Genomic DNA, 56,664 nt, shown 5'->3' with positions numbered 1-56,664 from the left:
CAACCCAGAGATCGACCGCGGGCACCTACGCGACCTTCTGCTCGGCCCCCTCGACATCCAGTGGGGGCGGGGAGTGACACGCGTGGTGCCGGGAGGTCGAAGCGGTGCCACAGTGCATTTCGAGGACGGACGACAGGAGGCGTTCGACCTTGTCATCGGCGCGGACGGCGCCTGGTCCCGGACCCGTTCGGCGGTGTCGCCGGTGACCCCGCACTACACCGGCGTCACCGCGATGGAGACCTCCCTCCACGACATCGACAACCGCCACCCCGATCTCGCCTGCTTCGTCGGGGACGGCTCGGTGGCCCTGTACGGCGCGCACCGCTCCCTCGTCGCCCAGCGCAACAGCGGGGGGCACATCAAGGTGTATGCCCGGTTCCGCGCACCGCTCGACTGGCACACGCACTTGGACCCGGCCGACGTCGAGGCCGTGCGGGCGGATCTGCTGGCTCGCTTCGATGGCTGGGCCGCGCCCGCACTCGACCTGCTGCGCCACGGTACGGCCTTCGCCCACCGCCCCGTCCACGTCCTGCCGGTCTGCCACACCTGGACGCACGTCCCCGGGGTGACGCTCCTGGGTGACGCCGCCCATCTCATGCCCCCGCTCGGCGCGGGCGCCAATCTCGCGATGCTGGAAGGCGCCGAACTCGCCGAGGCCATCGCCCTGGGTCCTGACGGTCTCGACGATGCGGTCCGCGCCTTCGAGGAACGGATGTGGGTACGGGCCGGCAAGTGGGCGCGCATCACGACGGCGGGTCTGGAACGACTGGTGAGCGCGGACCCCGCGGAAGCCCTTGCCCTCTTCGACCAGGTCCAGCCCTCCTGACGCGTCGGCGTGCGTCTTGGTGACGCGGGACCAATTCCGCTCCGCGGACCTCACCCGGGTCCGCCATGCCATCGCTGGGAGGCGACCCGGATGGCGCTGTCAGCCGGGCGTGACAGCTCCGCATGGTGCGCGACCCGCCGAGCTGGCCCGCGTGCGGGGGCTGGTCATTCCGCCGGCCTGGTCTGACGTGTGGATCTGCGCCCGGCCCACCGGACACCTCCAGGCTGTGGGCACGGACGCCGCCGGATGCCGCCAGTACCTATATCACCCGCAGTTCCGTGCACAGCAGGAGCAGGCCAAGCGCAGCCATGTGCTCGACGTCGCCGAGGCCCTGCCCAGGGTGCGGGAGACCGCCGAGAGGCATCTGGATGAGCGGGGGCTGACCCGTCCGCGTGTGCTGGCTGCCGCGGTACGGCTGTTGGACCTGGGCTTCTTCCGCATCGGCAGTGACCGCTACGCCGAACTGAACGACAGTTTCGGTCTCACCACGCTGCGGCGCGACCACTCCCGCTGCCGGGCAGGCGCCGTGCTGTTCGCCTATACGGGCAAGCACGGCAGGGAAATCGCGCAGACAGTCGCGGACCCCGGGGTCTGCCGTGACTGCGCAGAGGTACAACGTGTCTTCGCTGGTGGCGTATTGGGTGAGATCGGTGAGCCGCAGCCGGTTCGGGCCGGTGGCGATGAAGTCACGGCGGAGGAGGTCGTCGTGCACCGGCGGGGCGGCCTTCTTGATCCTGTCGCGGTTCTTGCCGAAGGCGCTCCACCAGTTATTGCCCCAGCAGATCCGCCACGCGGTCCGGTCCGCCATGCCGGATCGGCTGGCGGGCAAGCTTCAGGATCCTGCACGAGAGCGTGACGGGGATTCCGTCCGTGGCCAGCTCTTTCACGAGCGGGTAGATCCTTTTACCGGCAGATGCGCCTGCGACAGGTAGGCCGCTGTCCGACGCAGGGGCCAGGGCGGTGATCCGCTCCGTTGTTGTGCGCAGCGCTTCGCCGCGGTAGGGGAGCGCTGCTGTCGAAAGTTGGGGCAGTACGGACATTGCGAAGGAGTTACGCTGCAGCGTCCGATTGAGGCGTCCGGGGGTCCGTATCGCACTCCGTCACGGGCCGGGCAGCGGGCGGGCCGAATTGCTGTCCGGATCCGGCAATGACAGGGCGGGCGGGGAACGCGGATGATCGTCACGTCGCAGCATGAACCTGCACGTTCACATCCCACACTCCTGAAGGAGCACCCCATGCGTTCCACCCGTGCCGTCCTGCTCGTCGCCGCCGCCACCCTGGCACCGGCGCTCGCCATGGCCACTCCGGCATCCGCCGCCAGCTCGGCGGCCGACACGCGTGCGGCCGCGTCGGCGGTGCCCGCAACGCGGACGGGCAGCGCCTCGCAGGACGACGACCGTGTCGCCGTGTTCCGCATCCTCTACCAGGCCCAGCAGCATGGAGACAGAGCCGTCATCCGGGAGGCCGGCAAAGCCCTGGACGCCGACACCCCGGCAGCCCTCCGCGCCTTCATCACCACCGGCTACCGTCTCGCCCAAGCCGAAGACGACCGCGTCGCCATCTCCCGCATCCTGGCCACACCGGGGATCAGTGCCGCCCTCCGCGCCGCATGCAACAAGGCCCTCGACGGTACCCCTGAGGACATGCGGCACTTCCTGGAATCCCGGCAGTTCGCTCTGGCCGGCTGACGGGCCGCCGGCCTCTGGGTCACCGAACATCGTGGGTGAGCGGGGTGCTCACGCACAGGGGCGCGCAGGATAGGTCAAGCGTCGGGCGTACGGGCTGCATTGGCTGATGCTGTGTCAGTATCTGCGTTTGGTTACCCGCTGAATGTCTGCATATCTGCGCGTGGGCGCGGCTGGCGAAGGCCGACACCGAGGGCACCCCGCCCCCGGGTGACAACTACGGCCGCATCGCCGTTCTCCGCTCGTGGGTCGCCACTGCTCGACGCGACGGTCGCTGTTGTGCCGACCCGATGAGGTGCGTGAGGCCGGCATCCGAAGGGTGCTGGCCTCCGCCAGTGCCGGTGAATACTCGGTGGTTGGGGGGTGGGCGAATGTTGGCCGGGTGTCCGCGCCGCTGCTGACGGCTCGTTCGGCCGGGTGGGCCGTGGCGCGGTTTCCTGGAGGCGCGGTTCCCGTGCGCGGATTCCGCGCCACGGCCACGTGAAGCCCGTACCCGTGATCAAGGGTGTGATGAGCCGATCTCCCAACGTGGCTGGACATGCCAACAGGTGGGTGCCCCGCGCTACTTGCGCGGGGCACCCACCTGGTTGGTGATACTGCGGCTGTGCCGGCCTACCAGCGGTACCAGCGGCCGCTTCCTCCCTTGGGACGGGCGACGAACCCGATCAGCCAGACGACGAGCACGATGACGGCGATCCACCACAGGGCCTTCAGCGCGAAGCCCGCGCCGAAGAGGATCAGTGCCAGGAGAAGAACGAGAAGCAGGGGAACCATAGTTATCAACCTCCGAGCCATCGAATGCCCCCATCGATCCGACCGACACTGCCTCGAGGCCTGTGTTTATAAGCTTCTTGTCCGGGAAATCGCTTCGCTCCCCTATGTGAGTGTGGCGGTCCCGAACCGGTCATCTCGCGGTTCGGGCCGCCACACGCAGGGTTCGGTGCCGACGTATGTCTGCGCCGCCAGGCGGCGGTGGGCGGTCGTGCGGGGGCGGGGTGGTGCCGCTCCGGACCGGGTCGGCCTCGGGCAGACCGTGGCCGGTGCGGTCGGCCGGCCGCCGGTAGAGCGGGTGGAGTGCGTCGTCGTCAATTGATGGCAACCCTGGGCCAGATCGCGGGGGAGCGGTCAGACAGTGGGGGCAGCGGGTCGATGCAGATGTGGTGGGCGGCGGGTTCAGGAGCTGGACGGCCCATGAGGATATCGGAGGGGCACGTGCAGGCGCCGCCTTCGGTCTCCCAGCTGGTCTCGGGTTGCCGGCTGTTGAGGATCTCGTGTTCGGCGGCGACCTCGTTGGCCATCAGCACGCCTGCGGTCAGGACGCTGCCGGGGATGGCGGCGGTGTTAGTCAGGCGTGCGGCGGCGGGTCGGTTTCGGGCGGGATCACGAGCAGGTCCCAGCGGCCCCGGGTTACGGGCAGCTGAGCAGTGATTCATGGGGTCTGATCTGGTCTTTTGTGTGGTGGACATGTCCGTGACGGATTCCGCCCCCACGGAATCCGGGTCTGATGTTGCCGCCGCGCAGCCGGGCCCCAGCCGAAGGTGCCGCCTCGGGGGACGACGCTCCGCCCGACTCGCCAGGTCTTGCCGGCCTGCTCCCGGACCGTGGGGTTGATCCGGTTGAAGAAGTTGGTCATCGCGATCTCCAGGGTGATCGAGTCCATCTGCTCCTCGCTGAAGTGGTCGGCGGCGTCCCGGATCTCTTCGGTGACGCCCGGTTCGCCGTCCTGGAGCCGGGTGGCGGCCTCGGTCAGGGCGGGGGCCGCCCGCTCATCCGGGTCGCGTTCGGCGACGTGCCAGGCGACCGAGTCGACGCCGGGGCGGGCATAGCGCTCGAGGGACTCGCCGAGGGGAGGGCGACGGCGCCGACCGGCTGCTGGGCCTGGCGCTGACCCGGATCCGGCGGGCCGGCCTGCCCACGGGGCGCCCCGTCCGCGCCCAGTTGAACACTTACATAAACCATGAATATAAAAATGTTATGCTTCGGGCATGGGTCATCAAGACACCGCTCCAGATGCGTTCGCCGCCATCGGGGCAGCCCTCTACGGCCTGGCGACCAGGGCCGCGAGACGCCTGCCCCGGGATATGAGCCTGACGTCCGCCGCCACTCTGGCCACCCTGGACCGGAGCGGCCCGCGGCGCATCACCGATCTGGCCGCGGTCCAGGGCGTCACCCAGCCCGCGATGACCGCCCTGGTCCGGGTGATGGAGGAGTCCGGCCTGGTCGAGCGGCGGGGCGATGCGTCCGACAAGCGGGTCACGCTGGTGTGCCTGACCGAGGCCGGCGCCTCCTATGTCCGGACGCGGCGCCAGGCGGGCGTCCACGCGTTCGAGCGGTTGATCGGCGAGCTCACCGGCGACGAGGTCGAGGCGCTGGTGGCGGCCCTTCCGGCGCTGAAGCATCTGGCGGAGCTCGAAAGCCAGGAACGCGAAGGGCCGAGGCGGTGACCGAGCAGCCGGTCGGCGGGGTCGAGGTGAAGGCGTTACCGGTGGCGCGTTCGGAGGCGCGGCTGCTGGTCCCTGCCCTGATGTTCATCGCTCTGGTCGTGGCGGCGGTCGCCAGCGTGGGGGCACCGCTCATCACCAGCGTGGCGACCTCGTTCCACGTCTCGCTCGACAGCGCGCAGTGGACGCTGACTGTCGCGCTGCTCAGCGGCGCCGTCGCCACGCCGGTCCTGGGCCGGCTCGGAGCCGGTCCACACCGACGAGCCACGATCCTCGCCACGCTGGCGGTCGTCGTCGCCGGCAGCGCGCTCACCGTGCTACCGCTGCCGTTCGGATGGCTGCTGGCCGGCAGGGCGGCCCAGGGCGTCGGGCTCGGCCTGACACCGCTGATGATGGGCGTGGCCCGTGATCACCTCCCCGAGGAGCGCAGCGCGGCCGCGATCGCCCTGATCTCGGTGGTCTCCATCATCGGGGCCGGCGTCGGCTACCCGCTGGCCGCATTGGTCGCCGACCTCGGCGGGGTACGGGCCGCCTATGGCCTCGGCCTGGTCGTCACCGCCGCCGCCCTCCTGACCGCGTGGCGCTCCATGCCCGAAGCTCCCGAAGGCCGCTCCGCCCACGTGGACGTGGCAGGCGCACTCGTCCTGGCCGCCGCGCTGCTCCTGGTGCTGTTCCTCGTCGGCGAACGGACTCTCTGGAGTCAACACCTCGCCGTGGCAGTGGGCCTCGCCGTCGTCGCGGTGGTGCTGCTCTGCGTATGGGCCGTCATCGAAATGCGCAGCACGACGCCCCTGGTCGATGTGCGGGCGGTGCGGCACCCGGCGGTCGCCGGAGCGAACCTCGCCATGTTCGTCGGCGGAGTCGGCATGTATCTCCTGCTCACGCTCATCACCCGGTACGCGCAGACGCCGCACAGTGCCGGCTACGGCTTCGGGTTGACCACCTTCGTCGCCGGGCTGGTCCTCATCCCGTTCTCCGCGCTGGGGTACGTCGCGGGCAAGCTCACGCCGCGGGCCCGGACGCGGATCGCCGATCCCCTGCTCCTGGCCGGCAGCGCCGTCGTGGTCGGCTGCGGGTTCGCCCTGTTCGCGGCGGCCCGGTCGGACCTGGCCGAACTGTTCGTGGCGATGGGCGTGCTCGGCTTCGGCGTCGGCAGCTTCACGGCCGCCATGCCCGGCGTCATCCTGGCCGTCACGCCCAGGAGCGAGACGTCGAGCGCCATGAGCTTCAACTACGTCGTCCGCAGCGTCGGATACTCCCTGGGCAGCGCCATCGGCGGCCTGATCCTCGCCACGGACACCGGTCCCGGCCACCTCTTCCCCGACGACAATGCCTACACCACGGCGGCGCTGGTCGGCATCGCCGCGATGGCGATCACGGCCCTGACCAGCCTCGCCCTCGCCCGCCGCACACCCGCGACCAACCCGATCGAGGAACCGGCAGGAGGTACGAGTCATACCACTGCGCCGTGATCGGCCCTCAACGCCGAGCCTTTGCCAACGCCTCCGCCGGAAGCCGCGCTGTCGGTGCCGGTGTCCGTTGGCAGGCACGTGAGCGCTGCCCGTCCCGAGGGGCTGGACGCAACCGTGTTGGCCGACGGGCACTTCGGCACCGGGCAGTTCGGCACCGGGCAGTTCGGCACTGGGCAGATGGCATGCCGACCACCGGATGCACTCGGGGAAAACGTGATTACCCGCTGCTCACAGTTCCAGTCCCACACCGCGAGGAACCCCGAGGGCGAGTAGAGCCGGTCGCTCGGCGAGAAGGCGCCGCCACCGCGTGCCGGTCTCCTTCTGCCCGGCTGCGAGTTGTTCTGTCAAGCACCGCTGTGTGCGGGTCGACCGATCGCCACGACAGCCCTGGTGTGGCGCCGCGAGGAAACGGCAACGTCGAGGGTCGCGGGCCACGTCACGTCGAAGGATGGGCTGTTCGGGCCGTGCGCATTGTTGACGGTGATGCCGGGGCCGTCGGCGTCTCGTCCTCGAAGGCGGTCCTACCCTTGCCGCGGGCGGCGTATCTCCCATCGATCACCAACGGTGACGATCTCTGAGCCGATCGCGGAGCGCGATCGATCCAGGTCACCGGGACCCGCGTTGGCCCAGCATCAGGTGGTGGGGTTTGCCTCGGACACGGGACCGGTCCGCTTCATTCGGTGAATCGCCGGTGCGCGGTCGGCCCGTACGGGCCGAAGTCCGGCGGTGGTTGGCGCCAGGTGCAACCCATCGTGGCCACGAAGACGATGGCCGCCGACACCTGTCGATCCCCGTGTCGGTGCCTACCACCGCGTTGGGGCAGCGTACTGGAGCAGCCGGGACCGCCGTCAGGGCAACTCCCACGGCCCGTCCGGTTCGAGACGCTCCGCCATCGCCATCGCAGCCACCCGCTGAGTGACCGAGACAATTGCGGCGAACTCTAAGTCGCGATGGCGAAGGGCCCGTTGTTCCCGAAGACGCGCATGGCGAAGTTCTCGCCGATGCGGCGGTGTCCTTCGGGGCTGGGGTGGACCGCGTCCGGTAGGGGGAACTCGTCGTAGTCGCTTTCGCCGTACAGGTCGAGTCCGTCGAGGTAGTGGAGGTTTGGGTCTTCGAGGGACCGCTGCTTGACGGTCTCGGCGAGAGCGTCGCGGACGATCGTGAGTGTCAGCCGTCCGGCGGCAGTTTCGGCCGGATCGCCGGTGGCCCTGAACTTCAGGTTTCCACCGGAGAGGTCCGGCATGAGGGGGCCGGGGGTGTTCTCGTGGGTTGGACACAAGATGGGGGAGACAAGAAGCAAGGGGGTTGTGGGATGGCCCTCGCGAATGGTGTCGAGGAAGCCGTGGATGGCGGGGACGAAGGCGCGCAGGCGCATGGCGTCGCCGTTGACGACGTTGAGGCCGAGCTTGAGGCTGATCAGGTCTGCGGGGGTGTCACGCATCGCGCGGGCGGTGAACGGGTCGACCAGTGCGCTGCCGCCGAACCCGAGGTTGATCAGCTCCACATCGCCTGCGGAAGCGGCCAGGGCGGGCCAAACGGTGCTGGGGGAGGCGGCGTTGGATCCGTGACTGATGGAACTGCCCTCTGCGTCGGATAGCCCCGTCGTTGTTGTAGGCAGGGGCATCGGGAGGTCCTACGGGCTGGCCGTGTCTGTCTGTGACCCGGGTCGGGGTAGAGGCCAATGCGGAAAGGGGGCTTGGACCATGATCGTGGTCCAAGCCCCCTTTCCTGTCGGAGCGGGCCCGCTGGCCCACGGGTCGGCCGGCCAGCGGTGGACGCTGGCCCGGATTAAGACGCTGATCGGCCGTATTCCACGTCTCGTACACCGTGGAGGGCACGTGGCAGCTGCTGCGGGGGCACGGCTGGTCCTGGTAGCAGCCCGCCCGCCGCGCGCCCGAGCGCAGTGACGACGCGGTGGAGACGTCGGCCGGGGCCCAGCGCCTCGCTCACCAACGACGGTGGCGCCAGCCCTCAATGGGCATGGCGGCGCAGGAGACGCCGTCAGCCGGCCGTACCCGCTCGGCGGCCGCGCACTCGTTCCCGGTAACTCCGCGGCCTGGACGCTGCCGTCCAACTGGTGAAGAGGCAGTATTTCGGGCGTGCGCCGCGTTCGAGCAGATTCCGTAAAGGCCGACTTGATCACGGGCAAGCAAGGCCTACGAGTACGCGTTCCAGATCACCGACGCCACGAGCCGTCCGGCTCACCGAGCGTTGCGCTGATTCGTTGGGCGCTTTCTCTCAATATGGCCGCATCATGGTGGTGAGGAGTGATCCACGATGGCAGATCTGAACGAACCGGAGCGGCCCCCGGACCAAGACAAGGGAGCGCCGCCTCCGCCTCCGCCCCCGGGTGCTTCCGGTGGGAGCGCCCCGAATCCGTCAGGCCCGTGGAGGCCGGTTTCGACGGCGCCGCGAAACGGCCTGGGAATCGCGGCCCTGATCCTGGGCATCATCGGTCTCATCTCCGGGATCACCCCCATTCTGTTCTGGATGGCGGGCATCTTGGGCATCGTGGCCCTGGTCCTCGGGATCATCGGCGCGCGCCGCGCGAAACAGGGCTACGCCACCAACCGACGGATGTCGATCGCCGGCGCCACCCTCGGGGGCCTCGCCATCGTGATGTCGATCATCGGGATCGTGATCGTCGCCGACGTCTTCAACGACGTCTCCAAGGAGATCGGCCCGACCAAGACAGCTGCTCCCGCTACCCCAGCCCCGAGCACAACCACCTCGCCGGGGACTACGACACCCAGCAGCGGGACACTTCCGTTCAGTGCTACGCAGCGCTACAAAGACGGCCTCCAGGTGCAAGTATCCCCACCCCGTCCGTTCACCCCCTCCGATAGCGCTGCCGGCTACACACCTGGCGACAAAGCCGTTGCCGTCGATGTCACCGTGACCAACGGATCCGACAACAGGGCCAGTCTCGACCTCGTCTCGGTTCAAGCCAAGGACGCCGACGGACGCTCCGCTGAGACGATCTTCGACAGCGCCCAAGGCATCAACGGGCTGACCGGCACCGTGCTGCCCGGCAAGAAGTCGGTCGCTACGTTCGTATTCGACCTGCCCAAGAGCGCCTCCAGCAGCCTCGACGTGGAAGTGCGCCCCGGCTTCGACTATGAGTCAGCTGTATGGAGCGGGTCCAGTTCCTGATACCGGGACGCAGATCGCCCAACTGCCGAAGCCTCGAACGGGCCTTTTTTGCCCGGCGCACGCAGGTTTGGTTCAAGGTCTCCACTGGGTCCGTGAGTTCGCCGCCGGCCACAGCCAGCCGCAACGTCGTGATCTGGCACTTTCACCTCAGACGACGGCAATTCGCCATTCGGCGTCACTGTTGAGGTGGGCATCCGCTCGCAGCCGGTCCGGGGACGCCCTCGCCCGCGCGGCGCCCGGCTTTCGGGACCAGGCCGACAAACACGCAGGCCGACGAACACGCCGGCCGGCTCGCCTTCGATGGCAACGAGTTGTGGACCAGCTTCGGCCCGACCACCTGCAGGCTTACCGGGTCGCCGCCCACGTCCAGCTCAGCGAAGGCGCGGACGCCGTGGCCGTCGCAGCGGACATCACCGGCGCCGCTTTCGCTGACCTTCCGCGCGAGCGCCGCGCCCACCTGCTCGCCGACGGCGCCATCGGTGAGAAGCAGGCCGGCCTGCGTACCGAAGCGGTCACCACGCTCCTCAAAGCGGCGGCACAGGCCCCCGAGGAGCTCCTGTGCCGCCCCAAGACCGAGCAACTCGTCGAGGATCTGCGCCTGTTGGGTGCCGAGCTTGCCGAGGGGCGCTCGCGCGCACTTACTGATCGTTGTGGACTGCCCCCGTGACCACACGCACCCTGTACTTCATCGCCTGCGCTGCCCGGCTCGCCCGACGCCTCCACGTACCCGTCCGCGCCGCCCAGGCGGCGGGCTGGGACGCATGCGAGTGGGTCGACTGGTACTGCCACCGCCGACTCCACGGTGAAATAGGGCACGTCTTACTCGCCGAATACGAGACCACGTACTACCGCAGAACCACGAAACCCCAGATCACAGTCACGCCCTAGAGTCTCGATCAAACCCGGAACGGTTCAAGCGAAGGGGCCCCGATTGGGTTCCACAAGGGGATGCGATGTCTGCGCCTGTGTTGAGCGGGGGCGTTCGCTGGGCGAGGTGTCAGTCCGTCTCGCTGACGCCGTGCTTTGCCCACGCGAGGTTGTCCGCGGCCAGCGATGGCCCCCCGGTTGCGGTCGCCGGCGTCATTCCGGTGAACGCCACAACGTCCCGGTGCAGGTGGGACTGGTCGACATAGCCTCCCTCCGCCGCGACCCGGGCCCTCGCCCGCGGCCAGGCGATGGATGGCATGGTCGAAGCGGACCAGCCTCGCGGCGCGCTTGGGGGGAGGGCCGATCTGCGACCCGAACCGGGACCACAGGCGGCTCCACCCGACCTCGGCCGCCAACTCCTCGACCCGGCCCCGGCCGTGGCTGACGGTAATCCGGTCCCAGGCCCAGGCCACCTTCGGGTCCACGGACGGTCCCGTCTCCGCCCGGCTGGCGAGCGACGCCTCCACCAGGACGAAACGCTCCTGCCACGAGGTGGCATCACCGAGTTGCTCCCGGATCCGTGCCGCGTCCCGGCCCCACACGTCATCGAGGGCGACCACGACACCGACCAGCTGCGATGGGCCGGTGCCCAGCACGGTGCGTGTGACCACCGGGGACAGGCGCACCTCCAGGCACATGACCTTCTCGCCCCGCATACGCGCTGCGCCGGTCACCAGCCCGGTAACGAAACTTCCCCGCGGGTGCCGGCCACCGGCGTCGGCCACGACGAGCGAGCCCTTGCCGAACGCGACCACCAGCGTGATGGCGGGGTACGGGAACAACCGCCCCTCGCCCGCCCGCGCTTCGATTGCAGAACCCGGCGATGCGGACGTCGGGTGTCCGGCCGGGACTCGGCGGCCTCGCGACGTCCTACCCGGCTGCGGCCGCATGCTGGTGTGCGGTGGAACGCATGGCTGCATGCTAGGGGTGGCCGATCGGAGCATTTGTCCAAGACTCCGGTAGGCGGTAGCGGCGACCGTGGGTTCATGAACTTCAGCATCATCGAAGTCGCCTTCCAGGCGCTCGCCAGCAACGACCCCGACCGGATCTCCGCGGTCTTCACCGAGGACGCCGAGTGGCTGTCGCCTCCGGCGAACGCCACTGTCGTCGCGCTCAAGTTGATCGACCACACCCTCACAGTGACCAACCACATGGTGGGCAGGAAGGCGATCGTGCGCTTCTGGGCCGAGGACTTCCCCCGCCTGTTCGTCGGTGACCTCGACGTCACGTTCCACACGTCCCATGCCGACGGCGTGCAAGGGATCGTGGAGGCGACCGTGACGGCGACGCTCGCCAACGGCAACCACTACATCAACGACTACTGTTTCGTCTTCGAGTTCCGGGACGGGCTGATCCACCGGGTTCGCGAATACACGGACACAGCGCGCGGGCACCGCATGACCTTCGGCAGCGTTCCACAGTAGCGATTCCCGCCCTGGCCGCGGCCTGCTCGGCCTTCGACGAACAGGACGGCTGAGGCGGCGAACTAACCCCGACGGACCTGGCGCCCGACCAGCGGACCGCGCACCGCCGGCACCCACCACGCTGAGTGACCAGTAACGGCCAGATATTCCCCACCAACTGGCCACTGACAGCTCGGCTGAAGTGCCTGTAGGGCCGGGAAGTTGGGAGAAGCATCGGCGGTGCCGATCCACGCTCCTGCTGGAGGGGCCCGCCGGTGCTTCCCGATGCGACGCTACCCGCCTCACTCACAAGCCTGATGGAGAACCTGAAGGGTGGCTTCACCACTCCCTCGTTCCGCACGTTCCGCGCACTGGTGGCGGGGCGCTCGCGCAGCCGTGCGGGCGGCCCGCGGCTTCGCCGCGTCGAAGCCGCACGGAGTCTCACTCACCGCGTCTCCTACTCGCGGCGCCGCAGTACGGGGAGGTCCATTCCCCTGAACAAACAGCACGGGGCGTGCCGGGGGCGAGGTTTGTTCAGGGTGAACGAATGCCCCCTACGGCGGCCGGCTTGGGCAAGCCCCCCAGGAGGGGGGCTTGCCCAAGCCGGGTAGCCGGGCCCGGATCGCCCGGGCCTCGCGGGTGTGTGGGCTTCATCAGCCACTGTGGATGCCGACACGTCGGCCACCAGATGGTCCCGGGTCAGCACACGCGTTCGGGTCGCAGGGCTTCCTCCATTGTGACGTCAGAGGAGGATAGACCTATTGGGCAGTGGCGATCAGGGTGTCTGCCCTGTGGGCACTGCCTTGCCCATATAGACCCACAGCCCGAGGTTGCGCCATACCTTAGTCCTTGGGTCGAATATGCGGTTGTCGAGTTTCCTTTCGATCACAAGGCCGCCTGGGCGTCCGTCCGGGTACATGCCGACCGCAAAAAGTTCAATCTTTGCGGGTACGGTACGGCGTCCTGAGTAGACGGGTGTCACCGTGTATCGCACGACCTGACCGTCTTTCACGGCTGCTTTCGCTTTCGATTCGAGTTTCTCCATGTCGTTGGCGAATCCCTCCTCGCCCTTGACCTGATAGTTGGCGGCCCGGCTGCACGTCACCAGATTGTCCAAGTCTGTTCCGGAGCCGGAGAGCTGTCTGCCGAGCAGGTGACAGTTGTTGATCCTCATGGATGGGTTGAGGCCCAGGTAGCGGGCGGTAAGCCCTGCCCAGTTGTAGCCTGGCGGCCTGATCGCAGGCGTGGTGTCGGTGCCCTTGTGGTTGTCGAGATAGGTCTTGTCGAGGCAGGCGTTCATAGCAGTGGCTCGATTGCCGTTCGCTGCGTCGCGCTTACCCAGATCGACCCAGCCCTGACCGTCACGCCGGCAGTCGGCCCGTTCGGGCTTGTGCCCCGTGAAATCGTCGGCCAAGTCCTTGGTGTTCTTGTCCAGCAGCGCCCTTGCCTGGATCACGACGTTGCGGGCCGTGACGACCTCACTGCGGAATTTGGGCAGACCGACCGCGACCGTCTTGACGGCCTTCTCCAGCTTGTCCGCCTTGCGGAAGACCGTGATGACAGTGCTGAAGTTGGCCACGGTCAGTAGGCACGGCGCTATCTTGTCCTTTCCGGACGCGGTGAGGCACTTTTCGATGTCTTTCACGCCGATGAGGTCAAGCAAGATGCCCGCGCTGTTGTGCTCGAGCCAGTCGGTGAGGTCCGCGTCGGCCAGGAGGCTGGCCTGGCGGTATTCCTGAACGTACGCTTCGCCCCGCAACTCGCGCAGGATGTCTTCGTCTCGCAGGTCTTGGAGGGCCTGGGACGGACCGCCCTGGTACCGCCACGTAGCTCCGCTGCCCCGCTCGAAGACGGCTGTGCGGTCGGGGGAGAGCCCGTACACGTGCTTGTCGCTGACTGCGAAGGTCGCTCCGGGGCTGCCGATGTCGCTCCATTGGCCGGGGCTGTCGTTGTACTTGTAGATCTTGTGGGTGTCGGGGTTCGTGGCGAAGAGTCCCGCGCCGCCGGCATAGAGCTGGTCGGCAGGGCCGCCGATCTCGGTCCACGTGGTGCCCTGCCCGCTCCACTCGAAGACGGCGGTGTGGTCGGAGGAGAGGCGGTAGACGTGATCGCCGGTCACTTCCAGGTCTGAGGACGACTCACCAATCCGGGTCCAGCGATCGGGTTCGCCGTCATAGCGGTAGACCATGCCGGTGTCGGGGTTGAGAGCGAAGACCCCAGCCCGGCCGGCATGCACGGTCTCGGCCGGTCCACCGATCCTCGTCCAGCGAGTCTTGTCCTCGTGCTTCCACACGCTGCTGTGATCAGGCGCGAGGGCGTACAGGTCGCCCTTGGCTGTGACCGACAGCTCGGGACCAACTGTCTCCGGCACGCCGTGCAGTTCGTCGTCGGGAGTCGCTGCATCAGGCAGGGGCGCTTGCTCAGCTGGCTCGTCTGGTGCCTGCCGGGGTGTGGCGGGAGGCGGGACGGGTACCTCAGTCGCAGGCAGAGCCGGGGTCTCCGGCGCGCCGAGTGCGGTCCAGTCGGTGCCGTGGCCGGTCCACTGGTGGACAGCGCTCTGTTCGGGGCTGAGGCCGTAGAGGTGGACGCTGCCGACGGCAAAGGACCTGCCCGCTTCGCCGACTTGGGCCCAACCATCGGGCTGCCCGTTGTACTTGTAGATGTTGTGGGTGTCGGGGTTGGTGGCGAAGAGGCCTGCGCCGCCGGCGTAGAGGTCCTGGGCGGGTCCGCCGACCTTGACCCAGTCGGTGCCCTGCCCGCTCCATTCGTAGACGGCGTCACGTTCGGGGTTGAGGCCGTAGAGGTGGTCGCCGGTGACGGCGAACTCCGCGCCAGGATTGCCGGTCTCGCGGTTGGTGGCGAAGAGGCCCGCGCCGCCGGCGTAGAGGTCTTGGGCGGGTCCGCCGATGCGGGTCCAGTCGGTGCCGGTGCCGTTCCATTCGTAGACGGCGTCACGTTCGGGGTTCAGGCCGTAGATGTGGTCGCCGGTGACGGCGAACTCCGCGCCAGGATTGCCGATCTCGGCCCACTGGTCGGGTGCGCCGTTGTACTTGTAGATCTTGTGGGTGTCGCGGTTGGTGGCGAAGAGGCCTGCGCCGCCGGCGTACAGGTCCTCGGCAGGTCCGCCGACCTTGACCCAGTCGGTGCCGTGCCCGCTCCACTGGTAGACGGCGCTGTGGTCGGCGGCGAGCGCGAACACCTGGTCGTCGCCGGTGGCGGCCACGGACGCCAGAGGTATCGGTGCGGTGGGGGTGTCCGTGGCCGCCGCGGGCACGGTGGACATCAGGCCCGCCGTCACGGCGCCGGCGACCATGAGGCTGATGCGCTTGACGAACGCGGGCTGCTTGCCTCTACGGGGCCGGGATGGGGGGCGGCTGCGGGACAGGAGACGGATCACGGGATGCTCCAGGGTTTGTCTGGGAAGTGCTGGAGTCCCACGATGTGACCTGGTCTGATTGTCCATCAACAACGCTCTGGCGTGTCCGCAGGTCGAGGGGTGCGGACGGCGGACAACGCGGACAACCACGGGGGGATTTCGGGGTGGTGAAGGCAGGCCGTCCGCAAGGCGGACCCAAGGGGCAGAGCGAGCAGGCCAACGCGTTGGCGCTGTTCGTGCGGACGCTGACGAAGGACTTCACGGTCCGGGAGCTGGCCGAGCGATACAAGATCAGCAAGACGAGCTGGGGTGAATACCGTTCCGGCACCAAGCTGATCCATCTGCACTTACTCAAGCGCCTGGTCCAGGACTTGGTACGCGATGAACGCACCCGCATCCAGCGCTGGGAAGACGCTCAACGCCTCCATGCCGCGGCAGTTGCCGCGCAACAGCCCGTGCCCCCGGTGGACGATGCGGCATCCGGCCTGGGCGTGCCGCCTGGGGAAGCGGTGGAGCAGGCGACGGCGACCTTGCGGGACACCGAGCGACTCGTCCACCTACTCCTCGGCATCATCGCCGGTCTTCAGAGGCAACTCGCCCCCACCGAGGGCTCATCGTTCGCCAGCGCCGGTGTGCCGTCAGGCCGGGCGGGTCAGACGCCGGCGGCGGCACGGGACCTGGAGGAAGCCGAAAACCGGCTGCTACAGGTCCGTCTCGTACAGAGCGCGGTGACCCGCGTACGCGACGAAGCAGCTTCCTACGACACCGGATCCGCGGCTACGTCACCGACTCCCGCGGATCCGGCCGGGGCGGAAGAAGAGGCCGCGGCGCTGCCGGCCCGCTACACGGCTACTTCCCGTGAGGCAGCCGCGATCCTTCTCGTTTCCCGCGCCGCACTGGTGGAGCAGCACAACGCCGTCCGGCAGCTCAGCGCCAGGTCGGTACAACAGGGCACGGCGCTCTACTTTCAGTCCGCGTCCCCGAACACCCCGGCTCTCCCCGCCCCACCCCGCACCGGTTCTCTCCGCGCAGGCGGTCCACGCCGTTCCTGGCAACGCATGCTGGTCATAGTGACCGCGCTGGCGCTCACCGCGGTCGTCTCCGGGGCCACGGTCTTCACCGTGCTCGCCCTGCGCCACGAGCAGCCCCCGGCAAGCGGCCCGGTGAACAGCCCCGCACCTGTGGCCACCACTCCTTCCACGGCACCGGCCCGCACCCCAAGCCTGAGCCCGTCGCTCTCACCTTCGCCGTCGGCAGACCCGTCGGACTCCATACCCAGCGCGTCTCCCGCCGGCACCCCTGCCTCCGCGGCGGTGCCGAAGGACTACATCGGGGCCTGGGAAGGCGAGTTCACCGAGCCCGGCGAACGGTCCCCCTCCCTGCGCCGCATCGTCCTGCGCGCAGGCACCGTGGGAACCGCGGCGGCCAACGTACTGACGCTGTCCCGGAATTCTCTGTGCCAGAGCCAGGGAACAGTCAGTTCCGCAGGCGCACTGCTCGTCATCACACCGGGAACGGCCACCGCCCCCTCCACGGGCCCCTGCGCCCCGACCGGTGACATCGTCCTGCGGGGCAGGGACGCCGACACCATCACCTGGAAGTCGCAAGGCATCACCACCACCTTGCGCCGCGCCACCTCCAGCGACCGTGCCGTGCCCGCGCAATTCCTTGGCACCTGGCGGGCACAGGACGGCAACGACCCGACCTCTTCCGTTCGCATGACCATTGTGCAGGGGCCCCTCGGCCAGGCCAGAGCGGAATTCTCTTGGGACGGAGATGCCCACCATTGCAAGGGCGTCTCCATCCTCGCCTTCACCGGTAATGGGCTGAAGTTCGGCCCCGAAGCGGTCACCGCATCCGAGCCCGCCGGGTTCTGCACCCAGACACCGAGCCGCATCATGTCCGAGCCGCGCAACAACACAATGCACGTCGAATGGTTCACTCCCCCCGACGGCGCCCAACCCCGGGCCTTCACGTTCCGCCCGACAGGCTGACCAGTCTTGTGCGTGCGCCACGGAAACGCACGACAAGCAGCCCCCTCGGTCCGTTGTCCGCGTTGTCCACCGCTCCACACCATTTGAACTCAAGGAGATCCGAGCTACGGCCGAAGCCTTCCTCCGCGCGGTGCTCGCGGACCTGTGCGGGCTCGATCCGGAGCCCGGGGAGATCCCGGGAGATGGCGAACCTCAAGCAGCGGCTGAAGATCGCGTCCCCGCTACGACGACCCCGTGTACGACAACTGCGCCCTGATGAGCAGGGCCCACGCCGGCCTTTGCGGGAGGAAGGCGGGAAGGATGGCGCTGGGAGTCAGTTGTCCTTGACGGTGCCCTGCTCGGTCTCGCTGCTGCACTTGTCGTAGGAGCTTGGGAATCCGTGTTGGATGACCAAACGGTAGGAGGTGGGAAAGAAGGTGCAGCCTTGGCTGTTCCATTGGATCGCGCCAAGGGTCCAAAGGATCATCGCGATGAGTGCGATCCAGCCGCCGACGCTTTGCGGCGTCCGCGACCTGCCAGGACCATCGCCGCTCTCAGGGTGGAGGGGCCGCCCCTCCTTGGGAGGTCGCCAAGGGTGCTTGCTGTCCCGCGGGCGCCAGCCGCCCTCGCCGTTGTTCGCCATCTACCGATTGTTGATGGCCAGAAGCCCGTACGCCATAGGCAGGAGCCCACCAGTCCCAGCCACGTTGAGTGGGCGGCCGAGCTCTGCACACGGACACGTGCCCGTTTCCTGTGTGACAGCGTGTGCGGGCGGGTAGCGTCTGTGTCAGATGTCGTGGTTCGGATTTCCCCTTTGCCCACGCCTAGGTGTGGGCATTTTGCTGTGCTGTGCCGCAGGAACCAGGGCGACCACCTCCGTCTTTCACGCGGTGTGGGAGGCGTACTCGACTGGAAGGCATCAGATATGGCTACGGGAACTGTGAAGTGGTTCAACGCGGAGAAGGGCTTCGGCTTCATCGCCCAGGACGGGGGTGGCCCGGACGTCTTCGCCCACTACTCCGCGATCAACTCCTCGGGCTTCCGTGAGCTCCAGGAGGGCCAGATGGTGACGTTCGACGTCACGCAGGGACAGAAGGGCCCGCAGGCCGAGAACATCAGCGTGGCCTGACCTCCCTCACCGCGTCCGGTCCACGCCGTCGTGATCTCGTGACGTCAGCGGGGCGGGGCTGTCCAGCTGTGACTGCACAGCCCCGCCCCGCTCACATGGCGCACCGTGCGCTGCTCGTGAGGGAAGGGCCCTGGTGAGCTGGGGTGCGGTTCAGGCGGTTCGGTGCCGCCCTGTGACGCTCGAACTCTTCACGATGAGGCGTATGAAGAAGAACTGTCCGGGATGCCAGGTGCTGCGGGAGAGGGCTGCGAGGCCGCGTGCTGATCTGGGTGAGCTGCTGGTGCAGACCGCCTTGCATGAGAGGTCCCCGCAGTGCAGGGACATCAAGCCGGCCGCGAAGAGCGCGGACCGCACGTAGCATGCCCGGGCCCGGGACAGGATCCGGCTCTGACGTACAGCCCAGACACCGGCACGGCCGCCAAGCCGGGACGGCGGGGTCGCTGCCAACGACCCGGCGCGGTGCCCACAGCGTCACGGCACGGAGACCGAGGGAACACTCTCTGACATCTCCGGGAGATCTGAAACATGAGCCTCGGTGACCTCCGCCGCTGATGGTGAGCTGGAGCTCCCAGCTACCCGTAACCAGCGCTTCAGGGGCGCGGGCATCCCTGAAGGCTGCGCGGTCAGCGTCGGCCGCCGCCGATGCGGCGGTCGTCGGCCAGTGCGGTCAGCGGGCCGAACTCGCGGGCAAGCTGGGCCCACGTCAGCACCTCGCCACAGCGGTCCGGGAACTCCTTCGGGTTGAACTCGGGCATGGTCCAGGTGCCAGTGCCCCGGTCCCGCAGCCACAGGTCCCCGTCACCGTCGACCACAGTCGGCGGGACCGGTACGGGCTCGGCCTGATCGGTGGGATCCCAGGTGAGTCGGCCCGGGTGGGAAACGCGGCGCAGCTCGGTGGTGGCCAGCCGCGCAACCAAGTCACGGGCGGACTCTTCGGCGCCCTTGACCGACTCGAGCCGGAATGCGTCGTCAAGTACGGGCAGGGCTGGATTCTTGCTGCGCTTTGAACTCATACGCTGACTACCTCCGGTGGGGGGCGTCACATCCGTTATGGCACCCCGTAGAGGAACACGGTATCCGAGGCGGGAGCCGGGCCGGCTACGACCACTGTCCAGGTGGAGGCGCTGGCACACCGGGCGGCGGGGCTGGGTGGTGAGCTGGTCCTGGACGTGGCGCAACCCGTGGTGGCAGCGTTCAGGTATGGCGGTCCGGGGCTGAGAAGGGGGCGGCAGCCGTTGGCGAGCGGACGTCGGGCGGCGGCTCCTCCATTGAGGTCTCGTGACCGTCGGGCAACACTCAGACCTGCCCCCATCGGCCGTACTTGCCCGCGCAGACCCTGGTGAGACGGTCTGCGCCACCATCCACTGGACTGTGCTGCATGTCGAGGCAGCGGGTGCGGGTCTGCCAAACGTTCGGTGCAACCCGCCAGTAACCCCAACTGCCGGGTTGCACCGAACGTTTGGCAGACCCGCAGGATGCACGGCACTGGGCGTGGAGACGTCGAACTCAGCAGGGCCGCGAGCGTCACGCGGGCCGCTTGCACGGTCCTCAGCCGTGCCGGCGAGGGTTGTCTTGCCGATCTCCTGCACGCTCATGCTGTGCGGCGCCGGACGTCAGGGCGCCTGGGGCTACCTCGATCCCGAGACCGGAGCGACGTACGACAACGAGCCCGACCCCGCCTTTCGCGCCTGGCTGGACGCTGAAGACGACGATCTGCCGGTCGGGATACACGGCGACGATCCGGCCGCCTGCCAGCGTCACGGACGCGGAGGAGGCAGCGAGCGTCAAGCCCTACGGCTACGCAGGCTCCCTGCACGATGCCGAATACGACCACCTGATCAGCCTGGAACTGGGCGGGGACCCCGACGCCCTCCGCAACCTCTGGCTGGAGCCGCCCTCTCCCGGCCATAAAGCCGGCGCAGGCCCCAACAACCCCAAAGACAGCGTCGAATCCAAACTCCACATAGCCATCTGTTCCGGCAAGGCGCAGCTCGCCGCGGCACAGAACGTGAGCGTGAGGGACTGGACAACCGCACTGGCAACCCTCGGTCTCACCTAGAGCGCCGCACGTGACAATCCCTGGGCGCGGGTTCAGTGGCCGAACAGCGGGACCTGGGTGAGGCAGACTGTCGTCGACCTGGCGATGGCACGCTCGAAGTCGCTCACGAGACGGCGACTTCGTAGCAGGTGGGCGAAGAACCGTTCTACGATCCACGGCTTGGCCCGCATTACGAAGCCTCGCCTGTCGTCGCAGGGAACACCGACTACTCGATCGCCGGCTCCTACCAGTACCGGGGCTGGAATTACGTTTATGGCTTGCCCGGCGGACCGGGCGTACAGGGGTGTAGAACAGATTGTGTGATCAGGCGTTTCGGCCGACTACGGGGCGTGTCGGTTCGGTCGCTGCTCCCCAAGCGCCCCAGAAGTGTCGCCGGGCAGGTCTTCATCCTCCAGGTGGCAGTCGTCGTCCTGCTCGTCATCGGCGCGATTCTGGCGCTCGCGCTGCAGACCAGGCGCGATCTCGACAACGAGGCCAAGAACCGCTCGGTCGCCGTCGCGGAGACGTTCGCCCACTCGCCGGGGCTCATCGCGGCCATGAATTCACCCGATCCCTCCAAGGTGCTCCAGCCGATCACTGAGGAGACCCGCAGGGCGGCGCACGTGGACTTCATCGTGGTGATGGACACCGAGGGCATCCGCTACACGCATCCGCTGCCGGATCGGATCGGGAAGCGTTTCGTGGGCACCATCGGACCGTCCCTGGCGGGCGAGGTCCTCGTCGAGACCGTGCGGGGACCCCTGGGCCGCGAGGTGCAGGCGGTGGTGCCGGTGACCGCACCGGGCGGCAGGGTGGTGGGCCTGGTCTCGGCCGGTCTCAAGGTCCGCAATGTGAGCAGCGAGACCGACCACCAGCTGATCGTCGTTCTGGGCACAGGCGCGGTGGGCCTCGCGTTGGCCACTGGCGGCACCGCGCTGGCCACCAGACGCCTCAGGCGCCAGACTCACGGGCTCGACCCGGCGGAGATGACCCGCATGTACGAGCACCACGACGCGGTCCTGCATGCCGTGCGGGAAGGCGTCGTCATCGTCGCGGGCGACGGGACGGTGCTGCTCGCCAACGACGAGGCCCGGCGGCTGCTGGGACTGGCCCCCGACTCCGAGGGACGCCCGGTCGCGGAGCTGGAAGGACTTGATCCCGCCACAGCCGAGCTGCTGGCGTCCGGCCGGGAGGCCACCGACGAGGTCCATGCGGCCGGGGACCGGCTGCTGGTGGTGAACCAGCGGCCCACCGACGGCCCCGGGGGCCCGATGGGGACTGTCGCTACCATCCGCGACTCCACGGAGCTGCGGGCGCTCACGAGCCGGGCAGAGGTGGCGCGCGAGCGGCTGCGGCTGCTGTACGACGCGGGGGTCGGCATCGGTACCACGCTGGACGTCAGACGCACGGCCGAGGAACTGGCCGAGGTCGCGGTGCCCGCCTTCGCCGACTTCGTGACCGTCGACCTGCCCGACCCGGTGCTGGGCGGGGAGGAGCCCAACCCCACGAGCTCGGAGATGCGCCGGACCGCCGTCAGCGGTATCCGCGACGACCACCCGCTGTACGAGTGCGGCCAGCTGATCGAGTTCCTTCCGTCGACCCCGCAGGCCCGCGGGTTCGGCAGCGGGCACGCCGAGCTGGTGCCGGACCTGGCGCGGGCGCCGGGCTGGCAGGCGCAGGACCCGGAGCGTACGGAAGACATCATCGGCTACGGCATCCACTCGCTCATCACCGTCCCCCTCCAGGCCCGCGGGGCCGTGCTGGGGGTGGCCAACTTCTGGCGCTCGGAGAAGCCCGAGCCGTTCGACGAGGACGACCTCTCCCTGGCCGAGGAACTGGTCGCCCGCGCCGCGGTGTCCGTGGACAACGCCCGCCGCTACACCCGCGAGCATGCCCTGGCCGTGACGCTCCAGCGCAGCCTGCTGCCGCGGGCACTGCCCCGGCACAGCGCCGTCGAGGTGGCACACCGCTACCTGCCCGCGCAGTCCGGGGTAGGCGGCGACTGGTTCGACGTGATCCCGCTGCCGGGCAGCCGCGTGGCCCTGGTCGTCGGCGACGTCGTCGGCCACGGCCTGCACGCGGCGGCGACGATGGGGCGCCTGCGCACCGCGGTGCACAACTTCTCCACGCTGGACCAGCCGCCCGACGAACTCCTCAGCCACCTCGACGAGCTGGTGAGTCGTATCGACCAGGACGAGGCGGGTGCCGCAGGCGGGCTGGAGGGCTCAGCGATAACCGGGGCCACCTGCTTGTACGCGGTCTACAACCCGGTCACCCGCCGCTGCTGCTTCGCCCGCGCTGGGCATCCGCTGCCCGCCGTGGTCCGCCCCGACGGAAGCGTCGAGTTCCCCGACATCCCGGCCGGACCGCCGCTCGGGCTCGGCACCATGCCGTTCGAGACCATGGAAATGGACATCGAGGAGGGCAGCCGGCTCGTCTTCTACACCGACGGGCTGATCGAGGACCGCACCCGGGACATCGACGCCGGCATGGAACTGCTGCGCCAGGCGCTCTCCCGTACCGACCGCACACCGGAGCAGACCTGCCAGGACGTGCTCGGCGCGCTGCTGCCCGGCCGCGCGAAGGACGACGTGGCGCTGCTGGTCGCCCGTACCCGGGCCCTGGGACCCGACCGGGTCGCGGAATGGGACGTGCCGCCCGTCCCCAGCGCCGTCGCCGGGATGCGGGCCGCGGCTGCCGCGAAGGTCAGGGAATGGGGACTTGCGGACCTGGAGTTCGGTACGGAACTGATCCTGAGCGAGCTGCTCACCAACGCGATCCGCTACGGCTCCCCGCCCATCAGGGTACGGCTGCTGCACGACCAGGTCCTGACCTGCGAAGTGACCGACGGCAGCAGCACATCGCCCCATCTGCGGTACGCGGCCACGACGGACGAGGGAGGCCGCGGGCTGTTCCTGGTCGCCCGGATGTCCGAGCGCTGGGGCACCCGCTACACCGCCGAAGGAAAGATCATCTGGGCGGAGCAGCTCCTGTCCGACGAAAGGGCCGTGCCACCGGATCTGGACGGCAAAGCGCTGCTCGACCTCTTCCCGGACGACGAACTCCTCTGACGTCCCCGCCTGACGCCGCCGCCGGGACCCCGGTGACGCTGCCGAACTCGTGCGCGACGCTATGGCTGCCTTCGGGTGGCGCCCCGGTGGTAGTCGCTGGCGAAGAGCAGCTCGCCGGTTCCTCATCAGCTTCACCGACATCACGATCGACAAATAACACCGCGCCAGAAGCCGCGGTGGGCAGCGCCCGCCACCGTGGCCCGACTCCCGCTCCTGCTGCCGTTGCTCGTCGGCCCTGGTCCCTCGTGGCCTGCAGGTACCTCTCCGGGAGGGGGGGGCGGGGGCCCGGCAGGTGGCCGGCTCACGCCGCCCCGCCGCCCCGTCGTTCCGCCACGCGGACGAGGCGCCCCGCCGCGCGCCTGCGCGGCGGATTCACTTGTCGACCGTGACACCCAGCTGGTCCGCCACGGCGGTGAGGGCCGCGCCCAGGGGGAGGGCGACGCGCGTGACGGCGTACTGGTCGCCCCGGGTCGGATCCCGGTTGACGATCAGCACTGGCCGGTCGGCCTGGGCTGCCTGGCGGACGAATCGGAGACCGGACATCACCGTCAGAGAGGAGCCGAGGACCAGCAGCGCGGACGCCTCGCGGACCATCGCGCGGCAGCGTTCGACCCGCTGCGGCGGCACGCTTTCGCCGAAGAACACCACGTCCGGTTTGAGGATGCCGTCGCACACCGTGCAGGACAGCACCCGGAAGTCCCGGGCCTGCTCGTCGGTGAGATCGGCGTCACCGTCCGGGTTGATGGTGGCTGCCTTCGGCTCGAAGCCCGCGTTGGCCTCCTCCAGCCTTCTCGCCAACGTGCGGCGCGGGCTGATCGCGCCGCAGGACAAACAGACGACCCGTTCGAGGCTGCCATGGAGCTCCACGACATTCTCGCTGCCAGCGGCCTGGTGCAGGCCGTCGACGTTCTGGGTGATCACTCCCGCGAGCAGGCCGTGCCGTTCGAAGGCGGCCACGGCCCGGTGCCCACTGTTGGGGCGGGCCCGGCCGAAGGTGCGCCAGCCGAGGTGGCCGCGGGCCCAGTACCGGCGCCGGGCCTGAGTGCTCGCGGTGAAGTCCTGGTACGTCATCGGGGTGTGCCGGCTCAGGCTTCCGCCCTCGCCCCGGTAGTCCGGGATGCCCGACTCCGTCGAGATCCCCGCCCCGCTGAGCACGAGTACGCCCCCGCTGCTCAGCGCCTCGGTGACCGGCCCCACATCCGTGGTGCCGGGCGGGGCCTCCCCGGTGGGGGTCCAGCTGAGAGTGGGACGCATGCGCATGCCTCCCAGGGTACGGAACGGGCTGGCGGGAACCGAGGCACCTGTGGCTCCACCGGCGTCGCCTGTTCCTCGGCCGCCCTCGTGAGCGGCCCGGCGCGGGACTGGCGTCGTCCGTCCGTCGTCCGCCCCGCGTGAGCGGCGCGGCGACCGGGTGCGCCTCTCCGCCTCGCGAGCGCTCGGCGCGGACAGCCGGGGGGAGCCTGTTCCTCTGGAGCTGCGCCCTCATGTCAGGGTCGCTGGGCCCGCCTGTCGAGGCGGGCCTGTACGGCATTGCGGACCAGGGCCAGAACCGTGTCCTCCGCCGCGGGCGGGATGCACAGCGCCCGGTTGTAGTGCAGGTGCAGGATCGACGGCAGGGGAGTGGTTCGCCCCTCCTCGGCGTTGAGGCCCTGGCCGAGACCCCGCAGTACGCGCCCGTACTCGGCGAGGGCTTCGGCGCGGACCCTCGAGGCCGCGGCCAGCCGGCCGGGACCGACGAGACGCGCCAGCGTCGGGGCAGGGGCAGGGGCAGGGTCAAGGGCACCGGGGGCGAGCAAGTCGGTTGCGTCGTCCAGGAGTTGGTCCAGGAGCCGCTGCCGCTTGCGGGAGGACGCGGTGTGCGGAACGCGCGGATACCGCGCCAGGAGCCAGGGGGCCCAGGGCTCGGGGCCGGCCATCGCGCGCAGGGCGTCCAGCTGGTTGACCGCGCACAGGACGACCGGATCGCCGTGGAGTGAGCCGGCGCGCAGCGCCGCGAGCTGGGCCGACACCAGCTCGCTGTCGGCCTGGAACACCCGCTCGGCGAGTTCGAGTGCCTGCGGGCCGCCGTAGCGGGCCGTCTCCGGCCGGTACTCGTCCACAACCATGCGCCGCAGGAGCCCGGCCGCACGCAGCCGGCCGGCCCAGGCGTGCAGACGCGGCAGCGCCTCGCGTGCCAGCAGCTCGGCACGGCCGTGGAACCGTAGTCGCAGATGAGGGTCCGGGTCGCCGTACCGAAGGAAGAACCAGCGGTCGACGTGGCCGACCAGGTGCGCGAGCAGATCGGGCAGGTGGGCCGCGATCACCTCGTCGTGCCGTTCGTATGTGGCGTACAGCTTGGCGTAGAGCCAGGGGCCACCCACGGGGTGCGGCGGTTCGACGGGCTGTGGCCGTCCCGGGCGGGAGGTGGCGAGCGGTAGCCGGGTGAGCAGAGGGAAGATCACCTCGCTGGTGTGTGCGCCGGCCGGGCCGGTCAGCCAGCCGTCCCCCGGCTCGGGGCCCTGCGGGCCGGGCAGAAAGGGTGCTTCCTCCAGTGTGAGCGGCAGCCCCCGGGCCGCCTCCCGACGGACCAGCTCCACGTGGGCCGGTCGGCTCGCATCGATCTCCACCCGCTGGTCGCCGGTACCGAGGAGCACGCGGCGCGGCAAGCCGGACCGCTCGGCCCAGGACGCGAACTCCGTTGCCCAGGAACGTGGTTCGGGCATGGTGGGTGGGCACAGGCGGTCATCGAGGCGCCAGCGGGCGGCGGTCAGGACGGTTCGGCCGCACCGGACACGTGGCAGAAAGGGAGCCGCCGACAGCGCGCCCCAGTCCCAGCTCCGCCAGGGCCGTACCCCGGTCAGCGGCAGCTCGGTGAGGAACCGGGCGAGGTTGGGGGCGTGCCGTTCGAACTCCAGCATGTGGAAGGAGAGCGGCACGATCTCGCTGGCGCGGCTGAGCGAGACCAGTCGCAGGCGATGGTCGTCGGCCACCACCGCCAGATCGGACAGGGTGATGGTGTGCGGATCGGCGGGGTCGGCGTACAGGCCGACGGGCAGCCGGTGGTCCGTCCATTGCGGCAGCCGCGTGATGTTCTCGCTGCGGAACGGGGAGGGGCGGCACTCCAGTTGTGCGGTCAGCGCAGGCGAGTACCGTCGGGCGGAGCGCCGTGCCACGTCGCCGAGCCGCTCGGTCCCGGTCGGTCCCAGGGCGTGGGCGAAGCGGGACGACGCGGCGCCCGCCAGGTCCGAGCCCGGCCCCGTGGTGAGCCACAGCCGGAAGTTTCCCGCGTCCAGTTCGCCGGCGCTTCGGGCCAGCAGGCGGGCGGGGAAGTCCGTGGAGGGCGGCGGTTCCGCGGCTTCGCTGTCCTTGGCGGTGCGGTCGAGCCGGTCGAAGGACTCCGCGTCGAGCGTCACCTCCTGGATGCCTGTACGGACCGCCTCGAAGACCAGGTCGGCGAGGAGCCGCGCGCGCTGTGGTGCCTCCGGGTGGGGAGGCGTCGCCTTGCGCTGTCGCAGGACCGGTGGGTGCCGGTAGTCCTGTGGGGGGCCGAGGCCCGTGTCCGGATCGAGGAGTTCGCGGAGCGGAACCGCGACCTCGGTTCCGTAGACCTCGGTGAACTCCTCGTAGTAGGCCCGTAGGTGGTTAGGCGGCCCGGGGGGCGAGAGCCGCCACAGGGCTTCCGCGGCATGTTCCGCTTCGCGTGCCACCTCGGCGGGCAGCACGATGTCCGCGTCGGCCGCCAGGTCCACCTGGATCGGCGTGGTTTCGCCGGGCAGCAGCTCGCCCATGGCTTCGCGGGCCCGCTCCAGGGCGCGGAGCGCGCCGTCCGCCGGGGCGCTGGAGTACCGGGCGAGCGAGACGCGTACTTCTCGCAGGGCCGGCAGTTCGGGCACGCCGGGAAGGCCGTCGAGCCGGTCGAGGACCGCGCCGATCGGGTCCTGCTCGTGTGCGGCGGGGCGTGCTTCGGTCAGCAGGAATTCCCGCCGTACGAGCGTGGCCAGGGTGGCGTCGACCGCGTCCGGAGCGAAGCGCGCACTCAGCGCCTCCCGCAACGCGCGCAAAGGGAGCGGGCGTTGGGCCAGCTCAAGGGCTGAGGAGGTCAACTCGGTTCGCGGCAGGGCTATTTCGAAGAACGTGTCCTGTGCGGTGCCCCGGACCAGGCGTTCGGTCTTGAGGGACGCCACATGGCTCAGTACGATCCGCTCGCCGCGCACCGTGGCGAGCGAGTTGGCCACCACCCGCAGCCGGTCGGCGACGTCGGGGCGTTGCTCCCACTGGGAGACCAGGGTGAGCAGCCACTGCGCGTCCGGGCGTGCCGCTCGTCGGTGGGCCCCGCCGAGCGTGACCCGCGTGTTCTCCCCCGGCGCGCCGATGCGGGCCAGTGCCACGGCCGCGAAGGTGCCGAACGGGGTGGGGCGCGAAGCCATCCGCAGCTGGTATCCGGCGACGGCGCGCGCGGCTTTGCGGAGGGCCGCCGGGCCGGGGCGCGGGCCGGTACGCAGCTGGTCGAGGCGCTGCCTCAGCGAGGGGCTGGACAGGGTGATGGCCTCCACGAGGAGTTCGTCCCGGGCCGCCGTGGCCAGGTAGGCGACCAACTGGGCAGCTTCGTCAGGCCAGTTGGGCGCCAGGGGCCTTTCGCTCTCGGCCGGGGAGCCGGGTGCCACGGGCATCTCGTCCTGGTCGGGGGAGCCGGGCGGCAAGGACCTTTCGCCCTGGTCCGGGGAGCTGGCTGCCACGGGCACCCCGTACTGCCCGACCCGTACGCGTGGGCGTACGGGCAGCCGGACCGTCACCGTCTGCGCGCAGGAGAACATCGGCGGTTCGGCGGCTGGCATGGCATCTCCTTCGGCAAGCGGATGCGGGGGAGAGGGCGCGTGCCCCGGCGGGGCGCGAGGGGCAGGCGCGCATCGAGGGACGGCGACGCGTGACGGAAGGAAGGCGCTCCAGGGCGCGGGGGTCACACGGTCCGCAGCGCACCCCGCGCGCGGGGCCACAGCAGCGGCCCCACCGCGACGCAGCAGCCCGCCACCCCCACGGCCAGCAGGGTGCGGTCGAGGCCGAGGGCGGCCGTCGCCGGTCCGGTGAGAGCCATGCCCAGCGGCAGCGAGGCGAAGGACCCCAGGAAGTCCCAGGCGCTCACCCGGCCCAGGACCCGGGGCGGCACATCGCGCTGCAATGCCGTGGACCACAGGACGGCGAAGACGGCCTCCGCCACGCCGAGCAATCCATAGGCCGCCATCACCAGCCACGACGGGCCGTGGGCCGCGAGGCCGAGGAGGGGCAGACAGAAGACCGCGGTCACGGCCGAGCACAGCAGGACCGGGTGCTTCGGCGCCCAGCGCAGCATGAGCATGCCGCCCAGCACCGCGCCGATGCCCGCGCTGGTGAGGAACGCGGCGTACCCTCGCGCCCCCGCGTAGTCCTGCTCGGCCGCGAGGGGGGCCAGTACCTGGAGGGGCCCGAGGGCCACCAGATTCAGTACGGCGGCCTGGCCGATGACCAGAAGGAGCCAGCGCCGGCCCACGACTTCGCCGAGGCCCTCGCGCAGCTCGCGCCAGAACCCCCGGACTGGGGTGCCCGACGGCGCCACGACGGGTGCCGGGAGGCGGTAGAGCAGAGCCGCCGCCACGAGGCAGGACACGGCGTCGGCGGCGATCGCCTGTGCGGTGCCGAAGGCGGCGGCGCACCAGCCCGCCAGCGCCGGGCCGATGATCAGGCTCAGCGACATTCCGGTGCGCAGCACGGCGTTGGCGCGGCGCAGGGCGGGCGCGGGCACCACGCGCGGCAGCGCCGCACGGGCGGCGGGTCCCAGGACACCGCTGGCCAGACCCCGGGCGAACGACAGCGCGCCGAGCGCCCACAGCATGTTTCTGCCGGGCCCCGACACCAGGAGCAGGAAGGTGGCCATCTGCATCGCACAGCACGTCAGTTCCGCGCCCGCCATCAACGACCTGGGGCTCCAGCGGTCGCAGAGCCCGCCACCAACCAGCACACTCATGAGCGTGCCGACCACGACGGGCGCCGTGACGGCGGCGACCGCGCCGGCCCCGGAGCCGGGCAGCCCGGCCACCGCCAGAGCGAGTGCCACCGTCGTGAAACTGTCGCCCACCGCCGAGATCCAGGTCGCCAGCGCGAGACGCGCCAGCGGCCCGCGTGCCGCGACGGGGATGTCGGCGCGGTCCGCGGCCCGCGCCGGTGAGGCGAGTGGCACCTCGCTCACTTGGAGCTCAGCTTGCCGCTGAGATACATGAGGTCCAGGAGGGCCGCGTCCACCTCGTCGCCGATCCGTTCCTCGGCGTCTGCCGCCTCGGGTGTGAGCCGTACGTCGTAGTCGCAGGCGACCCAGCGGGGTTCGATGACCTCGTCCGGCAGATAACCGGACCGGGCGTCGCCGACCTCCCAGCCCTCCTTGCCCGCCGACTCCCAGCAGCTGTACAGAGTGCCGTCGGCGTTGACGACCGCGCCGGTCGCACCACCGCGCAGCGCACAGTAGGGGCAGCGGCTGATGGACTGGGGCAGCGGGACCGAGAAACCGTGCGCCAGCGCCCGCGCGTTCCACCCCTTGCGCCGCTGCGCGAGCGCGGCGGTGGCGGCCGGGGCGTACGCGTAGCCGACACCCACGTCGTCGACGGTGGCGAAGCTGATCGCGCACCGCTCGGTGGGCGTGTGGGCCGCCAGGTCGTCGATGAGCGCGTCGATGCCGTCGATCGACGGGGTGGCGACGTTGATGCGGAAGTGCCACGCGATGCCGGTCGCCTCGGCGCTGCGCGAGACGTTCCGCACGATCTTGTCGTACGTGCCGCGGCCCATCCGGTTCACCCGGCTCAGGTCGTGGTGCTCGCGGGCGCCGTCGAAGGTGATCTGTACCCGCCCGAGCCCCAGCCCTTCGAGGGTGCGCGCGGTGTCGGCGGTCAGCAGGGTGCCATTGGTGATCATCTCGGCCGAGGCGAGGCCGCGATGGGCGGCCCGTTCCAGGAGGGTGTAGCAGCCCTGACGGTTGAGCAGCGGTTCACCGCCGAAGAGCAGCAGATGCAGCTTGTCGAGGACGGCCGCCGCCATGCGGTCCCGGACGAATTCCAGTATCTCGTCGATGACCGGGGCGCCGATGTTGATCTGCGGGATGCGCGGCGGACGGTACGTACCCTCCGGGGCGGCCCCGGTGTTCTGGAAGCAGTAGGCGCAGCCCAGGTTGCAGGCGCTGCTGGTGAGCACGGTGAGATGGAAGCGGTCCACCGGCGGTGCGGCGAAGAAGCCCGTGCCGTCGAGTTCGGCCCGTGCTTTGGGGGTGAGTGCGCCGTCCTCGGTCACGGCCGACGATGGCAGCTTGGCCACCTTCCGCCCGGACAGGCACCACCAGTTCGCCTCTCCTCTGATCAGTCGCATGGATCCTCGTCTCGGCACGACAGGGTGTGGGAAGCCCGGGATGCGGCTGAGCCCGGGCAGGGCCCGCCGAAGCGGCGGGCCCTGCCCGGGCCGGGATCAGCGCGCCTTGGTGCCGGTCCGGACGCCACAGGTGTCAGCGGCTTCCTCGGTGTCGAAAACGACGATGGTCTCCTCGGTGTGCTCCATGATCAGTACTTCCTTTCCATGAAGGGACATGGTGATTGGTGCACCGGCCACCCGAAGGCGACCGGAACTCAGGGGTCAGCCGGTGAGGGGCCGACGGGCGATGACGATCGCCTTGTGATGCCGCTCCTCGTCGAGCGTGTCGTCCACGGCAGCCGTCCCGGGACGCATGCCGAGGACGCCGAGGACGTCGAGCCCGGCCGAGCGCAGCGCCGCGCGCAGGAGGGGCTCGGGATGGTGGCGCTGCACGTGCGGAGCGTCCGAACGCCGCCACAACGGGCCGGCGCCGTCCCGGGCGAAGACCGTGAGATCGGCTCGGGCGAGGCCGCCCGCCGGATGATCGGGCGAGCAATGGCCCTGCCAGACGAAGACGGTGTCCGGTTCGTGTGTCACCTCGTCGGACGCGTACCAACTCCGGTACGTGCGAGTGGTGTTCACATCGAACAGCAGCAGCCCGCCAGGGTGCAGGGCGCGCGCCGTGCCGGCCAGCGCGGAGCCGAGTTCCGCCGCACTGAGGAGGTTGTTCACGGCGTCGTCCATGCACAGCACGACGTCGTGGTCCGAGCCCGGACCCGGCAGGCTGCGCATGTCACCCTGCTGGAAGGAGATGCCGCGGTTCGCTTCCTTGGCGCGTGCCTCGGCGATCATCGCCGCGCTCAGGTCGATGCCGGACACCTGGTAGCCCAGGTCGCGGAAGGCTGTCGTGCTCTTGCCGGTGCCGCAGGCCACGTCCAGGAGGCGTCGGCCCGTCACGCCGTGGCGGCGCAGCAGGCCGTCGAGGAGCGCGCACCACCGCGGGTAGTCGTCGTGCCGGGTGAACAAGTCGTAGAAGCGGGCGAGTGGTTCATAGGTCGCCAGGGCGTGCGCGGCGCCTTCCGTCTCCGCAACCGTCATACCCACTCCCTCGGTCGGTTTCACTGAGCGGACGCTCCCGCTGCCCCGGATCGGTTTCCCGGGGCCGGCGTGCTGCCCGTGGTCATCACTCTGCTGGGCGGCGCCCGGCCCTCGGTATCTGTCACTCGACTGGTCCCGGAGCGACCGGGCGACGGTCAAGAAATCGTCAAGTCGGCCTGCCGGGGCCACTGTTGGGCGCGTACACCCATCCCTTCAGAGGGGTGAGCCACGCGTGAGGGCGCCGGTTCTGTCCCCAGGAGGGGGCGCGGTGGAGCACTGAGGAATGACGGATGGGTGTCCCGGAGGGCGATGGCGTCGGCGCGGAGGCCGCCCCACCGAACTCGGCAGGAGTACAGGGGCGGCACGGCCCCGCACACCGGCCCTAACAGCGGGTCTTCGCCGGCCGCTAGGGCTTCGTTAGCGAACGCTGAAAGCCTTTTCCGTGCAGGAGTCCTTATCGCGTCCGTCCCACGGCTTCTCGGAGCGCGCTCAGGGCCGGACTCGTCAACTCCGCACGAACCGCACGACGGTGTGTCGGGGGCGCGCCGATGTCCAGCACGAAGCGACCCGTAGAAGGTGAGCATCGCCATGTTGGCAGGGCGAGACCGAGAGATACGAGAACTTCTGCGCCTCATCGACGCCGGCCCCGGACGGAGTCCTCGCAGCCGCACCGTACTCCTGCGCGGCGGGGCCGGCATCGGCAAGACCGCGCTCCTGGCCAGTCTGGCGCGTCTGGTGCGACCCCCCGTCCGGGTCCTGTGGGCGGACGGAACGAAGAGCGAGGCCGAGCTGCCGTTCGCGGGACTGCACCAGTTGCTGCACCCCCTGCTCCCGGTGCCGGGTGCGGTCCCCACCCGCCAGGCCGACGCGCTGCTCGGCGCCTTCGGCGTGAACGCCTCACCCGCCGAGCCGCTGCTGGTCGGCCTCGCCGTCCTCGCCCTGCTCACCGAAGCCGCCCGCCACGCGCCCCTGCTGCTGCTCGTGGACGACGGGCAGTGGCTGGACACGGCATCGGCAGCCGCACTGGCCTTCGCCGCCCGCCGCCTCGAATCGGTGCGGGTGTCCATGGTGCTCACCGTCCCCGACGGCGAGGACGTGCCCGCCTGCGTTGCGGGCGCCCGGGAGCTGCGGCTGGGGCCGTTGCCCACGGCGACCGCGAGGTGCCTCCTCGACGAGTACGCACCCAGGGCAACCCCTTCGGTGCGCAAGCGCCTGCTGGCCGAGGCCCAGGGCAACCCGCTGGCGCTGGCCGAACTCCCGTCCGCGCTCAGCGACGATCAACTGACCGGGATCCAGGCACTGCCCGACCAACTGCCGCTCAGCGAAGGCGTACGGCAGATCTTCTATGGCCGGGTCGCCGCATACGGTTTCCCCCTGCTTCTCGCGGCGGCGGAACGCGACGGAGACCTCCCCACCCTCCTCAGCGCCGCCGGCGACGAGGACGCGGCCATGGACCAACTGACCGGCGCCGCCCGGGCAGGACTCATCACCCTGCACGGCCAACAGGTGCGTTTTCGCCACCCGTTGACGCGCTCCGCCACCTATCAGGGCGCCGCGCCGAGCCGTCGCCGCGCCGCGCATCGGGCCCTCGCCGACGCCCTCGACCCGGGCGACGACCGCCGCGTCTGGCACCTGGCCGCCTACGCCACCCGTCCCGACGACTCCCTGGCCCGCCTCCTGGCGAACCTCGCCGACCGGACCCGGCACACCGGTAGCGTGACGACCGCGGTCCGCGCGCTGCGCCGGGCCGCGACGCTCTCCTCCACTCCGGCGGGCACGGCCAGGTGGCTGGTGGAGGCCGCGGAATGCGCGTGGGCCGCGGCCGAACCGACCCAGGCCCGGGCGCTGCTCAAGGATGCCGAATCCCTGGTCCACGCACCGGAGTTACGGGCCCGGGTGGCCCGTGTGCGCGGAGCCATGCTGCACGCGGGCAGCGCGCTCACCCCCGCCTGCGACACCCTCATGGACAGCGCCCGGCTCGCGCGGTCCAAGGCGCCCCAACTGGCCGCGGAATCACTGCTGTTGGCGGCGCGGGCCGCCTGGGGCGCCAATGAACCGGCGAAGCTCACGGAGATAGCCGACCTGCTGGCCGGCCTCGCATTGGAGGAAACCCGCGAAAGGTCCCAACTCCTCCACCAGTTACGCCGGATGGCAGGTGTTCCCGCGCCCACGGATGGGCCCGAGCAGCCGGGAGCGAGGAGTTGCCCTCCCGGCGACGAATGGCCCACGAGCTCCTGCCTCGGACCACTCGTGTGGCCTCCCTTGTTCGTGCCGTACCTCTTGGGAGACGGCGAGGCCGGCCTTGAAGGGCAGCGGCGTACCTTCGAGTCCTTGCGCGCGGCGGGCGCCGTGGGAGCCATGCCAGTGGCGCTGACCTCGCTGGTGGCCGCGCAGTTGGTCACCGGCCAGTGGGCCGACGCGGTGGCCCTCGGTCAGCAAGGACTCACCCTGGCCACCGATACCGGCCAGATCACCGCCCGGTGCCACCTTCAGGCGCTGCTGGCGTACGTGGCTGCGGCCCAGGGTGACTCCGACCGCTGTCGGGAGCTGGCTGAAGCGGCCCTGGCGGAGTCGGTCCCGCGCCGGGCCGCCTCCGCGGCGGCCCTGGCACGCTGGGCCCAGGGTGTGAACGCCCTCGGTAGCCGCCGGCCGCGGCAGGCCATCGGTCCGCTCAGTGAGGTCACCACCCGGGGCGGCACCGCCGAACACTTCATGCTGAGCGGACTCGTGCTGCCCGACCTGGTCGAAGCGCTGGTCCGCGTGGGACAGACCGAACGGGCGGCGGCGGCACTCGGGCAGTTCGAGGAACGGTCCGACCCGCTCAACGCCCCCTCGCTGCGCGCCGCATGGCACCGATGTCGGGCTCTGCTCGCCACGGCGCACGACGCCGACCGCCACTTCTCCGACGCACTGGCCGCCCCCTGCACCTCCGGCTTCGAAACCGGCCGCACGCACCTGCTGTACGGACAGTGGCTGCGCCGCCACCGCCACATCACCGCCGCCCGCCGCCACCTCCACCAAGCCGTGGAGCACTTCCTGACGGTGGGGGCGGTGCCGTGGACGGAACAGGCGAACATGGAATTGCGCGCGGCCGGCGTACCCGACGCCGAGCCGTCCGCGAACGGCCGAGGACTGACGCCGCGAGAACTCCAGATCGCCCGTTATGCGGCACAGGGCCTGACCAACAAGGACATCGGCTCGCGCCTGTTCCTCAGTCCCCGCACGGTGGGCTATCACCTGTACAAGATCTACCCGAAGCTCAACATCACCTCGCGGCGCCAGCTTTCGCATCTCGCACTGGATTGAAGGGGTCGCCGGCACTCATATCGCGCAAGCACGAAGGCACCCAGTCCGTCCTGCGGGGCGAGGAAGTCCGCGAGCGGTTCAACGCCCCCGAACTCAACCTCGCCCGCTACATCAAGGACGGCACCGTCACCGACACCGACAACGGCGAATAGGGGAGCAGGCAGCCGATGAGCATGTTCGGGGACGGCCTGGACGCCGCCGTGCAGAAGACCTTCACCCGCCCGGCGCCCAAAACCGCAGGCTCTCAAATGCGGTACTTGGTCCAGCAGTTGGGCAGCACAAGAGCGGTCGCCCAGATGCCACGGATCTCCCAGCGCACCGTCGAGCGGTACCTGAAGAACCAGATCGAAGAGCCTCGCCCGGACCTCGCCGGACGCCTCGAGCGCGAGGTGAAGAAACGCCGGCAGCCCCAGATCCGGGCCAAGGCCAGGGCGAACGTGGCCTGCACCGGCGGCATCGTCATCGACGCCCGCGCCCGCATGGGCTACACCGCGCTGATCGGCTCGACGGACCAGGACCGCATCCGGCACCTGACCGTCGCCCTGCCCCCGGTCTACGCCGCCCGCCTCTTCGACGCCCAGGAGCAGGGCGCCGGCGACACCCGTCTCCAGGAGATCGTCGCGGAGGCGCTCAAGGAGGTCTACTTCCAGGACGGCGGCCGCCGCGCCGGCAGCCTGGAGGAGATCCGGTTCACCGACATCGAGCACCTCGAGTTCGAGCTGTAGCGGCCGACACCCCGCTATCCCGCGGAGCCCTTCCTGCGGACCACCCCGGGTCTTCGGTGGGACACGGACGACCCCGAGGGCGAGGACCTCTGCCACGCCACCGTCGGCCGGCTCTCCCTCACCTACTGGGTGAACCTGCCCCTGCGCCGCCTGTCCGTCCTCACCGTCACCTGGCTCGGATAGCCTCCGCTGGCAACGCCCTGTCCCCGCGCAATTACTGCTTCGCCGCCTCAGCTATCCGACCCGAACCATTGCGTCCTGGGGCCCCACCCATCAGTCGCCATGAAACGTCGCTAAATGCGATAGAAGTAGGCTAAAAGCCCTCTAGGTGGGTGTTTTTGAAGGCCCGGGGCACTGCTGGCTGGTGACGGACTCCGCCCGTGTTCTCCGCCCTGCTTGACTGCGACAGTGATCGAACTAACGATTGGTGTGGTCGCTGCAGCCCTCGTCGGATGGCTGATGCGCCGGAAGCAGCAGCAGAGGTCGACCGCGATAGCCGCCGGGGACCCGGCCGGGGTGCCTTGCATGCTCAGGTGGTCTGCTCAGGGCTCTCGCTGGAAGGCGGGACGCCTGCTGATCGGCGCTGGTGCCCTCGCCTGGAAGCCTTCCCTTGGTAAGCAGGAGACCGTTCTGCCGGCCGATCTGTGTCAGGCCGGGGTGCGCTCGCCCTCACTGCGTGAGGCGGTGGCGGTCAACCCGGGATCCCGGATCGTGGAATGCGATTCGTCCGACGGGGAGGTCCTGATTGCGGTCATGCCGCCGGAACTGGACCACGTGATCAAGGCTCTGGAGAGCGCGTAGCCCCGGCGTGGCTGCGGCTCGGGGACCCGGCTTCCCTCGGCCGACGGCAGTCAGCTTTGCAGCGGGACGGGCCGGGTCGCGCCCAGTGGCTGCCAGGAATCCTCTGCCGAGGCGGAGCTGCACGAACTCAGTCGAGCCAGACCAGCATGGCCTCGCCTGCTTGTGAAGCGGCGCCGAAGAACGGAGCCAGCGGGTCGAACCACCCGCGCACCCATTCCAGGGGCGTCGGCCCGGTCGTGTCCAGCCTGGCCAAGCACGCGAAGAGCTGAGGCAAGCCGGTGCTTCTCCTGGTCGGCGATTCGCACGTCTACCGCTCGGACAACCCGCTCATCCAGGGCGCGCCCTGCACGGGCGACGAGGACGTTTGTGCGCATGACGCCTGGAACAGTCACCCGTCGTACGACGTCCCCAGCTTCCACCGCATCGTCGTACACGGCAGCACCACCCCGCTGGAATGGCTGAAGCTGACCGTCACCCCGGGCGCCCACAACCCGACGACTGCCACCTCCTTCGGCCCGTTCACCTGGACCCGCATCACCGGGAGCTGACGCCAACCGGCGCCGAAGCGCACGGCGGCCCGACGCCGCAGATGCCGCGTCGGGCCGCCGTGCTGCTCACCGAGACTGCCTCCTGATAGCCGTCCCAGCCGACAAACGGCGGTGATCTGCTGCACGGCCCAGTCCCTACGCCACGGCGAGAGCCGGACGATGCCGCCCATGGCGCGAAGACTTCGGGTGCGACGGGAAGCCCCGACCGTCCTACCCCTGCGCGTCGGCCAGCCTTCGCAGCTGCTGGTCGTAGCCGGCAAGCAGCTGACGGAGCTGATCCAGGGACTCCTGGGGGACGTCCCCAGGCGCGGTCTCGACCAGGTAGCGCGCCGCGGCGACGAACGCTGACAGCTCGTACGCGTGGAACGTGCCGCGCAGCAGCGTCGGGCTCAGGCGCTCCAGCTCCACCGGTTCAGCCCTTGGACTTGACGTAGTCGACGACCTCATGCAGCTCGGCGGCGAACTGGTCGTAGTCCTCCTGCATGCCGTTGATGTAGGCGCTCCAGCCCAGGCTGGCCTTCGCGTAGTGGACGGCCTCCTGGATCTCCTCGTCGGTCGCGCCGAACAGTTTCGCGGCCTCGGTGTGGAACAGGGTGCAGTAGTGGCACTTGGTCTCGGAGTGCAGCCCGACACCGATCAGTTCCTTGTACTTGTTCGGGATCAGTGTCTGGCCAAGCTCGATCCGCTTGAAGATCTCCCACTCCGGGCCCAAGAGCTCTGTCGGGATGCTCTGGAAAAAGTGCGGAACCAGGCCCAAAGTCTCCTTGATGTCCGCTTCCACCTGGGCGCGACTCACTTCGGTGGTCATGACGGCCTCCTTGGAGGCTGCGGGCGCCATAGCGGGGGCCGCCTGCACTTGCCGTGGGCTGAGGAACTCCTGCTCATGCCAGGCCGACGCATCACCTTCCGGGTGGATGCGAGCGGTGCGGCGCTCCAGCCTCATTTCTCAGCCTAGCCACTCCCCGAGCCCCCGGCGGCTTTTTCCGAGGCACTTCCGCGTGCCGCTGGGGGCGGCGGCCGAAACCGGCGCGGACCGGCAGGTTAGGGAAGAGCCGGCCGCGGCGGGCGGGCGCGATTCTCGGACTCGGCCGACAGGCGGGCGGAACCCGTGTGTCGAAGAAGCCGCCGGCGCCGGAGCGTCAGTCTGCTCGGCGAGGCGCGGGGGCTCGACGAAGGGCTGACGGAGCCGCTGACCTCGAAGAACCGTGTGGTTCTCTCCCGCATCCCCGCGTGCCTGGCCGCCCGGCAGGGGCCTCCCGATCCAGTGACGAGGAAGGGATTCTCCCGGCGGGTGACAGGGTGACTCCGTCTCGCCGGATCCCGGCGAAACGGTCGAAACAGGGACGCGGCCCCTCACCAACATGGGCCTCCACACCTACCGTCGCCTGACTCGGGGCAGGTGCCTCCGCGGCCGTTGGACGCGTTTCCGTGGTCGTGCACCACCGCCAGGTCGCACGGGGCTTCAACAAGCCCCGTCTTGCGTGGGACAGCGCCACCGACCCGGTCAAGAGCTGGAACCGGGTCGTGAGCGAGCGGTCAGAGTGCTGGGGTCGTCCGTGATGGCCGCCGCGGGCGGGGCGGTGCCTACCGGGTCGCCGCGCTCGCTGGGACCGCTTCCACCTCGCGCGTGGCGGCCGGGTCGGACGGCTCGGTGACGCCGGGCAGGAAGGCCGGTTCTGGTCCACCTTCCGCGGTGTGTCCACTCCCTGGGGGGCGGTCGGTTTTGTCAGCGATCCGGTGGGGTGAGGGTGGTGCGGTCGAACGGGCCGCCATGTGAGGCGGCGTACGTGACGGCGTCGTTGACGGCGTCGAGCCCGAACGACCGGACCCGTTCGGTGGCGAGGTCCAGGGTGCCCGAGGCGAGGAGCCTGATGATGCCGACGTTCGCGGTACGCGGGTACATCCACTGGCCGCGCACGGTGATCGAGTTGCGCATGATCCATGGGTAGGGGAGGGCGAGGTCGTCGCCGCCGAGCATGCCGACGCCGCCCATGAGAACGACGCGGCCGTATTCGCGCACGGTCATGGCTGCCGTGCGCGCTGCCGAGCTGGGCGCGCTCGGCGGTAGCAGGTCGATCACCATGTCGATCGGGCCGTCGGCAGCTGCGGACATCGCCGCGCGGTCGTCGGCCTCGTCCCCGGTGAGCGGGACCGGCCGCACGAGCAGACCGAACCGGTCGGTGAGGAGGTCGAGCGCGGCCTGGTTGCGGCCTGCGGCGACCACGCGGCCCGCCCCCATGGCGAGTGCGACCGCGACCGCGCTGCTGCCGAGGTTGCCCGTGGCTCCGTTGACGAGCAGCGTCTCACCGGCTGCGAGCCCGCCGGCCAGCAGGCCGCCGTACGGGATGACGTGCACGCCGAGCGCGGCCCAGCGGGCCGGGTCGTCCCCCGCCGCCGCGGGGAGCGGGTAGACGTTCTCCGTCGGGACCCGCATGAGCTCAGCGAACGATCCGTCGTGCAGGTGCCGGGCGAGGCGTGCGCCGCCCTCACCGCGCGAACTCCAGCCCTGGAGCGTGATGTCGGGCGTCAGGGCGTCATCGCGCGAGCGCACCGTCGAGTCGCACCACACCAGGTCTCCGGAGCGCAGCCGGGTGGCGTCCGGGCCCACGTGGACGACCCGGCCCACGCCGCCGATCCCGGGCACGACGGGCGGGACCAGAGGGTAGTTCCGCTTGCCGCTGAAGACCTCGGCAGCGTACGGCGCCACGGCGGCGGCGAGGACCTCGACCACCACCTCACCGCCGCCGGCCTCGGGATCGGGAACCTCCCGCACCGTGAGCGGGGCACCGAACTGCGTCAGAACTGCTGCTCGCATGTGATGTCCTCCGTGTTCGTCCGTGTTCGTCGCGATCGACACTAGGAGCGCATCGAACATGCGGGAAGCGACGATCGAGCATCCGTGGTATGCGTATGCCGCATGGACATCTCCAGCACAGGCCTGCGGGTTTTGCGGCAGATCGCCGAGTCCGGCAGCTTCACCGCAGCGGCCACCCGGCTCGGCTACACCCAGTCGGCGGTCTCCCGCCAGGCGGCCTCCCTCGAACGAAGCGCGGGCACCGCCCTCTTCGAACGGCGCCCCGACGGAGTGCGGCTCACCCCCGCGGGACTGACCCTGTTGCGCCACGCTCGCACGATCCTGGACTGTCTGACGGCCGCCGAGCGCGACCTCACCGGCACCGTCCCGCGGACCGAACTGGTGCGGCTCGGACTGTTCCTGAGCGCGGGCGCGGCCATCCTGCCTCCCTCACTCACCCGCCTCGCGGCGACCGACCCGCAGATCACGGTCACGACCACCGAGGGCACCACGCCCTCCCTGGTCCGGGCCCTGCGCGCGGGCTCGATCGACCTCGCCGTACTGACATCCCGCCCACCGCACCGCCCCCTCGACGGCGAGTCACCGCGCCTGCATATCGAAACGGTCGCGGACACCGAACTGGTCGTGGCGGTGTCCTCGACCGGAGAGTTCGCCGGCCGCACCGCGGTGCACGTCGACGAACTGGTCGACGTCCCCTGGATCGCCACCCCGGCGCGGAACACCGAGCCCATGCTCGGCGTCTGGCCCGGTCTGCCCGGACGGCCGGACATCGTCCACTGCGCGCGCGACTGGCTGACGAAGCTTCAGCTGGTCGCCGGTGACTTCGGGGTGACAACGGTGCCCTCGCGGCTCTCGCCGGTACTGCCGCCCGGGGTGAGCCTGCTGCACGTCGAAGGCGCACCACCCGAGATCCGCCGGGTTCTCGTGGCCCGCCTCCCCGGCCGCCCCACCCCGGCGATCACGGCCGTCACCCGAGCAATTGCCTCGACCTCCTGAGACACGCCGCCGAGACCACCGGACTGGGTGCCGCAGCGCCGAGGGCGCACACCATCACATGTACCTCGGCACCGGCCAGGGCCGCTTCAGTATGAGCACCCCGCTGCCCTCACCCACGCACTCACTGCCCCGCCGATGACCCGACCGCCCGCCCAGGCCCACCGGCGCGGGCAGGCAGTGCTGTACACCGGCCTCCACGATGCGGCGATGGACAGCAAAGAACGCCCTGGCACCGCCGGCAGCAGGAGACCCGTGACGATGACCGCCCGCGATACGCAGGCCGTGCAGCGACTGCCGGGCTGGACCCGCACCGGCCGCAACGGGCCCGTCCAGGTCGACGGCGAGGACGTCGACCCCGTGCACTACCTGCCCACCCATCGGCAGGAACTCGTCCTCAAGCCCCCACTCGCACACCGCGGGCGCGACGTGTACTGCGGATGGTCCATGACCGAGCACGCCTGGATCGACGCCATCGCCGCGGCGCTGCACCAGGGAACACCGCTGCCCGCTGCCCTGGCCGCCAGCAAGGCCCGGCAAGCTGCTGGATCCGCGGATCCACCAGCACCGCGGCGGCCGCGGCGACATCAGCGAAAAGCCCCGCGTCGCGCACCAGCAGCCGCCACTGCCGCTCACCCCAGCCCACCGGAGCCAGCTCTCGCCGGCGTGTCCGGTCCACTGCTTCATCCAGCCGTAGCCGCCACAGCGCGTCCCGCTCCCGGAAGCCCTCCCGTTCCCACCACTCGCATGCCACCGCGCGCGCCAGCGCGAAAGCCTCTCCAGGCACTGCGCCAGCTGCTACCGCCCTCCGCGCAGCCCGCTTCCAGCGCTCCTGGGTCCGCCTCAACTCGCGTGTCAGGAAGCCGGCATCGACGAACTCAAGCGGATGTCCCTCATCCACATCCAGCAGCCACCGGCCATGGCGTGCGCACAACCGCCGCCACCGCGCCCGGTACACCCACACCCGACCGCCGCCACTGCCGCGGCGGGCTGCGCACAGCCGGCACCCGACCGCCACCAATCCCCATGTACCGGATTTCGCCTGCCACGTCGGCTGCCCCCGTCCCTGCCCGCCGTCGCTCCGAGTCGGCACGGGCGGCCGGGACGTTAAGGACGGCAACGCCCGTGCCAGATGCTCCACCGGCACACGGCACCAGCCGGCCAGCTGCGCCCTGGCCGCGTCGTCGAGGAGCACCTCGCCGTCGGTACGCGCAGCGCTGTGCGCCTGCACGGGGTTGTTCCACTGCCACGCTGTCAGCAGATCAGCCGCTCGCAGCCGGTAGGCGCCTGCGATGCGGTGCAGAAAGGATCAGGTCGTCATCCCGCGAGGGGAGTCACCCGCAGGACCGCATCCACAACCACAACCACACCCTCGCGCCTTGGGCTCGTGCGGCCGCCAGCACGCCGCGGGCGAGAGCTGTGCCTCCGGGCGCCGCGAACACTGCCAAGGCGGGGCAGGTCTGTCCCTGCATCCCGCCAATCTGGCGGCATATAAGCCCTTTTCGCCCTCAAGAGGGATCCAGGGCCCCGCACTATGCCCGTGCCGCCGGTGGCGAGGGCAGAACCAAACAGGAGCTGAACCTGCCTTCGACGGGGTCGTCGCTCCCCGCACCGTGACCGCCGACGTGCAGTCCGGGATCCAGACCCACGCGCGCCGACCAACAGCTAGTCCGCCACCAGGGCAGCGATCAGCATGACCGAACTTGCTCTACTGGGCGAGGAATCTGGTGACCTGCCGCGCCACGCTCTCCGGATCGGCGGTCGGCGGTAGCGGGAGGGTGTTACTGAGCTGCAGTGCCGTGAACCCGTGAACCAGTGACCAGGCCGCCATCATGGCGATCTGGTGGTCCCCGTCTTCGGTTCGGGCGGCCAGGAGGGCTGCGCCGTCGCGCAGTGACTTGGCCGCGCGGGCCCGGGCGGCGGTCAGGTCGGCGGAGTCCGTGCGGCACAGGGCGGGTTGGAACATCACCTCGAAGTGCCCGCGATGGGTCAGCCCGAACCGTACGTAGGCGACGCCGACCTCGGCGAAGTCGCCGGTCCGTTCCCAGGCGGCGTTGAGCGCGTCGGCGAACAGGTCGAACCCTTCGACGGCCACTGCGGTGAGCAGGCCGGCCTTGTCGCCGAAGTGGTGGGCGGGTGCGGCATGGGAGACGCCGGCTCGTCGGGCGAGGTCGCGCAGGCTCACCGCGGTGGCACCGGATTCCTCGATGGCCTCGACGGCTGCGGTCAGGAGCGCGCGGCGAAGGCCGCCGTGATGGTAGCTCTGGCGGTCCGCTGCGGGGCGGGACGCGGAGGCAGGGGTTGTCATGGGATCGAGCCTAACCCAGATCTAGGCATTGACAAGATGGGTGCGGCCGGTGAATCTTTCCACTGTCAAGATTTTGTAATCGGAAGGATGAACCCGTAATGGCTCCCTTGATCGTGCTCGTCGTCGGTTGGATCCTGGCCCGCCTTGCCGGACTGCTGGGCCTCTCCGTCCTGGATGGCTGGCAGCCCGCGTTGTGCGTCGCGTTGGCGTTGATGTTCACGCTCACCGGCGTCGCCCATTTCACGGGTCGCCGAGCCGGGATGATCGCCATGGTCCCGCCTGCACTGCCACGGGCAGACCTGCTGGTGACGGCCACCGGCCTACTCGAACTGGCCGGAGCGGGCGGCCTGCTGCTTCCTGTGACCCGCCCCCTGGCCGCGATAGCGCTCACGGTCATGCTGCTGGCGATGTTCCCCGCCAATGTCCATGCCGCCCGGTCCGGGCTCATGCTCAACGGCAAGCCGGTCATGCCACTGGTCCCGCGCACGTTCCTCCAGGTGGCGTTCGTGGCAGCGTGCGTCCTTGCCGCGCTCTGACCCGGCCTCGGTTGTACCGAAGAGGCCGACGCCAAGACCCTGGCACCGGCGGGTGAGTCGGTGTGGGGTGTCGTTTCGTGGGGTTGTGGTTGAGGTACGGGTGCCGTGTTGTGCTGGGGGTATCCCGGTTTTGTTGGGAGTTTTTCCGTGTCCCCCGGGTGGTCATGCCCTGTAAAGGGCTGGTGGGTGTTTTCGCTGGCGCAGCGTTGTGTCCTGATGGGGTTTGTGGTGAGCGGGCGGGGTGTGGTTCGGGCGTGGGTGGGGCGGTTGTTGTGTTGTTCGGCTTGGTGATCGAGGCGGATCGCGTCGAGACTGGTCCATCCGGGCAGCCGCCGGGCATGCCGGACGCGGATGCCTGGACCACAGGACGCGTTCATTAAGCGGCACGCCCAGTGCCTGCACGTGCCTTGTCCCCCCGCCGGGAGCCCGCCCGGGGACAGGGCGTTCACGAACGCCACAACCGCGGCCTGGGGCAAGGCCCGGGGGCCCCTATGTCTTTGGTCAAGGCATTGAGGCGTCCGCAAAGGCTTTCCGGGCGTCAGCGGTCCGCGGCAGGTGCGATAGTTGGCGCCGCGCCAGGTGAAAGGGCTTGCTAACTATGGGGGAACGGTGGAGCGGATCACTGAGGACCAGATCAATCGGCTGGTCCGTTTCGTGCGGGACCGCATCCCTGACCCGGCTTCGCTTCAAGGTGAAGCCCGCCTCACGGCGACAGCCCTTCGTGTGGCCGCGGACAGGCAGATCTTTGCAGTGCGCTTTCACCGGACCGCTCCGCCCGCGAACGGGGCAACGACCGATGTGGCAGCCGCCGCATGGAATCTTTTGGTCGCCCTCGCTGGAATCTGGCACGACCACCCTGAGTTCCCCGCTGATGCCGCCAAGGCGACGTTCGAGTTTGACTGCGATGCGCCTCTCTAGCGGTTCTCACATCGTTGTAGCGGGCTGCGGTTCGTAGAACGTGCCGTCGCGGGGCATGGCGAAGAGGACATCGGCCCGGCGTCGGGCGAGGCAGAGCAGGGCCTGGGTGTTTGTGTCCTGAACGCGAAAGGGATCTGTTTGTAGGGCAGCTCCCAGAAGCGATGCTGTGCGAGAGATGAAGGTATGGCCCTTCGAAGTCGCCCTGCGGGGGGAGGCTTCAAACCGCCTCATGCTGCGTTGGCTGAAGACCGTCGTGGTGAGCGATGAGGAAAAGGCATCCAAGAGGTGTCAGGTGGGGACTGGGAAGACGAGTGCAAACGAATCACCGCTGACGTGTCGTAAGACCTTCAGATGACATCAAAACCGGGGTGTATACCCAGCTCCGGGATAAGCCTGGCGGGTGCCCGTCTATTGGCCAGGTGGTGTCCGGCATGCAGGTGACGTGAGCCCAGTCTGCTGCTTTCGCACGGAACAGGAGAAGGCATGTCCCGACACTGTTCGCCTTTCTGGGCGGGCGACAGGGAGAGCTCCAAGCGGCCGAAACCGTGAGGGGTTGAGTACCGAGGCGGGACACGCTGGCGGACCGGTCCGTAGTAGTGGTGAAGCCCCTGTAACGGGGGTGGAGCGAAGGGGCCGGGTCGTTCGTGACTGAGTGTGTCGTATCAACCGGAGCTATCCGGGAGGAGTCCGATGGGCCAGTTGAAGTCATCAGCCAAACCGTTCGATATCTCGAAGTGGGAAGTCAAGGAGGCGTGGGTCGAAGTCAGAGCGAACAAGGGCGCATACGGAGTGGATGGGCAGAATATCGACGACTTCGAGAAGGACCTGAAGAACAATCTGTATAAGGTCTGGAACCGGATGTCATCGGGCTCATACTTCCCTCCTCCCGTGCGTGCGGTGGAGATTCCAAAGCCTCATGGCGGCGGCATGAGAATGCTCGGCATTCCCGCAGTTGCCGACCGTGTGGCTCAGACCGTGGTGGCCAGGCATCTGATGCGAAGGGTGGAGCCTGTTTTCCACCAAGATTCCTTCGGATACCGGCCCGGGCGGTCTGCGCTGAACGCGGTGGAGCGTTGCAGAGAACGCTGTCGGAAACGCGACTGGGTGGTGGAGTTTGACATCGCCAAGTTCTTCGACAGCGTGCCCTGGGACCTCCTCGTCAAGGCGGTGGAAGCTCACACCGATGCCGTTTGGGTGAAGTTGTATGTGGAGCGGTGGCTTGCTGCCCCGCTCAAGATGCCCGACGGTTCCCTGATGGACCGCGAGTGCGGGACTCCGCAAGGGGCTCCTGTCTCGCCTGTCCTGGCGAACATCCTTGGCCTGCAAGCCCGCTGGATCCCCTTCCTCGGAACCATCGGAACCCTGTACATCGCCACCGCCATGGTCTTCTCCGCACTGTCGGAGTTCATCCGCTTCGCCCGCACTCTCGCACCACTCACCGTGCTCACCGGAAACAGCAACATCTTCCGCACCACAGCACTGTGGTCACTCAGCCTGCCAATCGCCATCGCCATCGCCATCGCCATCGCCATCGCCGGAGCCGGAGGCGTAGCGGCCTACGTCGTATTGGCCCAGCCCATCAGCGGCGGCAGCCAAGGAGCCCACCTGTCCCTGAGCCTGTGCCTCGAACTACTCGTCCTGACCCTGCTACTCGCCGGCTCCGCAGCAGGAGCAGCCAGCCTGGCCTCCAGGAGAGAAACCCGGCAATGGCGGCCGCAGGCAGACTGATTCCACTGCTGACACCGCTCATCGGGCAGCGTCCCGCCGACACCTGACCTCACCAAGACGGCCCAGCCCCTCTCTCTGTACACGGGAGGCCCCCGACGAGATGCCCCTGGCGGGGGCCGCATTTGCCTGCGCGACAGCCCGCCCGCACATCGTGGCCGCGAAGTCATGGGGCCGCCGCTGCCCCGAGCGACATGTGAAGGCTGTGAGATCGACGACGAAGTAGCGTCCGACCAGCAGCACCACCTGCTCGCGGGTCAGCAGCGTGAGCACCCCGCGAACTGACGCACCCTCACGCCAGGATGAGTCGAGCAGTTCGGGCGCTGAACTCCTCTTCCAGGTTCTGACGGAGCGTGAGGAAAGGAAGACGTTCACCGATCCCAGGCTCTGCGCGGCCATCGTCGACCGCATCACCTTCGGCGGCAACATCATCGAGACCAGCACCGACTCCTACCGCCTCGCCCAGGCCAAAGCCCAGGCCGGACGATCCATCGGGTGACCACGTCCAGTCGAACTACCGGAGTGGACCGCGCTCATCGATGAACACGGTGGGTGCGGACAAGAACACATCGGCATTCACCGGGCCGTATGCGATGTTGAACGTGTCCAGCCAGTACGTCCAGCCCCGAATCCCCAGTGCACTGCTGAATCGGTAGTTGAGTTGCCAGCGGACCCATTGGCCAGGGACGAGCCGGACACCCGGTGGCCGTCGCTTCCGAGGCGGCAGGGCAAACAGCGGCTGCACTCGGGGAAATACCCGCAACCGATCATCTGCTTCACGGAGCTGGACATCGACCTTGCTCAGGGCTTCCCGGCTGTCATACGGCTCGAAGCCGTCGCGCTCATGCATCCGGATCACATGCGCGAGAGGAGCCGGCTCATGCGGGAGTGCGAAGCCGACCGGGGCCGCGTTCCTTCGAGCAGCAGCGTCCCCGCCCCGTGATTCCTTTGTCCAGGTCGTCCTGATCCACTGGACGGTGATCTCCACAGCCGTTGCCCCTACCGCCTTGTCGAGGAGTCCACTCTACGGCCCTGCCTCCTCCATGTGGGCACGAGCACTCGCACGCGTGAGCGACTTCAGTTCTCGCCGATATGGATCTTCTCCAACAGCGATGTGTGACTCCCGAAGACGGCGATAAACGCCTCCCGGAGAAGGTGACACGGCCGCTGAACCTGAAGGTCACCACCGCGAGGCTGCGGACGACGATCTGCTGGTCGGGATACACGGCGACGATCCGGCCGCCTGCCAGCGTTGCGGACGCGGAGAAGGCAGCGAGCGTCAAGTCCTACGGCTACGCAGGCTCCCTGCTCGATGCCGAATACGACCACCTGGTCAGCCTGGAACTGGGCGGGGACCCCAATGATCGGCGCAATCTCTGGGTGGAGCCGCCCTCTCCGGGCCACAAAGCCGGCGCGGGCCCCAACAACCCCAGGCACAGCGTCGAGTCCAAACTCCACACGGCCATCTCCGGCAAGGTCCAGCTGGCTGCGGCGCAGAACGCGATCGCGACGGAGTGGACGACCGCACTGGCTGGCCTCGGCCTCACCTAGCGCGCGCGTTCCCAGGCCTTCCCTATGCGCGGGGTCAGTGGCCGAACAGCGGGACCTGATGTACCTCGAGGTCGGTGCGGATGCGATGCGGCCTCACGGGTGCCGCCACCGGCCTGCGGCGTCACGGGCCACGTCGATGGCGATCTCCATCACGACGTCGGGCTGTATGAGGTGGGCTTCGGGGGAGCGCTGGGTTCCTCAGCCTGCACTTTCTCTGTCAAGTTCAGCATGTTGACGTGCAACGGCCCACCCATCAGCTCAACCGGTGGCCGGGCTGCAGCGTTCGACGGAACGCGGTTCCCTCGCCGAACGAGTCGGCCCGAGGTTGCGTCCACCGGAGACGTTGCCGTTCCACTACTCGGTGATACCGTATAGCCGTACTCGGTACCACGTAGTACCGGCAGGGCTGAGGAGTACCCGCGATGGACGACCTGACGGAGATGTTGAAGGGCACGCTCGAAGGGTGCGTGCTCGAAATCATCGGCAGCGAGGAAACCTACGGGTACGCCATCACTCGCCAGCTGAATGAGCTCGGCTTCGCCGACGTCATCGAGGGGACGGTGTACACGATCTTGCTGCGGCTGGAGAGGAACGGGCTCGTCCAAGTGACGAAACGACCATCCGGGGTCGGTCCGCCGCGCAAGTTCTACGCGCTCAACGACGCCGGGCGCGAGGAACTCGCAAAGTTCTGGGCGAAATGGCAGTACCTCTCATCGCGCATCAACAGGCTCAAGGAGGGCGGGAGATGAACTTCTGGGAGAAGGTCACAGGCAGCGATCTCACCAGGGATTGGAAGGCGTTCGGAGCCCGGGTCGAGGCCCTGCCGGACGACTACCGGGAGGCGTGGGACCAGATCGTCGCCCACCTCTTCCCCTACGGGGACTTCACCGGCCGCAACCTGACACCGATCCTCGACTCCGCCCTGGGGCTGCTCGAAGTGTCGGCAGCGGACGGGCAGAGCGTCCACGAGGTGCTCGGCGACGACATCCAGGGCTTCTGCACGGCGCTGGCCGGCGGAGCAGGGGCCCGTACTTATCGCGACCGGTGGCGCGAGCAGTTGAACAGGAACGTCGCACGGAAACTGAGCCGGCTGGGAGGCTGACGTGAGCATCCAAGACATCATCGAAGGCAAGAAACAGTGGCGGGCGCACGTGGCCCGGGTCAAGGCACTCCCGCCGGACTACCAGATCGTCTACAAGGAGATGCAGAAGTACCTGTTCAAGGTCGGACCGGTCAGCCTGTCCGACGGCTCTCTCCTCCCCGGAATCGTCGACTTCTTCGAGGAGGGCGTCGCCGCGGGCAAGGGAGTTCTGGAACTCATCGGCACCGACGTCGCCGCGTTCTGTGACGACCTGATCAAGGACTCTCCCACCTACGCGAATGTCTACCAGGAATCCATTGGCGGGGAACCCGGCGCGGCCAGGAAGTGACAGCCGCCGGACCGATTCGCGACGCTGCCGGGTAACACCACGCGGGATTCATGGCGAGGTCGGCTCCTGCGCGTGGATCCGGGCGTGCTCGTCGCGGTCGGCCAGCGCTCGCAGATGTGCGGCCGCGGCGGGCGAAGCGGTCGGCGAGGGGGCCAGGAACCGCCTCGGAGGCGGCCTGCTCCTCCAGGGCCTGGGGTTCTGCGGCAGGTGGTCGGTGCGCGCGACGTTTCGCGCACGACGGCCGGCAGCGGTCCAGCCGTGGCGCGTTATCGGCGTCCAAGTGGTGGCACAAGGCCGATCCCGGTTGTAGACGCACAACAGGAAGGACCGCGGGTTGTCGTAGACACTCCGTGCCGGGTTGCCGAGGAGCGGCGTGTGATCACCGTCCCGGAGGCTGTGGCTGGGCAGGCAGCAGTCGAACGACGGGGCCTGGCGTAGCCAGTTGTTGGCGGAGTTGTTGGTTTTCCAGGGTGAGCTGATTGACGACCCGGACGAGGTTCTCGACGGCCGTTGCCAGTTGCGTGAGCTGCTCTTTGTCGGCTGCGCGGAGTTCTTTCAGATTAGTGATCTTCTTGCGCAGCCGTCGTTCCGAGTCTGTGCGCTGACCTCGCTCCTTGACCTTGGCGTAGAAGTCGTTCTTGAGGTCGCGATGGCGCTGAAGGTCCACCCCGTCCAGGGATGAGCGCGCGGCGCTGGGGTCAGTCGTTCGGCCAGGGCGCGGCTGGCGGTCTGGGACAGCGTGGTGCTGCGCCCGGCGTACTGGAGATGTCCCGCCGCGTCATAGCGGCCCAGCAACGCCGTCCTGGGCAGAGCGAGCGATCCGGAGACCGCCCCGACGATGGCTTCGGTGGTCACCCGCACTTTGTACTTCCGCCATGACCGCACCGGCCGGTACGCCTCATTGAGGTGTTTGAAGACCAGGCCCTGCATCCCGGCCGCGGTCCATCCCAGCCACTGGTCGGCCACGGCCGGGTCGGTGGTCGAGGGGCCAAGCGTCAGCGGCGCCGCCAGGCCGCGGTCCGTGAACAGGGTCTCCACGGACTGGCGCCGCCGTTCGTAGGGCCAGCCGGTCAGATCGGCGCCCGCGTGGACGAGGTCGAAGGCTGAAGCGCGCGGGTTCGCGGATTCTCGGGCTGACCCTGCGCAGGAATCCGTGCATGGTCCTGCTGAAGCTGCGTTCAGGCGGTGGGTTCGGCGGGCTTAGGTTCATCGATGTCGGTGGAGTCGATGAAGGCGACCTGGCTCAGGCCGACAACGATGCGTGGCTGCGGGATGTTGGCGGTGTCAAGGGTCTGGTGGAGGATTTCCTTGGCGTCGTATGTGCTGGTGGGCTGCACGCGCTCGGTCATTGGTCGCGGCGGTGCACGGCGGTCACGCTGAGGACGGCGGCGGCGAGTGCCCAGACCGCGTAGACAAGCCAGGCGCCGGAGACCGTCGACGGGTAGGCGTAGTGGTTGAACGTGGCGCCGTCGCCTTCCATCAGGTGTCCCCATGCCTGGTAGGGCATGGCGTGGCCGATGACGGCCGTCCAGTAGTGGTCGCCGCTGAGGGTGACCGGCAGCAACAGCAGGAGCACCATGCTGGTGACGATGGTGGTTGCGCTGTGCCGGATGACGCTGCCCAGGCCCATGCCGACCAGCCCGGACACCGGCGCGAGCAGCGCTGCCGCGGCCATGGCGCGCAGCGCGCCGGGGTCGGTGATCGACATTCCGGCACCGCGCCCCGACAGGATTGCCTGGGTCACGAGGAATGAGGCGCCGGTGACGAGCGCCCCGAATCCGGTGGTGACCGCTGACAGGACGGCCACCTTGGCCGCCATGACCGAGTGGCGGGCCGGCACGGTGGTGAAGGTCGTGCGGATCATCCCGGTGCTGTACTCGGCGGTGATGGTCAGCGTGCCGATGGCGCTGATGGCCAGGACCACGCTCATCCCGGCGAAGTTGGTGAAGGCGTCGCGCAGTGCCCAGCTGGGGATGAAGCCGGCCCGGGTTTCGGCGCTGTACTGGGGCCAGTTGCTGTAGTCGGCGTAGGCGGCGTTCGCGTTGAAGATGATGATGGCGAGCGTGATGGCGGCGAAGGCCCAGGCGGTCGAGCGCAGTGACCACAGCTTGATCCACTCGGTGGCGATCAGGTCGCGGAACCGGGCGGGCGGTTCGTCGGTCGCGACGCTTACCGACCGGTTCGGCATCGTGGTGGTCATCGGAGATCTCCTGCGAGGTATTCAACGCTGTCGGCGGTCAGTTCCATGAATGCCTGTTCCAGTGACGCGTTGCGGGTGGTCAGTTCGTGGAGCAGGACACGGTGCTGGAAGGCGAGTTCGCCGATACGGGCTGCGCTCACGCCGGTCACCGTGAGCAGGTCGCCGTCCGGCCGCACTGTGCCGCCCTCGGTGATCAGCACGCCGGTCAGCGCGGCGGTGTCGGGAGTGCGGACGGTCACGGTCAGGCGGGTGCCGCGGGCCGCGAACTGGGTCAGGCTCTCATCGGCGATGAGCCGGCCCCTTCCGATGACGACCAGGTGGTCGGCGGTCGCCTCCATCTCGCTCATCAGGTGGCTGGAGACGAACACGGTGCGGCCTTCGGCGGCCAGCCGGCGGAACAGGCTGCGGACCCACAACACACCCTCGGGGTCCAGGCCGTTGAGCGGCTCGTCGAAGAGCAGCACTGGCGGGTCGCCGAGCAGGGCGGTGGCGATGCCCAGGCGCTGGCGCATGCCGAGGGAGTATCCGCCGATCCGTCGGCCGGCGGGAGCGGTCAAGCCGACCTCGTGCAGTACCTCCTCCACCCGGCTGCGCGGAATGCGGTTGCTGCGGGCGAGCGCGGCCAAATGACCGCGGGCGCTGCGTCCGCCGTGGACGTCGCCCGCGTCGAGCAGTGCGCCGACGTGGCGCATTCCGCGCGCGAGGTCCCTGAATGACCGGCCGTCGATGGTGACGGTGCCGCTGGTCGGCCGGCTCAGGCCCAGGATCATCCGCAGCGTGGTGCTTTTGCCTGCGCCGTTCGGGCCGAGGAACCCGGTGACGCGCCCGGGGCGCACCGTGAAGGTCAGGCTGTCCACGGCAGTGGTGGCGCCGTAGCGTTTGGTCAGTTCGTTGACTTCGATCACCCGGCTCACAGTGCCGTCGCAGGTGGCACCACGTCATCGGACCGCTGCTGACATCCGCCGGAGCATCCTGTCGACCGTGGTCGTACACCCCTGGTCCGATGCCTGCGGGAACATGCATGCTTACGATCGGCGCATGCATGCCACGCCGCCCCTTCCGCTGCTCAAGCGCGTTCCGCCCGAAGCCTGGACAGTCCTGGCATGGTGTGCGGGCGTGGCGTTCACCTGCCTCATACGCGCCAGGCTGCCCGGGGAGGACGTTCCCGACGTGACTGCTGGGGTCCTCTTCCACCAGTGGAAGGGCTTGAAGTTCCTGGCGTTGGCCACGGCCCTGGCCGTGGCGGGCAGCGGCCTGATGCGCCGTACGCCGCTGCCGGCCACGGCCCTGCTCCTCACCGCTTCCGTCCTCGCCACGTTCCCGCTCAGTGTGGGCGAGATTCCCCTGGCCCAGTTCCTGGCGGTCGATGTCGCGCTGTACTTCATCGCCGCCGCCGGGCCGCGCCGGACCGGGGCCGTGGCCCTCGTCTTGTCCCTCGCCGTACTCGCCGGGTATGTGGTGACGCGCCTTCTGATGGGCTGGCGGGTCGGCACCTCGGCGGAACTGGCCGTGGCCATGACCGCCGCCATCGCCTGGCTGATGGGCAACTCAGCGCACCGGGCCCACACATATGCCGAGAAACTGCGCGCCCAGGCCGCAGCCCAGGCAGTCATCGCTGAACGGCTATGGATCGCACGCGAGCTACACGACAGCGTCGCCCACAGCATCGGCATCATCGCCCTTCAGGCCGGAGCCGCACGGCGGGTCATCGACACGCAACCGGTGCGCGCGCGCGAAGCACTGGAAGCGATCGAGTCGGCGGGACGCCAGACACTGTCGGGGCTGCGCCGTACGCTCGGCGCTCTGCGCCAGGCCGAACCAGACCAGGCTCCCCAGGCAGCGCCGCTCGGCCCGTGGCCCGGCCTCGCGCACGTCGACCGGCTGGCCGCAACTACAACAGCCGCCGGCATCCGCGTTGACGTTCGGTGGCGGGGCGAGACAGGGCCGCTGCCTCCGGACATCGACCTGTCCGCCTACCGCATCATCCAGGAGGCGCTCACCAACGTGGTGCGCCATGCCGGCACCGACTCCTGCCAGGTGACGATCGACTGCCGGGGCGAGGAGATCTGCATCGAGGTCCTTGACAGCGGGCCTGGTCGCGGCAGCGCTGCCGGAATCGGGTACGGCCTGGTCGGATTGCGTGAGCGGGTCACCTTGCTGCACGGTGAGTTTTCAGCCGGATCTCGTCCTGAAGGCGGCTTTCGTGTGGCGGCGCGTCTCCCCGTACCGGCAGGAGTCTGATGACTGCCCGTGTTGTACTCGCGGACGACCAGCCCCTGGTCCGGGCCGCTCTGCAGATGGTCATCTCCGAAGCCCCCGACCTCGAAGTCGTCGGGGAGGCCGGGACAGGCATCGAAGCGGTCCATCTGGCTGAGGACCTCGACCCGGACGTCTTGGTGATGGACATCCGCATGCCTGGCATGGACGGCATCGAAGCCACCAGGCTGATCACCGACGGCCCCAGCAAGGCCCACATCATCGTCCTGACCACCTTCGACGACGATGATTACGTCTACGGCGCTCTGCGCGCGGGCGCAGCCGGGTTTCTTGTCAAAGACATGGCCCTGGACGACATCCTGGCGGCGATCCGCATCGTGGCCGCCGGAGACGGGTTGATCGCACCGAGCGTCACCCGCCGCCTGATCAAGGAATTCGCCAGCCTCCCCACGATCCCTCCCAGCCTCCCGGCCAAGGGACCTTCATCGTCCAAACGTGAAGTCGATGGCATCACCGACCGGGAACGCGAGGTTCTGGCTCTGATCGGCAGCGGCATGTCCAACACCGAGATCGCCGGCCGGCTCTGCATCAGCGTTGCTACCGCCAAGACGTACGTGACGCGGCTGTTGTCCAAACTTGACGCTCGCGACCGGGTCCAGCTTGTGATCATCGCCTATGAATCGGGCCTGGTGGCGCCGGGACGCTGACCGGCCGCCAGCAACTGGCGAGGCAGTTCTCGTCGGCACGTGGACCGCGAGTTCAGACGAGGGTGTCGCGGGACCTCGGCTCTGGGGCAACTGTCCCGCATCAGCGTTGCTGGTTGAGCGCCCGCGTCAGGTCGCGGTTGGCAGCTCGAGACCGCAAGGCGTGCGCCTGCAGCCATCCGCGGGCGCGCTGGCCCCCAGGACCCCGCTTTGCCAGACCAGAGCCAAGATCGGCTCGGTGCCCAGAAAACCCTGGGTCCGTCGAACCTTCTGTACAAAGCGGCATCACGCCCCGGCAAGCGGTGTGTTCGTTGTTCAGACCTTTCCGGAATCGTCGAACCCGTCGGATTCGCCGTACGGGTGCGCGCGAAGGTGGTCATCCAGACGGCGCACGGTAACGCTGCTCATACTGGCTGCCAGTCCGCCGAGCCGTATCGGCTCGGCGTCGAAGGCGGCAGGATCGTGGGTGGGTTCGTCAGGGAGCCAACGTGCCCCGACGGCCTCCGGCCTTCAGCGGATTCGCGGGAATACTTTGTCGGGGTGGGCTGCGGTGAGGTACTTCATGGCGGTTGAGGGGTGGATGCCGAACAGGCGGATGAGGTGGATGGGGTCGGCGGTCTGCCTGGCTTCGTCCAGGACCCGGTCGCTCCAGAGCTGCCTGGGGGTCATGCCCGCCTGGTCGAAGGCGGCGCGCAGCCCCAGGTAGCTGAGCGGGACGCGGGCGGGGTGGCGGGCGGTGTGGGTGGTGATGAACAGGTGGGGGTTGAGGGCTGTCGGCCACGAGCGGCGCCGTTCGCGCAGCCATTGGGCGGCAAGGTCCATGGTGAGGGCGTCCAGGTAGACGGTGTGGCTGTGATGCCTTCGTTCCACGGTGATCGTGCCGCGAGTGAGGTCGAGGGCTGCCAGAGGCAGCCGGCACACTTCGCTGGCTTTGACCGCGTGCACGCCCACGAGCGCAACGATGAGCTTCCCGCGCGGGCCCTGGACGCGGTCTAGGGTGGTCTGGGGTCGGACTAGGGGTGGACTATCCGTTGTGTGCTTCGAACTCGGTCGCCAGCGTCTGTTGGGTGGCCGCCCACGACGCCAGGAGCGCCAAATTGTCTGCGGTCGGGGTACCCGCGGGTGCGGTGTAGACGTTGAGGTGCAGGCCGGGATCGGCGGGCAGTTCCAGGGACTCGACGTCCAGGTCGAGCCGGCCCACGATCGGATGGCGCAGACGTTTGCGGCCGGACCGGTGCAGCCGCACGTCCTGAGATGCCCACCGCTGCCGAAATAGTTCACTGCGCGTTGACAGTTCGCCGACTAGGGCGATCAGCGCCTCGTCGTGCGGATTGCGCCCGGCTTCCATGCGTAGTTTCGCGGCAGCGGCACCGACAATTTGGTCGTAGTCGACAAAAAGATCTCTGGCGGCCTCAGGTTGAAGATAGACGAACCGCGCTGTGTTCGCGGGCCGTCTCGGGTCGGCCAGCACCGGTGAATACAGCGCACGACCGAGTTGATTCATGGCGAGCACGTCATATCGTCCGTTACCGATCCAGGCCGGCGCACCGGAGATCGCGTCGAGCACCTGCTGCAGCGTCGAGCGCACCGTCGCGGCAGGCCTGCGCCGGCGTGGGCCGCTGGGCGCCCCGGATTGACGCGCGAGGTGGAACAGGTGGTCACGCTCGGCCTCGTCGAGTTGCAAGGCAGAGGCCAACGCCTCAAGCACGCCATCGGAAGCACCGGCGAGGCCGCCGCGCTCCATGCGCACGTAGTAGTCGACCGATACCCCCGCCAGTAGCGCCACCTCCTCGCGGCGCAGACCCTTGACCCGACGGTTGCCGCCGTAAGCGGGCAGGCCCGCCTGCTCGGGTGTGATGCGGGCGCGACGCGAGCTGAGGAACTCCCGTATCTCGGTGCGTAGATCCATCGTGGCCATCCCTCCACCGTAAGGCCGTCCCGCAATCTAAGAGGT

51 protein-coding genes and 2 pseudogenes (1 of these 53 only partly in view) are annotated in these 56,664 nt (G+C 69.2%); 29 read left to right on the top strand and 24 right to left on the bottom strand.

All coding sequences use genetic code 11. The features are described from left to right. The 3 genes from N4G70_RS34045 to N4G70_RS34030 all read left to right on the top strand — a co-directional run. Positions 1-826: the 3' portion of an NAD(P)/FAD-dependent oxidoreductase gene (locus N4G70_RS34045; protein WP_261716639.1), read on the top strand. The gene continues 293 nt to the left of window position 1, outside the view; 826 of the gene's 1,119 nt are visible here — the last part of the coding sequence; its start codon lies beyond the left edge, outside the window; its stop codon occupies positions 824-826. Between the two features lie 19 nt (positions 827-845). Then, positions 846-1,682, top strand: a complete 837-nt coding sequence (locus N4G70_RS37245) for a hypothetical protein (protein ID WP_399037818.1) — start codon at positions 846-848, stop codon at positions 1,680-1,682. A gap of 379 nt (positions 1,683-2,061) precedes the next feature. Then, positions 2,062-2,514, top strand: a complete 453-nt coding sequence (locus tag N4G70_RS34030) for an ALF repeat-containing protein (RefSeq protein WP_261716638.1) — start codon at positions 2,062-2,064, stop codon at positions 2,512-2,514. A 609-nt stretch (positions 2,515-3,123) separates the two neighbouring features. On the opposite strand, the gene N4G70_RS34025 is transcribed toward N4G70_RS34030, so the two are convergent. Together N4G70_RS34025 and N4G70_RS34020 are read right to left on the bottom strand one after the other, a co-directional pair. Beyond that, complete coding sequence (locus N4G70_RS34025) at positions 3,124-3,285, bottom strand: hydrophobic protein (protein WP_261716637.1); 162 nt, start codon at positions 3,283-3,285, stop codon at positions 3,124-3,126. Between the two features lie 311 nt (positions 3,286-3,596). Then, a complete protein-coding gene (locus tag N4G70_RS34020) occupies positions 3,597-3,977 on the bottom strand; it encodes a hypothetical protein (protein ID WP_261716636.1) in 381 nt (126 codons plus the stop codon). Between the two features lie 615 nt (positions 3,978-4,592). Here N4G70_RS34020 and N4G70_RS34015 point away from each other — a divergent pair. Beyond that, positions 4,593-4,955, top strand: a complete 363-nt coding sequence (locus N4G70_RS34015; RefSeq protein WP_315904330.1) for a MarR family transcriptional regulator — start codon at positions 4,593-4,595, stop codon at positions 4,953-4,955. Continuing rightward, positions 4,952-6,424, top strand: a complete 1,473-nt coding sequence (locus tag N4G70_RS34010) for an MFS transporter (RefSeq protein WP_261716634.1) — start codon at positions 4,952-4,954, stop codon at positions 6,422-6,424. Before N4G70_RS34015 ends, N4G70_RS34010 begins: the two co-directional genes overlap by 4 nt. 673 nt (positions 6,425-7,097) lie before the next feature. Here N4G70_RS34010 and N4G70_RS37240 read toward each other — a convergent pair. After that, complete coding sequence (locus tag N4G70_RS37240; RefSeq protein WP_399037813.1) at positions 7,098-7,352, bottom strand: transposase; 255 nt, start codon at positions 7,350-7,352, stop codon at positions 7,098-7,100. A 12-nt stretch (positions 7,353-7,364) separates the two neighbouring features. Continuing rightward, a pseudogene (locus N4G70_RS34005) lies at positions 7,365-8,006 on the bottom strand (GDSL-type esterase/lipase family protein); the annotation flags it as partial. A 245-nt stretch (positions 8,007-8,251) separates the two neighbouring features. Between N4G70_RS34005 and N4G70_RS37235 the strand changes: the two are divergent. The 5 genes from N4G70_RS37235 (at position 8,252) to N4G70_RS33975 (ending at position 11,928) form a co-directional block, all read left to right on the top strand. Next, positions 8,252-8,299, top strand: a complete 48-nt coding sequence (locus N4G70_RS37235; protein ID WP_399037821.1) for a hypothetical protein — start codon at positions 8,252-8,254, stop codon at positions 8,297-8,299. 402 nt (positions 8,300-8,701) lie between these two features. Beyond that, positions 8,702-9,577 carry a DUF4190 domain-containing protein gene (locus tag N4G70_RS33995; protein ID WP_261716633.1) on the top strand — a complete coding sequence of 292 codons (876 nt, stop codon included), beginning with the start codon at positions 8,702-8,704 and terminating at the stop codon, positions 9,575-9,577. Between the two features lie 313 nt (positions 9,578-9,890). Beyond that, a complete protein-coding gene (locus N4G70_RS33990) occupies positions 9,891-10,244 on the top strand; it encodes a hypothetical protein (protein ID WP_261716632.1) in 354 nt (117 codons plus the stop codon). Continuing rightward, on the top strand, positions 10,241-10,465 hold the full coding sequence (locus tag N4G70_RS33985; protein ID WP_261716631.1) for a hypothetical protein: 225 nt from the start codon (positions 10,241-10,243) through the stop codon (positions 10,463-10,465). Before N4G70_RS33990 ends, N4G70_RS33985 begins: the two co-directional genes overlap by 4 nt. Before the next feature lie 1,025 nt (positions 10,466-11,490). Then, the gene (locus N4G70_RS33975) at positions 11,491-11,928 is read left to right on the top strand and encodes a nuclear transport factor 2 family protein (protein WP_261716630.1); all 438 of its coding nucleotides are present in this window, start codon (positions 11,491-11,493) and stop codon (positions 11,926-11,928) included. 754 nt (positions 11,929-12,682) lie between these two features. Here the strand turns inward: N4G70_RS33975 and N4G70_RS33970 are convergent. After that, complete coding sequence (locus N4G70_RS33970; RefSeq protein WP_261716629.1) at positions 12,683-15,304, bottom strand: DNA/RNA non-specific endonuclease; 2,622 nt, start codon at positions 15,302-15,304, stop codon at positions 12,683-12,685. 143 nt (positions 15,305-15,447) lie between these two features. On the opposite strand from N4G70_RS33970, the gene N4G70_RS33965 reads away from it, so the two are divergent. Continuing rightward, positions 15,448-17,277, top strand: coding sequence for a hypothetical protein (locus N4G70_RS33965; protein ID WP_261716628.1), 1,830 nt, complete (start codon positions 15,448-15,450; stop codon positions 17,275-17,277). Positions 17,278-17,590: 313 nt separating this feature from the next. On the opposite strand, the gene N4G70_RS33960 is transcribed toward N4G70_RS33965, so the two are convergent. Beyond that, positions 17,591-17,899, bottom strand: a complete 309-nt coding sequence (locus N4G70_RS33960; protein ID WP_261716627.1) for a hypothetical protein — start codon at positions 17,897-17,899, stop codon at positions 17,591-17,593. 282 nt (positions 17,900-18,181) lie between these two features. Here N4G70_RS33960 and N4G70_RS33955 point away from each other — a divergent pair, with 282 nt between their 5' ends. Further along, complete coding sequence (locus N4G70_RS33955; protein WP_120726785.1) at positions 18,182-18,385, top strand: cold-shock protein; 204 nt, start codon at positions 18,182-18,184, stop codon at positions 18,383-18,385. A 623-nt stretch (positions 18,386-19,008) separates the two neighbouring features. Here N4G70_RS33955 and N4G70_RS33950 read toward each other — a convergent pair. Continuing rightward, positions 19,009-19,398 (bottom strand): hypothetical protein, encoded by a 390-nt coding sequence (locus tag N4G70_RS33950; RefSeq protein WP_261716626.1) that lies wholly within the window; start codon positions 19,396-19,398, stop codon positions 19,009-19,011. Between the two features lie 1,375 nt (positions 19,399-20,773). Between N4G70_RS33950 and N4G70_RS33940 the strand changes: the two genes are divergently transcribed. Beyond that, the gene (locus tag N4G70_RS33940) at positions 20,774-23,494 is read left to right on the top strand and encodes a SpoIIE family protein phosphatase/ATP-binding protein (protein ID WP_261716625.1); all 2,721 of its coding nucleotides are present in this window, start codon (positions 20,774-20,776) and stop codon (positions 23,492-23,494) included. Positions 23,495-23,866: 372 nt separating this feature from the next. Here N4G70_RS33940 and N4G70_RS33935 read toward each other — a convergent pair whose 3' ends face one another. From N4G70_RS33935 to N4G70_RS33915, 5 genes are all read right to left on the bottom strand, one after another. Further along, complete coding sequence (locus tag N4G70_RS33935; protein WP_261716624.1) at positions 23,867-24,754, bottom strand: NAD-dependent protein deacetylase; 888 nt, start codon at positions 24,752-24,754, stop codon at positions 23,867-23,869. A 227-nt stretch (positions 24,755-24,981) separates the two neighbouring features. Further along, on the bottom strand, positions 24,982-28,308 hold the full coding sequence (locus N4G70_RS33930; RefSeq protein ID WP_261716623.1) for a lantibiotic dehydratase: 3,327 nt from the start codon (positions 28,306-28,308) through the stop codon (positions 24,982-24,984). Between the two features lie 122 nt (positions 28,309-28,430). Then, on the bottom strand, positions 28,431-29,693 hold the full coding sequence (locus N4G70_RS33925; RefSeq protein ID WP_261716622.1) for an MFS transporter: 1,263 nt from the start codon (positions 29,691-29,693) through the stop codon (positions 28,431-28,433). Continuing rightward, positions 29,690-30,856 (bottom strand): radical SAM protein, encoded by a 1,167-nt coding sequence (locus N4G70_RS33920; RefSeq protein ID WP_261716621.1) that lies wholly within the window; start codon positions 30,854-30,856, stop codon positions 29,690-29,692. Before N4G70_RS33920 ends, N4G70_RS33925 begins: the two co-directional genes overlap by 4 nt. A 261-nt stretch (positions 30,857-31,117) precedes the next feature. Continuing rightward, positions 31,118-31,933: a class I SAM-dependent methyltransferase gene (locus N4G70_RS33915; protein WP_261716620.1), complete on the bottom strand. Its 816-nt coding sequence runs from the start codon at positions 31,931-31,933 to the stop codon at positions 31,118-31,120. 588 nt (positions 31,934-32,521) lie between these two features. Here N4G70_RS33915 and N4G70_RS33910 point away from each other — a divergent pair. The 4 genes from N4G70_RS33910 (at position 32,522) to N4G70_RS33895 (ending at position 36,765) form a co-directional block, all read left to right on the top strand. Beyond that, positions 32,522-35,239, top strand: a complete 2,718-nt coding sequence (locus N4G70_RS33910; protein ID WP_261716619.1) for a LuxR family transcriptional regulator — start codon at positions 32,522-32,524, stop codon at positions 35,237-35,239. Next, positions 35,236-35,391 (top strand): hypothetical protein, encoded by a 156-nt coding sequence (locus tag N4G70_RS33905; RefSeq protein WP_261716643.1) that lies wholly within the window; start codon positions 35,236-35,238, stop codon positions 35,389-35,391. The genes N4G70_RS33910 and N4G70_RS33905 overlap by 4 nt, the downstream gene beginning before the upstream one ends. Positions 35,392-35,406: 15 nt before the next feature. After that, positions 35,407-35,964, top strand: coding sequence for a telomere-protecting terminal protein Tpg (tpg, locus tag N4G70_RS33900; protein WP_261716618.1), 558 nt, complete (start codon positions 35,407-35,409; stop codon positions 35,962-35,964). 525 nt (positions 35,965-36,489) lie between these two features. Beyond that, on the top strand, positions 36,490-36,765 hold the full coding sequence (locus N4G70_RS33895; protein ID WP_315904329.1) for a hypothetical protein: 276 nt from the start codon (positions 36,490-36,492) through the stop codon (positions 36,763-36,765). A gap of 127 nt (positions 36,766-36,892) precedes the next feature. On the opposite strand, the gene N4G70_RS33890 is transcribed toward N4G70_RS33895, so the two are convergent. Beyond that, a complete protein-coding gene (locus tag N4G70_RS33890) occupies positions 36,893-37,039 on the bottom strand; it encodes a YfbM family protein (protein ID WP_261716617.1) in 147 nt (48 codons plus the stop codon). A gap of 4 nt (positions 37,040-37,043) precedes the next feature. Here N4G70_RS33890 and N4G70_RS33885 point away from each other — a divergent pair, with 4 nt between their 5' ends. Then, positions 37,044-37,313 (top strand): hypothetical protein, encoded by a 270-nt coding sequence (locus N4G70_RS33885; RefSeq protein WP_261716616.1) that lies wholly within the window; start codon positions 37,044-37,046, stop codon positions 37,311-37,313. A 210-nt stretch (positions 37,314-37,523) separates the two neighbouring features. On the opposite strand, the gene N4G70_RS33880 is transcribed toward N4G70_RS33885, so the two are convergent. The 3 genes from N4G70_RS33880 to N4G70_RS33870 form a co-directional block, all read right to left on the bottom strand. Further along, positions 37,524-37,721 carry a hypothetical protein gene (locus N4G70_RS33880; RefSeq protein WP_261716615.1) on the bottom strand — a complete coding sequence of 66 codons (198 nt, stop codon included), beginning with the start codon at positions 37,719-37,721 and terminating at the stop codon, positions 37,524-37,526. Between the two features lie 4 nt (positions 37,722-37,725). Beyond that, complete coding sequence (locus tag N4G70_RS33875) at positions 37,726-38,121, bottom strand: carboxymuconolactone decarboxylase family protein (RefSeq protein ID WP_261716614.1); 396 nt, start codon at positions 38,119-38,121, stop codon at positions 37,726-37,728. A 918-nt stretch (positions 38,122-39,039) separates the two neighbouring features. Continuing rightward, positions 39,040-40,128, bottom strand: a complete 1,089-nt coding sequence (locus N4G70_RS33870) for an alcohol dehydrogenase catalytic domain-containing protein (RefSeq protein WP_261716613.1) — start codon at positions 40,126-40,128, stop codon at positions 39,040-39,042. A gap of 102 nt (positions 40,129-40,230) precedes the next feature. Here N4G70_RS33870 and N4G70_RS33865 point away from each other — a divergent pair, with 102 nt between their 5' ends. Then, complete coding sequence (locus tag N4G70_RS33865; protein ID WP_261716612.1) at positions 40,231-41,124, top strand: LysR family transcriptional regulator; 894 nt, start codon at positions 40,231-40,233, stop codon at positions 41,122-41,124. A gap of 1,705 nt (positions 41,125-42,829) precedes the next feature. On the opposite strand, the gene N4G70_RS33860 is transcribed toward N4G70_RS33865, so the two are convergent. Continuing rightward, positions 42,830-43,429 carry a TetR/AcrR family transcriptional regulator gene (locus N4G70_RS33860; protein ID WP_261716611.1) on the bottom strand — a complete coding sequence of 200 codons (600 nt, stop codon included), beginning with the start codon at positions 43,427-43,429 and terminating at the stop codon, positions 42,830-42,832. A 98-nt stretch (positions 43,430-43,527) separates the two neighbouring features. Between N4G70_RS33860 and N4G70_RS33855 the strand changes: the two genes are divergently transcribed. The 4 genes and pseudogenes from N4G70_RS33855 to N4G70_RS33840 form a co-directional block, all read left to right on the top strand. After that, a complete protein-coding gene (locus N4G70_RS33855) occupies positions 43,528-43,965 on the top strand; it encodes a DoxX family protein (protein WP_261716610.1) in 438 nt (145 codons plus the stop codon). A gap of 609 nt (positions 43,966-44,574) precedes the next feature. Continuing rightward, positions 44,575-44,883 (top strand): hypothetical protein, encoded by a 309-nt coding sequence (locus N4G70_RS33850; protein ID WP_261716609.1) that lies wholly within the window; start codon positions 44,575-44,577, stop codon positions 44,881-44,883. A 690-nt stretch (positions 44,884-45,573) separates the two neighbouring features. Beyond that, complete coding sequence (locus tag N4G70_RS33845) at positions 45,574-46,611, top strand: reverse transcriptase domain-containing protein (protein WP_261716608.1); 1,038 nt, start codon at positions 45,574-45,576, stop codon at positions 46,609-46,611. Between the two features lie 301 nt (positions 46,612-46,912). Continuing rightward, a pseudogene (locus tag N4G70_RS33840) lies at positions 46,913-47,107 on the top strand (AAA family ATPase); the annotation flags it as partial. A 15-nt stretch (positions 47,108-47,122) separates the two neighbouring features. On the opposite strand, the gene N4G70_RS33835 reads toward N4G70_RS33840, so the two are convergent. After that, entirely contained in the window at positions 47,123-47,596 is a 474-nt protein-coding gene (locus N4G70_RS33835; RefSeq protein WP_261716607.1) for a hypothetical protein, read from the bottom strand. A gap of 167 nt (positions 47,597-47,763) precedes the next feature. Here N4G70_RS33835 and N4G70_RS33830 point away from each other — a divergent pair, with 167 nt between their 5' ends. The 4 genes from N4G70_RS33830 (at position 47,764) to N4G70_RS33815 (ending at position 49,589) form a co-directional block, all read left to right on the top strand. Further along, positions 47,764-48,159: a hypothetical protein gene (locus tag N4G70_RS33830; protein ID WP_315904328.1), complete on the top strand. Its 396-nt coding sequence runs from the start codon at positions 47,764-47,766 to the stop codon at positions 48,157-48,159. A gap of 422 nt (positions 48,160-48,581) precedes the next feature. Then, on the top strand, positions 48,582-48,908 hold the full coding sequence (locus N4G70_RS33825) for a PadR family transcriptional regulator (protein ID WP_030340375.1): 327 nt from the start codon (positions 48,582-48,584) through the stop codon (positions 48,906-48,908). Continuing rightward, on the top strand, positions 48,905-49,261 hold the full coding sequence (locus N4G70_RS33820) for a DUF1048 domain-containing protein (protein WP_261716606.1): 357 nt from the start codon (positions 48,905-48,907) through the stop codon (positions 49,259-49,261). The genes N4G70_RS33825 and N4G70_RS33820 overlap by 4 nt, the downstream gene beginning before the upstream one ends. A 1-nt stretch (position 49,262) precedes the next feature. After that, positions 49,263-49,589 (top strand): DUF1048 domain-containing protein, encoded by a 327-nt coding sequence (locus N4G70_RS33815; protein ID WP_261716605.1) that lies wholly within the window; start codon positions 49,263-49,265, stop codon positions 49,587-49,589. 379 nt (positions 49,590-49,968) lie between these two features. Here N4G70_RS33815 and N4G70_RS33810 read toward each other — a convergent pair whose 3' ends face one another. From N4G70_RS33810 to N4G70_RS33795, 4 genes are all read right to left on the bottom strand, one after another. Continuing rightward, a complete protein-coding gene (locus N4G70_RS33810) occupies positions 49,969-50,256 on the bottom strand; it encodes a hypothetical protein (RefSeq protein WP_261716604.1) in 288 nt (95 codons plus the stop codon). Between the two features lie 511 nt (positions 50,257-50,767). After that, a complete protein-coding gene (locus N4G70_RS33805) occupies positions 50,768-50,938 on the bottom strand; it encodes a hypothetical protein (RefSeq protein ID WP_261716603.1) in 171 nt (56 codons plus the stop codon). Beyond that, positions 50,935-51,789: an ABC transporter permease gene (locus N4G70_RS33800; protein WP_261716602.1), complete on the bottom strand. Its 855-nt coding sequence runs from the start codon at positions 51,787-51,789 to the stop codon at positions 50,935-50,937. Before N4G70_RS33800 ends, N4G70_RS33805 begins: the two co-directional genes overlap by 4 nt. Further along, on the bottom strand, positions 51,786-52,694 hold the full coding sequence (locus N4G70_RS33795; RefSeq protein WP_261716601.1) for an ABC transporter ATP-binding protein: 909 nt from the start codon (positions 52,692-52,694) through the stop codon (positions 51,786-51,788). Before N4G70_RS33795 ends, N4G70_RS33800 begins: the two co-directional genes overlap by 4 nt. Before the next feature lie 133 nt (positions 52,695-52,827). On the opposite strand from N4G70_RS33795, the gene N4G70_RS33790 reads away from it, so the two are divergent. Next, a complete protein-coding gene (locus tag N4G70_RS33790) occupies positions 52,828-54,030 on the top strand; it encodes a sensor histidine kinase (protein WP_261716600.1) in 1,203 nt (400 codons plus the stop codon). After that, complete coding sequence (locus tag N4G70_RS33785) at positions 54,030-54,713, top strand: response regulator transcription factor (RefSeq protein WP_261716599.1); 684 nt, start codon at positions 54,030-54,032, stop codon at positions 54,711-54,713. Before N4G70_RS33790 ends, N4G70_RS33785 begins: the two co-directional genes overlap by 1 nt. A 507-nt stretch (positions 54,714-55,220) precedes the next feature. On the opposite strand, the gene N4G70_RS33780 is transcribed toward N4G70_RS33785, so the two are convergent. Further along, positions 55,221-55,661, bottom strand: a complete 441-nt coding sequence (locus N4G70_RS33780) for a hypothetical protein (protein WP_261716598.1) — start codon at positions 55,659-55,661, stop codon at positions 55,221-55,223. 73 nt (positions 55,662-55,734) lie between these two features. After that, positions 55,735-56,628, bottom strand: a complete 894-nt coding sequence (locus N4G70_RS33775; protein ID WP_399037791.1) for a helix-turn-helix transcriptional regulator — start codon at positions 56,626-56,628, stop codon at positions 55,735-55,737. Positions 56,629-56,664: the final 36 nt, after the last annotated feature.

Origin of the sequence: Streptomyces sp. ASQP_92 (assembly GCF_025399895.1) — a bacterium.
Taxonomy (GTDB): domain Bacteria; phylum Actinomycetota; class Actinomycetes; order Streptomycetales; family Streptomycetaceae; genus Streptomyces.
Note: the sequence above shows the minus strand (reverse complement) of the source record. Positions and strands in the feature narration are given on the sequence as shown.

Coding starts and splice junctions, on each gene's coding strand:
- N4G70_RS33875 (WP_261716614.1), bottom strand. CDS start 38,121: ATGACCACCGAAGTGAGTCGCGCCCAGGTGGAAGCGGACATCAAGGAG.
- N4G70_RS33955 (WP_120726785.1), top strand. CDS start 18,182: ATGGCTACGGGAACTGTGAAGTGGTTCAACGCGGAGAAGGGCTTCGGC.
- N4G70_RS34015 (WP_315904330.1), top strand. CDS start 4,593: ATGAGCCTGACGTCCGCCGCCACTCTGGCCACCCTGGACCGGAGCGGC.
- N4G70_RS33860 (WP_261716611.1), bottom strand. CDS start 43,429: ATGACAACCCCTGCCTCCGCGTCCCGCCCCGCAGCGGACCGCCAGAGC.
- N4G70_RS33820 (WP_261716606.1), top strand. CDS start 48,905: ATGAACTTCTGGGAGAAGGTCACAGGCAGCGATCTCACCAGGGATTGG.
- N4G70_RS33935 (WP_261716624.1), bottom strand. CDS start 24,754: ATGCGCATGCGTCCCACTCTCAGCTGGACCCCCACCGGGGAGGCCCCG.
- N4G70_RS34030 (WP_261716638.1), top strand. CDS start 2,062: ATGCGTTCCACCCGTGCCGTCCTGCTCGTCGCCGCCGCCACCCTGGCA.
- N4G70_RS33915 (WP_261716620.1), bottom strand. CDS start 31,933: ATGACGGTTGCGGAGACGGAAGGCGCCGCGCACGCCCTGGCGACCTAT.
- N4G70_RS33845 (WP_261716608.1), top strand. CDS start 45,574: ATGGGCCAGTTGAAGTCATCAGCCAAACCGTTCGATATCTCGAAGTGG.
- N4G70_RS33995 (WP_261716633.1), top strand. CDS start 8,702: ATGGCAGATCTGAACGAACCGGAGCGGCCCCCGGACCAAGACAAGGGA.
- N4G70_RS33920 (WP_261716621.1), bottom strand. CDS start 30,856: ATGCGACTGATCAGAGGAGAGGCGAACTGGTGGTGCCTGTCCGGGCGG.
- N4G70_RS33785 (WP_261716599.1), top strand. CDS start 54,030: ATGACTGCCCGTGTTGTACTCGCGGACGACCAGCCCCTGGTCCGGGCC.
- N4G70_RS33825 (WP_030340375.1), top strand. CDS start 48,582: ATGGACGACCTGACGGAGATGTTGAAGGGCACGCTCGAAGGGTGCGTG.
- N4G70_RS33790 (WP_261716600.1), top strand. CDS start 52,828: ATGCATGCCACGCCGCCCCTTCCGCTGCTCAAGCGCGTTCCGCCCGAA.
- N4G70_RS33950 (WP_261716626.1), bottom strand. CDS start 19,398: ATGAGTTCAAAGCGCAGCAAGAATCCAGCCCTGCCCGTACTTGACGAC.
- N4G70_RS33865 (WP_261716612.1), top strand. CDS start 40,231: ATGGACATCTCCAGCACAGGCCTGCGGGTTTTGCGGCAGATCGCCGAG.
- N4G70_RS33805 (WP_261716603.1), bottom strand. CDS start 50,938: ATGACCGAGCGCGTGCAGCCCACCAGCACATACGACGCCAAGGAAATC.
- N4G70_RS34020 (WP_261716636.1), bottom strand. CDS start 3,977: ATGTCCACCACACAAAAGACCAGATCAGACCCCATGAATCACTGCTCA.
- N4G70_RS33960 (WP_261716627.1), bottom strand. CDS start 17,899: ATGGCGAACAACGGCGAGGGCGGCTGGCGCCCGCGGGACAGCAAGCAC.
- N4G70_RS34025 (WP_261716637.1), bottom strand. CDS start 3,285: ATGGTTCCCCTGCTTCTCGTTCTTCTCCTGGCACTGATCCTCTTCGGC.
- N4G70_RS33930 (WP_261716623.1), bottom strand. CDS start 28,308: ATGCCAGCCGCCGAACCGCCGATGTTCTCCTGCGCGCAGACGGTGACG.
- N4G70_RS33975 (WP_261716630.1), top strand. CDS start 11,491: ATGAACTTCAGCATCATCGAAGTCGCCTTCCAGGCGCTCGCCAGCAAC.
- N4G70_RS33870 (WP_261716613.1), bottom strand. CDS start 40,128: ATGCGAGCAGCAGTTCTGACGCAGTTCGGTGCCCCGCTCACGGTGCGG.
- N4G70_RS33910 (WP_261716619.1), top strand. CDS start 32,522: ATGTTGGCAGGGCGAGACCGAGAGATACGAGAACTTCTGCGCCTCATC.
- tpg (WP_261716618.1), top strand. CDS start 35,407: ATGAGCATGTTCGGGGACGGCCTGGACGCCGCCGTGCAGAAGACCTTC.
- N4G70_RS33855 (WP_261716610.1), top strand. CDS start 43,528: ATGGCTCCCTTGATCGTGCTCGTCGTCGGTTGGATCCTGGCCCGCCTT.
- N4G70_RS33895 (WP_315904329.1), top strand. CDS start 36,490: ATGCTCAGGTGGTCTGCTCAGGGCTCTCGCTGGAAGGCGGGACGCCTG.
- N4G70_RS33800 (WP_261716602.1), bottom strand. CDS start 51,789: ATGACCACCACGATGCCGAACCGGTCGGTAAGCGTCGCGACCGACGAA.
- N4G70_RS33775 (WP_399037791.1), bottom strand. CDS start 56,628: ATGGCCACGATGGATCTACGCACCGAGATACGGGAGTTCCTCAGCTCG.